This is a genomic window from Promicromonospora sp. NPDC057488 (genome assembly GCF_042802395.1).
Taxonomy (GTDB): Bacteria; Actinomycetota; Actinomycetes; order Actinomycetales; family Cellulomonadaceae; genus Promicromonospora.
This window is the reverse complement of the sequence record NZ_JBHVEG010000020.1, coordinates 1-56,799: the sequence shown is the minus strand read 5'-3', so window position 1 is coordinate 56,799 and position 56,799 is coordinate 1. Positions and strand designations below refer to the sequence as shown.

The window sequence follows — 56,799 nt, the reverse complement described above, 5'->3', positions numbered from 1 at the left end:
GACGGCGGCGGTGAGCTGCCGGTCGGTCTGACGGCCGAGCAGCTCGCACATCCAGGCGGTCCGCTCCGGGCTCGCGAGCGCGCCCGTGACCAGCGCGGACATCAGCAGACACAGGTCGGCCGCAGTCGTGGTGTGCGACGCGCCCGCCTTCTCGGCGGCCAGGTCCGAGTACTTGCGGCCGAAGATCGACCGGGTGGCACCGGCGTCGGCCAGCACCTGGTTCACGGCGGGGATGCCCACGCGCTCGACCACCATGTTGGTCGCCTCGTTGGACGACACCGTGACCATCCGGTCGACGACGTCGCCCAGCGGCATCGGCGTGCCGTCGGGCGGCAGGCCGTCGTCGACGTCGTCCGGCTCGATCGTGTACTCGCCCGCGCCGGGCACCTGCGACGTGAAGGTGCGGGTCGCGACGCACGTGTCGTCGAGACGGACCGTGCCGGCGTCGAGCGCTCGCGCGGCCGCCACCAGCACCGCGAGCTTCACGGTGGAGGCGGCGTAGAGGTCCAGGTCGTCCTGCCGCGCGGCCAGCACCTCGCCCGAGGCTCGTGCCACCCGGTACGCCACCACCGGCACCCCGTCGCTGTGCGTCCCTGTCGAGACCATGTGCGTGCTCGTCCTCTCGTCGTTACTTCGCCGTCGCGTGCACGACGTCGGACCAGGCGCGCACCAGCGCGCTCGACTGCGCCTCGTTCTCGGCCGCGTGCAGCAGGGCCGCCTCGGCCAGCACCGCCCGGTCGATGCCCTGCTCCGAGAGCGCGGCCTCGTCCCAGGTCGCGATCCGCTCCGGTCGCGCCTCGGGATGGAACTGCAGGCCCCAGGCCGCCTCGCCCACGCGGAACGCCTGGTTGCGGCAGGCGTCGCTGGTCACCAGCAGCGTCGCCGACGGCGGCAGCGCCGTCACCGAGTCCTCGTGGTTCTCGATCATCCACAGCGGGCCGTCCGGCCCGCCGGACAGGCCGCGAATGCCCGGCAGGTCGCCGAAGACCGGGTCGTCCGCGGCGGCGGGCAGCACCGTGAGCGCGCACATGCCGCGCTCCGTCTCGCCCGACCGCGCCGTGACGCCGCCGCCCGTGACGTGCGCCAGGAGCTGCCCGCCGAGGCACAGCCCGAGCAGCGGCACGCCGTCGGCCAGCGCCTGGTTGGTCAGCGCACGCTCGCGGGCCAGGAACGGGTGCCCGGCGTCGTCGTCCGGCATGAAACCGCCGCCCAGCAGGACCACGCCCCCGAACCCGTCGAGGGTCTCGGGGAGCTCCGCGGCCGGCGTGAGCACCGGGTCGAGCCCGGCCTCGGGGAGCCACTGCTCCAGGCGGCCCATCGAGCTGGTCGACGAGTTCAGCACCACCAGGACGCGCGTCATGCGCCGGTCCCGGGGGCGGTGAGCTCGCGCGCGAAGTGGCAGGCGGTGACGTGGTCCGGCGCGGCACCCCGGGTGACCAGGGCGGGCACCTCCGTCTCGCACACGGACGGGACGAGGCGCAGGCCCGGATGCGGGACGACGCCGTCCGCGCGGTCCGCCCCGGCGCCGTCCGCCGACGACGCGGCGGCCCCGTCCCGCGCCTCGGGCAGGGTCGGCGCGAGCCAGCAGCGCGTGTGGAACGGGCAGCCGGACGGCGGGTCGACCGGGGAGGGCGGGTCGCCCTCCAGCACGATCCCGCCGACGCCGGGGCGTTTTTCGCGGGTCGGGCCGGCGTTGGTCGAGCTTGTCGAGACCGGGGTCCCGACAAGCTCGACCGACGCGCGGGCAGGATGCCCGAGCGAAGCGGTCAGTCCTCCGAGGAGGCCGACGGCGCCGCCAGGCCCGCCGTGATCAGGTCCATCACGGAGGAGTCGGCCAGCGTGGTCGCGTCGCCGACGGCGCGGTCCTCGGCGACGTCGCGCAGCAGGCGGCGCATGATCTTGCCCGACCGGGTCTTGGGCAGCTCCGGTACCACGAGGATCTTCTTCGGCTTGGCGATCGGACCGATCTCCTTGCCGACGTGGTCGCGCAACTCCTTCTGCACCTCGGCGGCGCCCTCCGGCGTGGAGGCCCGGCCGGCGTGGCTGCCGCGCAGGATCACGAACGCGACGACGGCCTGGCCGGTGGTCTCGTCCGCGGCGCCGACGACGGCGGCCTCCGCCACGATCTCGTGCGACACGAGCGCCGACTCGATCTCGGTGGTGGACAGCCGGTGCCCGGACACGTTCATCACGTCGTCCACGCGGCCGAGCAGCCAGATGTCGCCGTCCTCGTCCTTCTTGGCGCCGTCACCGGCGAAGTAGAGGCCGTCGAACCGGGACCAGTACGTCTCCTTGTAGCGCTCCAGGTCGCCCCAGATGCCGCGGAGCATGGACGGCCACGGCTCGGAGAGCACGAGGTAGCCGCCCCCGCCGTCGGGCACGGGCTTGGCCTCGTCGTCGACCACGGTCGCGGCGATGCCGGGCAGCGCGACCTGTGCCGATCCGGGCTTGGTCGCGGTGACGCCCGGGAGCGGGCTGATCATGATGGCGCCGGTCTCGGTCTGCCACCACGTGTCGACGATCGGGGCCTTGTCGCCACCGATCACGCGGCGGTACCACATCCACGCCTCGGGGTTGATGGGCTCGCCCACCGAGCCGAGCACGCGCAGCGAGGAGAGGTCGAACCCGCCCGGGATGTCGTCGCCCCACTTCATGCAGGTGCGGATCGCGGTGGGGGCGGTGTACAGGATCGAGACCTTGTACTTCTCGATGAGCTCCCACCAGCGGCCGCGGTGCGGGGTGTCGGGCGTGCCCTCGTACAGCACCTGCGTGGCGCCGTTCACGAGCGGCCCGTAGACCACGTAGGAGTGGCCGGTGACCCAGCCGACGTCGGCGGTGCACCAGTAGACGTCGGTCTCCGGCTTGAGGTCGAACACGTTCTTGTGCGTGTACGCGGCCTGCGTGAGGTAGCCGCCGGTGGTGTGCAGGATGCCCTTCGGCTTCCCGGTGGTGCCGCTGGTGTACAGGATGAACAGCGGGTGCTCCGCCTCGACCGCAACGGGCTCGTGCTGGTCGGAGGCGGCGGCGAGGGCCTCGTGCCACCACACGTCCCGGCCCTCGACCCACTCGACGTCCTGCTCGGTGCGCTGCACGACGAGCACGTTGCGGACCGTCGTGGGCTCGGCGCCCTCCTTCGGGGCGAGCGCCTCGTCGACGGCCGGCTTGAGGGCGGACGGCGCGCCACGGCGGTAGCCGCCGTCGGCCGTGATGACCAGGGTGGCCTCGGCGTCGGCGATCCGGCTGCGCAGCGCGTCGGCGGAGAAGCCGCCGAAGACGACGGAGTGCGCGGCGCCGATGCGGGCACAGGCCAGCATGGCGACGACCGACTCGACGAGCATGGGCAGGTAGATGACCACGCGGTCGCCGGTCTGCACGCCCAGGGCGGTGAGCGCGTTGGCCGCGCGGGACACCTCCTGCTGCAGGTCGGCGTACGTGACCGTGCGGGTGTCGCCCGGCTCGCCCTCGAAGTGGATGGCGACCCGGTCGCCGTTCCCGGCCTCGACGTGCCGGTCCACCGCGTTGTACGCGGCGTTGAGCGTGCCGTCGGCGAACCAGCGCGCGACGGGGGCACCGCTCCAGTCAAGGGTCTCGGTGAACGGCTTCTTCCAGGTCACGAGCTCCCGGGCCTGCGCGGCCCAGAACTCCAGGCGGTCGGCCGACGCCTTCTCGTACAGGTCGGCCTGTGCGTTCGCCTGAGCCGCGAACTCCGCGCTGGGCGGGAAGCTCCGGGTCTCGTGCAGAAGGTTCTCGAGGCTGGGGCTGGCTGCCGAGCCCGTCGTCGGGTTGGTGTCTGTCACGGTGACCTCCGGTGCGCGTCTTCGCGTTCGTTCGGGCAGGTGCTTGGGGCTGCCTTGACGTTCTCTCTGGTCGGTGAGTGTAGTCCCGGACGGTGACACCCCTCACAAATGGGTGTCACTTCCTGAGACGTCGGTCGGCAGCCCCGGAATGGGGCGCCCAGCGGCCACGTTGGGGGCTGACGTGAGCCTCCTCTTCGAACCCGTCGCCCTCCGCGGCCTCTCCCTGCCCAACCGCGCCTGGCTGGCGCCGATGTGCGAGTACTCGGCGGACGACGGCCTGCCGAACGACTGGCACCTCGTGCATCTCGGCGCGCGTGCCGCCGGTGGGTTCGGGCTGCTGCTGACCGAGGCGACCGCCGTCGTCGCCGAGGGGCGCATCTCGCCGCAGGACACGGGCATCTGGAACGACGAGCAGACGGCTGCCTGGAAGCGGATCGTGGACTTCGTGCATGCGCGCGGGGCGAAGATCGGCATCCAGCTCGCGCACGCGGGGCGCAAGGCGTCGACCTTCCGGCCGTGGGCCGTGGAGCAGGGCAGCGTGCCCTTCGCCGACGGCGGCTGGGCGACCGTCGGGCCGTCCGCGGTCCCGTACCCGGGATTCGAGATCCCCGCGGAGATGACCCCCGAGCAGGTGGCGGACGTGCCCGAGCACTTCGCGGCCGCCACGCGCCGAGCGCGCGAGGCCGGGTTCGACACGGTCGAGGTGCACGCGGCCCACGGTTACCTGCTGCACCAGTTCCTGTCGCCCGTCGCCAACTCGCGGACCGACGAGTACGGCGGGTCGCCCGAGGCGCGCTCGCGGCTCGTCGAGGAGACGGTGGGCGCCGTACGTGCCGCCTGGCCCGAGGACCTGCCCGTGCTGGTGCGGCTGTCCGCGACCGACTGGCTGGACGAGGGCCTCGGGGTGGACGACGTCGCCGCCGTCGCCAAGCGGCTCGGCCCGCTCGGCGCGGACCTGATCGACGTGTCGACCGGCGGGGTGGCGCCCGCGTCGATCGCCGTCGGACCGGGGTACCAGGTGCCGTACGCGCGCCGGGTGCGCGAGGTGTCCGGGCTGCCGGTCAGTGCGGTGGGCCTCATCAGCGACCCGGTCCAGGCCGAGCAGATCCTTGTGGAGGGCTCGGCGGACGCCGTCATGATCGGCCGGGAGGCGCTGCGCGACCCGCACTGGCCGCTGCGGGCGGCGCACACGCTGCGCGAGGAGATCGGGACGGTTCCCGTGGACGCCGGCGTGGGGGTGCAGCCGCAGTACTCGCGGGCGCGGTGGCGGTGATGTGCTGAGGGCTGCGGGGCGGGGGTGCTGGTACGCGGGTGCTCGGGTTTTGCGGCGCGGGAGCTGATGTTCTGGGCCGTGCCGTGCTGTGCCCAATTTTGCGCGGGTTTTGCGGCGCCGGATTTGTGGGCCGGGAGAGCGGTGAGTTCGGCTCGGCGGTGAGCGGGAATCACGGCTGACGGCGTTTCGACGCCTGGAGAATGCTGGGCGTGGTGATTCTTTTCCGGCCGGCGTGCATTCCGCGAAACGATTCGCCGTGCGGCCGGGCTCCTCGCATTTTCCGTTCGCGATCCGGAAGTGCGAGGGCCCGGCCACTGCGGTGGCGAGATCTCGGCCTACGAGCACGGAATCCGGGAGCATCCTCAAGCCGGGTTCCGCTCTCACCAGCTGGACGGGGTTGACCGTGCACGTCGCTCGCTGTCGATCGGGCTGACGCCTTCTCGACCCAGGGCACGGTCCCTGCCGCCCTGAATACTTGCTGTGAACACAATCACACTGCCTACTCGTCACAAAAGCAACCTGAGCGCGCTGATCTTCACAATTGCCAATTCCTGTCATGCGCACAATTCCCGGGGAAAATCTTCGGCCTTACCGATCCTTGACCTGATGCGGTCCGGGTGGGCGGTGGGGTGCGGTTTGCGGATTGGCTTGTTGGTGCGGATGTGCGGGGCTCAGAGGTGTCGCAGGTACTGGCGGCAGACGTGCACGCGAGCGAACCGTGCGCGCATCTCAGCCTCACGAACGATGTCCGCGTGCAGGAAGGCGATCACCGGCGCCGAGAGCCCGTCCGGCGTCGTGAAGCCGTCCGCCGGCTCGTCGCCGTGCTTGTACACGTGCAGGTAGCGGAAGTTCTCGACGAATCCCGATCCGAGGTACCAGGCGTTCGCGGCCTGGTCCTCGCGGGTCCAGGCGTCGAGGACGGTTGCCCCCGCCTCCCGGACCTGCGTGAGGGCGGCGTCAAGGAGCGCCGTCGCGATGCCCTGGCGGGCGTGGTCGGGGTGGACGGCGACGGTGTCGATCGTCGCGGCAGGACCATCGATCTCGATGTCGAGCAGGCCGGCGATCGTCCCGTCGTCGGCCTCTGCCACCACGCTGACGGCGGGGAGGTCGAAGGCGGTGCGGCTCGGCTTCACGTCGTCGTAGTACTGCGTGCTCAGGAAGGACAGCACGCGGCAGCGGAGCCAGCCCGGCTCGTCCGCGGGCAGGTAGGGGCGCACTGAGAAGGTCATGGTTCACCGATCGTCGAAGGGCAGGACGGAGCGGTGCGCTCGGCGGCGCACGGCGGGTCTCGCGCTCAGTTCGACGACATAGGACCGAGGATGCCGGATGGCGTCGGCGTCGGTCGACGGATTACTTGCGGCGTCAGGCCGAGCGGCGCCGCGAGCGGCGTCGGGCCGCCCGCCAGACCAGCCACACGGTGACGCCCACCGCGACGGTGCCCACGACCGCGAGGAGCGGGAGCGGCTCGATGCGGGGGCGCAGCGCGATCGGGCGGGTGAACGCGAGCACGCCCCAGCCGGACTGCGCGGCCCGGCGCTTCAGGACCCGGTCCGGGTTGACCACGAAGGCGTGGCCGACCGCCGCCAGCATCGGGGCGTCAGTGATGGAGTCCGAGTAGGCGAAGCTCTGCGCCAGGTCGTACCCCTCGCTCACGGCGAGCCGCCGGACGCCCACCGCCTTGTTGTCGCCGTAGTTGTAGAAGTCGATCTCGCCGGTGAAGCGACCGTCCTCGACCGTCATCTGCGTGGACAGCACGTGGTCCGCGCCGAGCACGGCCGCGATGGGCTCCACCAGCACCGCGGCGGACGCCGAGACCACCACGACGTCCCGACCTGCCGCGTGGTGCTCCTCGATGAGCTCCACTGCCTCGGCGTAGACGTAGGGGTCGATGAGCTCGTGCACGGTCTGGGTGACGATCTGCCGGACCTTCTCCACGTCCCAGCCGGTCACGAGGGACGACAGGTGCGCGCGCATCCGCTCGGTCTGGTCCGCGTCGGCGTTGCCGATCATGAAGACGAAGTGGGCGTAGGCGCTGCGCAGCACGTCGGCGCGCGAGAGCAGCCCGCCCGCCAGGAACGGCCTCGAGAACGCCGCCGACGAGCTCGTGGCGATGATCGTCTTGTCGAGGTCGAAGAACGCGGCGGTACGCGGGGCGTGCGACAGCGGTCGAGAAGCGGTCTGGGGCACCTGCTCGGTCACGCGACGAGCCTAGCGGGGGCGGTCCATCGAAGTGGCCTCCTGATCGAGTGTTCGCCCAACTGGATGAAACTCGTCCGGCCGGACGGCAGACCCTCCGCACGGCGGGACGGGCCGACGAGCCCGACCACAGGCACCAGTTCTCGCCGTTCGTGCACAGCCGCCTCGAAGTGGTCGGCGAGACACGGGTCCCAGCGCCCAACCTGATCGCGGAAGCCGGGTGAGTGCCCGGAACAGGGTCGGGCGGAGGAGGCGCGATGGTCAGCACGATGGGTGGTGTCCGGCCGGAACCGGGTCGAGTGATCGGTGTGGTCGGGGCGTGCGGCGGCGCGGGCGCGTCGGTGGTCGCCGCCTGCGTGGCGCACGGTCTGCGCCGCGGCGGGGAGCGGGCCACGCTCGTGGATCTCGACGCGCACGGTCCAGGGACGGACCTGCTGCTCGGGTCCGACGGCGTCCGTGGCGCGCGCTGGCCGGACCTCGTCGAGGCGCGTGGTGAGGTCGACGGGGTCGGGGTGGTCGCGGCGCTGCCCCGCTGGGGTGCGGTGCCCGTGCTGAGCGCGACTGCGTCCGGCACGCCGCCCGACGACGACGTGGTGCTGGGCGTCTGCCGCGGGCTGGTGCGTGCGGGCGAGACGCTCGTGCTCGACCTGCCGCGCCCCGGGGCCTGGGGGAGCACGACCCGGCGGGACAGTGTGTCCGGGCCGGACGACGGGCCCGAGCCCGGTGGCGGACTGGCGGTGCGCGCCCTGCTCGCGGCCTGCGAGACGGCGCTGCTCGTCGTGCCGCTCACCCTGCCCGCGACCGTCGGGGCGCAGCGGGTCCGGGACGCGCTGCGCGGGGCCGGCGCGACCGACCTGCGGGTGGTCGCCCGCGGTCCCGCGCCCGGAGCTGTCCACCAGGACGACGTCGGCGCAGCCCTCGGGCTGCCGGTCGCCGGGGCGGTGGGCCGCGACACCGGGCTGGCCCGGGCGATCGACCGTGGAGAGGGTCCCGCGCTGTCGGGCCGGACCGTGCTCGGCCGCTTCGCGCACGACCTGGCGGCCGCGCTGTGAGCGGCGGCGTTGTGCATGACGGTGTCGTGCACGGCCGCGCGGTGGAGGCGTCCCTGCTGGACGACGTCCGTGCGCGGCTGGCGACCGGTCGCACCGGCGCGGGCGCCGCCGTGCGCGACGCGGTCCGGCACTCCGGGCGGGTGCTCGGGTCCGACGCGCTGCGCGACCTGGAGCGGTCCGCGCGGGCCGAGCTCACCGGCGCCGGCCTGCTTCAACCGCTGCTCGACGCAGCCGACGTGACCGACGTGCTCGTCAACGGCCCGCGCGACGTGTGGGTTGAGCGGGGCGCGGGGCTGGAGCGGGTCGCGCTCGGCCTGGGCTCAGCCGCCGACGTACGGGCGCTTGCCGTCCGCCTGGCCACGCTGGGTGGGCAGCGCCTCGACGACGCCTGCCCGACCGTGGACGCGCGGCTGCCTGACGGCACCCGGCTGCACGCCGTGCTGGAGCCCCTCGCGGAGTCCGGCGCGCTGATCTCGCTCCGCGTGCTGCGCACCCGCGCGTTCACGATCGACGAGCTCGTGGCCGGCGGCGCCCTGCCACGGCAGTGGGCCGGACTCCTGCGGGCGCTCGTGCGGAGGCGGGCGAACGTGCTGATCAGCGGCGGTACGGGCAGCGGCAAGACGACGCTGCTCGCCGCCCTGCTCTCCCTGGTGCCCGACGACGAACGAGTGGTGACCGTCGAGGAGGCACGAGAGCTGCGACCCGCGCACCCGCACGTGGTGCACCTGGCCGCCCGGCGCGCCAACGTCGAGGGCGCGGGGGCGGTCGACCTCGCCGACCTGGTGCGGAACGCCCTGCGCATGCGGCCCGACCGGATCGTGCTCGGCGAGTGCCGCGGCGCTGAGGTCCGCGAGGTCCTGATGGCGATGAACACCGGGCACGACGGCGGTTTCGCGACCCTGCACGCCAACGCCGTCGCCGTGGTGCCCGCGCGGCTGGAGGCGCTCGCGGGCCTGGCCGGGATGACCCGGGAGGCGGTCGCCGCGCAGGCCGCGGGCGCCCTGGACGTGGTGCTGCACCTCAGGCGCAGGCAGGGCACGCGGTACCTGGCGGAGGTCGGGCTGGTGGGACGCGGCCGGGGCGGGGAGCTGGAGGTGCGCCCAGCCGCGTGGTGGGACGGCGGCGAGCGCTGCCCCACCGACCCGGCCGCGTGGAGCGAGCTGGTGGGGAGGTACGGGCCGTGGTGAGAGTCGTGGAGTCGTTCGGCGTGGGGCTGCTCGTCGCGGTCGGCCTCTGGCTGGTGCTGGAGCGCGGCGGGCGTCGGGTGGTCGAGGTGCTGGGCCGCCCGGGCGCTCGTGCCGCCGGCCTGGTCACTGATGTCCGCCCGGCCGACGTCGTGGTCCGAGTGGCTGGGGCCGATCCGGAGGCGGGTATCCGGCCCAGCCGCAGAGGAGCGGCCGGGCGGCCGGCGGGCGGGGACGTCCGGGTGGTCGTGCTGCAGGTGGTCGCGCTGCTCAAGGCGGGATCGCCACCCGGAGCGGCCTGGTCGCGGGCCGCCGGTGTGAGTGCGGACCTCGCGGGCGTGCCCGACGCCGATGCGCTCGGCCGGGTGCTCGGGGCCTGGCACGCGGAGGCGGTGGTCGCGGCCACCCGGCTCGCGCTCGACGTCGGCGCACCGCTCGGGCGGGTGCTCGAGCAGGTCGCCGGGACCCTCGTCGCGGAGGCCGAGGCGCGCGCCGAACGGGACACGGCGCTCGCGGGGCCGCGCACGACTGGCCGGCTGCTCATGTGGTTGCCGGTCGCCGGCGGCTTCCTGGGTTGGGTCCTCGGCGCCGACCCGGTCGGCACGGCGACGGACGGAGGCATCGGCACGGTCGCGGTCGGCACGGGCCTGGTGCTGCTGGTGGTCGGCCGCCTCTGGTCGGACCGGCTGGTGGCCGCGGCCCGTGGCGCCGAGCGGCCCGGCGTCGACGTTCCGGTGGTGCTGGAGCTCGTCGCAGCAGCCCTTCGGTCCGGGGCGGGCGTGCCGCGCGCGCTCCAGGCGGTCGGTGCTGCGGTTCGTGGTGCGGACGGTCCGGTGCTCGACCGGGCGGCCCACGCGCTCGTGCTCGGCTCCGCCTGGGAGCGGGCCTGGGCTCAGGCGCCGGTCGCGCTGGGTCCGATGGTCCGTGCGTTGCGCGGCGCCTGGTTGGACGGTGCCGCGCCGGGCGAGGCGCTGCGTGCTGCCGGGGCGGAGGTGCGGCACGAGCGGAGCGCGGCGACCCGTACGGCGGCCGCTCGGCTCGGTGTGCGGCTCGTGCTGCCCCTCGGCGTCTGCTACTTGCCCGCCTTCGTGCTGGTGGGTCTGGTCCCGGTGCTGCTGGCGCTGGGCATCGACCTGCTCAGGGGGTGAGCAGGCCGGGAACGAGAACTTCGGTGCGCGCGAGCGCGCCGTCGCCGTCCGCCACGCGGTGGACGGGGCCCGCAGCCGCGGGCCGTACAGGGTGCCCGCGTCCGTGCCGAGAGGCTGGACGAGGGCTGAGCAGGAGGGGAAGACATGACGATCACGACAGCGGTGGCCTGTCCCGAGCCGGATGACCGGCGGCGGACGGAGGACGACGAGCAGGGGTCGGAGAGGGGGCTGGCCACGGCCGAGTACGCGATCGCGACACTCGCCGCGGCGGCGTTCGCCGGCGCGCTGATGGCTGTCCTCAAGGGCGGTGACGTGAAGGGGATGCTCACGTCGCTCATCCAGTCGGCGCTGACGACCGGCTGACCATGACGGAACGTGAGCCGGAACGCGGCACCGTCACGGCCGAGCTGGCCATCGGTCTGCCGGTCGTCGTCCTCGTGCTCGTCGCCGTGCTCACCCTCGCGGCCGCGTCCACGGCGCAGATGCGCGCCATGGACGCGGCCCGCGCGGGGGCGCGGGCGGTGGCGATCGGTGAGCAGGCGTCCGCGGTGGCGGCGACCGTCGCCCGGGTGGGCGGGTCCGAGGCCCGGATGTCGCTGGACCACGAGGGCGAGTGGGTGCGGGTGACCGTCACGCGGCCGGTCTCGGGCGGTTGGGTGACCGGGCCGCTGCGGGCCACGGGGAAGGCGACGGCATGGGTCGAGCCATGAGGCGGCGGCAGCGCGGTCTCGGACGGGCGGAGGATGTGCCGCCCGGGCCAGAGAAGGGCACCGACTCCGAGAGCGGCGCCGGCACCGTCCTGGTGCTGGGGATCGTCGCCGCGATCCTGCTGCTCGCGGTCGGCATCGCGGCGCTCGGGGCGGCCCAGAACGCCCGCGGTGCCGTGCAGGCGGCAGCGGACCTCGGGGCGCTCGCCGGTGCGACCGCGCTGCGCGACGGGTTCGACCCCTGCGGTACGGCGGGCGCCGCCGTGACGCGCAACGGCGCCGAGCTCTCGTCGTGCGAGGTGCGCGACGGCGGCGTCGTGCGGGTCGCCGCGACGCGTGCGGCGGTCGGCCCGGCGGGGGTGCTCGGGAGCGCGCGTGCCACCGCGCGGGCCGGTCCGCGGGAGTCTGGATCGAGGGAGTCCGGTCCGCGGGAGTCCGGGCCGCAGAGCGCCGGCCCGGAGGGAGCCGGGTCAGAGGACAGCACGCGATAAATGGGATGACGTGGTCCAGATACGGAATGTAGCATCACTGCTATGGCTGGTACGGAGAGTGTGATGAGTGCACGGAACGGACCTCGGCCGTCGAGCGACGTGGCGCTCGACGTGCGCGACCTACGGATGAGATACGGCACGAAGGACGTGCTCAAGGGCGTGTCCTTCACCGCGGGGCGTGGCGAGGTCGTCGCGCTGCTCGGGCCCAACGGCGCCGGCAAGACCACCACGATCGAGATCCTCGAGGGCTTCCGCATGCGGTCGGCCGGCGAGGTCCTGGTGCTCGGGCAGGACCCGGCGCACGGGGACGAGGCCTGGCGCGCGCGGCTGGGCGTCGTGCTCCAGTCGTGGCGCGACCACGGCCGGTGGCGGGTGCGGGACCTGCTCGGGTACCTCGCGCGGTTCTACGTCCCGTACTCGACACCCGAGGTGTCGCGGCCCTGGGACGTGGAAGAGCTGATCAGGGTGGTCGGCCTGGCGGAACAGGCCAACGCCAAGGTCCAGACGCTCTCGGGAGGGCAGCGGCGCCGGCTGGACGTGGCGATCGGAATCGTCGGGCGTCCGGAGCTGGTGTTCCTCGACGAGCCGACGGCGGGCTTCGACCCGCACGCCCGTCGTGAGTTCCACGACCTGGTGCACCGGCTGGCCGACTTCGAGAACACGACGGTCCTGCTCACCACGCACGACCTCGACGAGGCCGAGAAGCTCGCGGACCGGATCCTCGTGCTCGACGGCGGCACGGTCGTGGCCAACGGGTCGGCCGAACAGCTGGCTCGCGAGCTGACCACGCAGGCGGAGGTGCGCTGGACCTCGGGCGGGCACCGGAACGTCCACGCCGTGGCCGAGGGCGACCCCACCGGGTTCGTCCGTCAGCTGCTGGCCGGCGACCCCGACGTCACCGACCTCGAGGTCAAGCGGGCCAGCCTCGAGGACACCTACATGGCGCTCGTGCACCGCGCCGAGACCTACCGACCAGAGTCGGACGGCGCCGCGCCGGGCCCTGCCGAGGATGGCCAGGCCGAGGATGGCCAGGCCGAGCAGGACCAGGCCGAGGACGGCCAGGCCAAGCCGGACCAGGCCGAGCCGGACCGCGCCGAGCAGAGTGAAGGAGTGCAGCCATGAGCGCGACCGTGACGACGTCCAGGAGCACGCGGAACGACGCGCGCGGGGCTGCCGTCCGCGCCGGGCTGACCCGGGGCTGGCTCGAGACCAAGTACTCGATCACGAGCGCGAGCGACCTCGTCTGGATCCTGGCGTTCCCCGTCATCTACGCCGTGGTCCTGCTGTTCATGCGGGGCAGCACGGTCCCCGGCACGGACTTCGCGCTCGGCGCCATGGTGCTGCCGAGCCTCGTCGGGATGAGCATCGCGTTCGGCGGACTCACCGGGCCCGCCAGCACGATCGCCGTCGACCGGGAGGACGGGACGCTGCTCCGGGCGAAGGCGACACCCAACGGCATGGTGGGCTACCTGGTCGGCAAGATCCTCATGTTCGCGCTGACCACCCTCGTGGGCCTGCTCGTCCTGGTCATCCCCGCCGTCACGGTCGCGAGCGAGCTGCGGCTGGACGGCCGCACCGTCCTGCTGCTGGCGTTGGTCTTCCTGGTCGGGATGATCGCCACCGTGCCGATCAGCGTGGCGCTCGGGTCGCTGCTCAAGAGTGCCTCGCAGACCGGGCTGCTGTTCCTGGGCTCGATGCTCCTGATCGTGCCGTCCGGGATCTTCTACCCGATCACCGCCCTGCCCGAGTGGCTGCAGTGGGTGGGCCAGGCGTTCCCCTACTACTGGCTGGGGCTGGGCGCCCGGTCGGCGATGCTCCCGGAGAGCATGGTCACCGCCGAGATCGGCGAGTCGTGGCGCACGTTCGAGATGTTCGCGGTGCTCGGTCTCTGGGCGGTTGTGGGTATGGTGCTCGCGCCGATCGTGCTTCGCAGGATGGCCCGCAGGGAGTCGGGTTCCACAGTGGCGGCGGCGCGGGAGCGTTACATGGCCAAGGGGTACTGAGCTGGTGGCGGAGCAGTCCGACGTCGTCCACAACCGCATCGCGATGCTGCGTGCCGAACGCGGTATCTCGCGACGGGAGCTCGCCGACGCGCTCGGCGTGCATTACCAGACCGTGGGCTACCTCGAACGGGGCGAGTACAGCCCCTCGCTGTTCCTCGCGCTGCGGATCGCGGAGTACTTCGGCGTGGCGGTCGAGGTCGTGTTCTCGACGAGCCCGTTCAAGCGGCTGGGCGAGTAGCGGCGGGCGCGCCGCGGCGAGACCGTCGTGATCGCGACAGCCCCACCGCGGCGCGCGCGGTCATCGCGGCACGACCACCCGGGGCTCGGGCAGGAGTGCCGACCGGCTGACGTCGGCGGCGTCCGGCACGAGGCTGTGGCCCGGCGCGAAGCTCTTCATCGGGCCGGACACGGGCAGGTTGAGCGTCGTGGCGCCCAGGTCGATCGAGTACTGCGTCGCCGCACGGTCCACGGTCACGGTGGCGCCCCGGTCGGTGCCCATGACCACGAGCCCGAGCTGATGGCCGGCGGGGACCACCAGGTCGTTGGTCTGCATCTCGACCGTCACGGTGTGCGTGCCGGCGCCGTCGAGCCGGGCCCAGCCGCGGCCCAGCACCTGCAGCTCGGTGGACCCGATGTTGCGGACGACGTCGCGATAGCAGGCGTCGTCGGCCCCGGCGGACTCCCCGTAGCAGGACTCGGTGCCGAGCGTCGTCGCGCCGTCACCGGAGGTGAGCACGCGGTCCATCACGCCGTAGTCGACGAGGCCCACCGTGATCTGGCCGGTCGGCGCCCCGTGGGTCACGGTCGTCGTGACGGACGCCGCCCCCGACAGCCGCAGGTCGTCGGTCAGGGTCCCGGTGCGGAACAGCAGGCGGTTCGGGTTGGTGCCCGCGGTCAGGGCGGTGTTGAAGGTCTGGTTCGGGGCGTTCACCCAGCCGGCGTGGGCCGCCCGGCCGCGTGCGCCGAGGGCGAGGCTGCTGTCCGCGCGGGGCCGCAGCCGTGCCGTGCGGTCCGTGACCGGCCAGGTCGTGGAGGTCACCACCTCGTTCGGGGCCACCTCGACCCGCACCGCCGGCTCGTCGACGATGCCGTTGTCGATCCCGAGCAGCTCGTGGTCGAACCAGCGGTGCAGCGTGTCCACCCACTCGGCGCGGTCGGAGTCGAACGGGTCCACGTGGCCCAGCCGGGTGAGCCACAGCTTGCGCTGCACGCCCTGCTCGCCGAGCGCCGTCCACCAGCGGGAGAAGTTCGGGGTGTCCACGTTGGTGTCCTGCGCGCCGTGCACCACGAACACGCTGGCGGTGACCTGCGAGGCGTCGAAGAGGGAGCCGGAGCGGTAGTCGCGCTCGTCCCAGAAGGCGTTGTGGGCGCCGGACGCGTCGTCGGCCGCCGTGTTCAGGGCCTCGGTGATCGCCGAGCAGTCCGTCGCGACGTGCCGGCCGCCGGCCACGTAACCCATGAGGAAGCGCGGGTAGCTGGCCGAGAAGGGGAGGCCCTGCGCCCGGTCGTAGTCGTACCAGGAGCTGATCGCGCCGATCGGCACGATGGTCTCCAGCCCCTCGACGCCGGTCGCGGCCACGCCGTTGGCGAGCGTGCCGTCGTAGGACTTGCCGATCATGCCGGTCTTCCCCGTCGACCAGTCGGCGACCACGGGCTCCCCGGTGTCCGGGTCCACCGCCGTTGCTCTCCCGTTCAGCCAGTCCACGACGGCCTTCACCGAGAGCACGTCCGAGGGCCCGCCGTGGTCCGTGCAGCCCGTGGACCAGCCGGTCCCGGCCATGTCGACCGCCACGTACGCGTACCCGCGCGGCACGAACCAGTTGTCGTAGTAGAGCGGGAACAGCGAGGGGTCGCCGTCGGCGTCGTACTCCTTGAGCTCGCTCTCGTTGCCGCGGCCACAGCACGCGTAGTACGGGCTGGCGTCCATGACGACGGGCACCTCGGCCACGCCGTCGAGCTCGGCCGGGCGGATGATGTCGGCGCGGATCTGCTCGGGGTCGCCGTCGCCGTCCAGGTCCGGCGCGACCACGTCCACCGACTCGCGGATCGCGTCCGCGTAGTCGTAGACGGCCGCGGTGACGCCGTCGTCGAGGACGAACGGTTCCGTCGTCGAGGCGGTTGCGGCCGGGCCCGCCGTCGTCGGTCCCGTCGCCGCCACGCCCGCTGCCGTCCTCGCGAGCGGGCTCGCGGTTGCGGGTAGATCGAGCGGCGCAGCCCCGGCCGGAACGATCCCGGCGGCCAGGGTGAGCCCGGTGAGCGCGGCGACGGCGGCCGCGGCGACCCGCTTGGCCCGGACGTGGTGGACTCGCATCGGCGTGCTCCCTCGCGACGAACGGCCTGGTCGAAAGGGAACATAACGGGTGAATGTCGCTGACGGAAGACCGCTTCGTTACGACCCGGTAAGCGGCTAGGACGCGCTCAGCGTCGCCCCGGGATCGTGCGACAGCACCGCGTCCAGCAGCCGCACCGCGGCATCCTTGTCGAGCGGCGAGTTGTAGTTGCCGCACTTCGGCGACTGCACGCACGCCGGGCAGCCGTCGGCGCAGGGGCAGGCGGCGATGGCGTCGCGGGTGGCCCGCAGCCAGGCGGCGCCCAGGTCATAGGCCCGCTCCGCGAAGCCCGCGCCGCCCGGATAGGCGTCGTAGACGAACACGGTCGCCTCGCCGGTGTCGGGGTGCAGCTCGGTCGACACCCCGCCGAGGTCCCAGCGGTCGCACGTCGCCAGCAGCGGCAGCAGCCCGATCGACGCGTGCTCCGCGGCGTGCAGGGCGCCCGGCGTCTGCTCGGGGGAGATGTCCGCCGCGCGCAGCACGAACTCCGGGACCGACCACCAGACCGCGACCGTCCCGAGGGTGTGCTCGGGCAGCTCGAGCTGCTCCGTCCCCAGGACCTGCATGTCCGGGACGCGACGGCGCTGGAAGCTCACCACCTGCGACGTCACCTCCACGGCACCGAGACCCCAGGTGATCGGCCCCCACTCCCGGGTGACGAGATCGCGGCCGGGGCCGTCGTCCGGGACGCCGTCGCCCTCCTGCGCACCGGCCTCGCCGACGTCGTCCCAGCCCTCGATCGCCACCGACATGACCGACCGCGACCACGTCCCGTAGTCGAGCCGCCGGCGCTGCACGACGGCGGTGTGGTCGGTCAGGTCGAGGTGTGCCACCACATAGGTGGTGCCCTGGTGCGTGTAGACGGCGCCGTCGTGCACCTGGCCGTCGGCCGAGGCGGCGTCGACCGTGCCGAGCATCCGGCCGGTGCCCTGCTCCACCACGCGGACGGGCGTGCCGCCCGCGCCGCGCAGGTCGGTCAGACCGGCGGCGGGCTGGTGGTGGGTCCAGTACCACCCGGAGGTCCGACGCCGGAGCGCGCCCCGGGCGACCAGCACGTCCAGGATGCCGCGCACGTGGCCGGGATCGCCGAAGTCGGCGAGGTCCTTCGACCGCAGCGGCGCCTCCTGGGCCGCCGCGCACAGGTGCGGCGCCAGGACGTGCGGGTTCGACGGGTCGAACACCGTGGCCTCCAGCGGGGCGTCGAACACCGCCTCGGGGTGGGTCACGAGGTAGGTGTCGAGCGGGTCCTCGCGCGCGACGAACGCGACCAGACCGTCCGAGCCGGCCCGCCCGGCGCGCCCCGCCTGCTGCCACAGCGACATCCGGGTGCCCGGCCAGCCGGCGATGAGCACCGCGTCGAGGCCGGAGATGTCCACACCCAGCTCCAGCGCGTTGGTGGTCGCCAGGCCGAGCAGGTCGCCGGTCCTCAGGGCCTGCTCCAGCTCGCGGCGTTCCTCCGGGAGGTAGCCGCCGCGGTAGGCCGCGATCCGGCGGCCGGCCTCGGGCGCGGAGTGCCGCAGGTGGTCGCGGGCCTGCTGGGCCACCGACTCCGCGCCGCGCCGCGACCTGGTGAACGCGAGGGTGCGGGCGCCGGCTTCGGCGAGGTCGGCGAGCAGGTCGGCGACCTCGGCGGTCGCGGAACGCCGGGGATGCTCCGGTGGAGCCGTGGTCGCGACGGGCTCGGCCTCCCCGTCCGCGCCGGGCAGGGCCCAGGGGTCCGGCTCCGCGGGATCGGCTCGTCGCATCGAGTTCGGCTCGTCGCCGGACCGATCTTGGTGCGGGCTGCCGATCTGGGCACCGTCCTCGCCGCCGTCGACCGGCGCACGCCAGGAGGCGATTTCCGGCGGCTGCCAGAGCAGCACCGTGCGGCGTCCCGAGGGGGAGCCGTCCTCGGTGACGGCGGTGACGTCGTCGGGCCGCACGCCGATGAGGCGGGCCGCGCTGACGGCGGGCTCCGCCGTCGTCGCCGAGGCGACGACGAACGTGGGCGAGCCCTCGCCGTACCGCGCCGCGAGGCGCGCGAGCCGCCGCAGCACGAGCGAGACGTGCGCGCCGAAGACGCCGCGGTAGGCGTGCCCCTCGTCCACGACGACGTACCGCAGCCCCTTCAGCAGCCGTGACCAGCGGCGATGGTTGGGCAGCAGCGCGTAGTGCAGGAAGTCGGGGTTGGTGAGCACGACGTCGGCGTGGTCCTGCACCCAGGAGCGTTCCTCGCGGGACGTGTCGCCGTCGCACGTCGCGACTCGGACGTCGCGCGTGCCGGCCGCGTCGAGGACGCGTTCGAGCGCGCTGAGCTGGTCGGCGGCCAGCGCCTTGGTGGGACTGAGGTAGATGGTCGTGGGGCGCACGTGCGCCGAGCTGATGTTGCCCGGGTCGAGCGTCGCGGCGGCCGCCGCCGTCCGGACCGCCGAGAGCGCGGGCAGCCAGAACGCCAGCGACTTGCCCGAACCCGTCGACGTGGCGACGGCGGTGTGCCGACCCCGGTGGACGAGGTCGGCGGCCTCGGCCTGGTGCGTCCACGGCCGGTCGACGCCGAGCTTCCGGTACCCCTGCACGACCGTCGCGTCCGCCCACTCGGGCCAGTCGGTGTGCTGCGCGGTGCGCTCCGGGAAAGTGCGCGACGCCGTCAGCCGTTCCCCGCGCGCGCCACCGGCGAGGAGCACGTCGAGGAGGGGGTGAGCGGGGACGTCTGGCACGCAGGACAGTGTCGCACCCGTTGTGCGATCGACGACCGGGAGACGACTGCGCGCTGATATCACCCCGGATGCGCCTATCGGGAATGTCGGGCAACCGATATTTTGCAGGCATCCCACCGTCAACCTGGAGACACCCATGCCCAGAATGGACGACGGCGTTCCGCGCCGAAACCAGATGCCCCTCGTCGTCGCGGGAGCACTGGCCGTTGGCCTGATCGCTCCGGCGGCCGCGCCCGCAGCGGCGGCGGACGACAGCACACCTGAAGCCCCTCGGACGCGGGTGGTCGAGGACATCGCCGTCGGCCGTTTCGTGCAGGAGGGGACCCCGGCCCCGGTCGGCGGTCGGCTCGTGCAGCTGGATCCGTTCTACGTCCAAGGGCCCTCCTACTCGATGACGAAGGGCGGCATGTATCCCTTCTCGGGCGAGATGAACGTCGAGGAAGGCGTACTGGACACAGCGTTCGTGGCCTCTGCCGGATACGCCGCCGTATACCGGGGCGACGGCTCGATCGAGCAGTTCGACGCTTCCGGTAACTGGATGCCTGACGTGCCGACGGGGAGCGGTGTGCTCGGCATGGCGAGCGGTTCAGATTTTGGATCGGCGTTCGTCGTGACGGGTGACGGCGAGCTGGTGACCAGCTACTGGGAATGGCAGCAGATCCTGCCGGAAGATCCCCTGGACCTCGGCTATGTCGCTGTCGCTGCCGGCGACGACGTCTTCTACGCCGTCCGGAGCAGCGGAGAGATCGTCGGCTTCGCCAAGCCCGAGAACGAGTCCGGGCTGGCATGCCAGGACTACTGGACTCCCGCCGAGCAGACCAGCTATACCGCGATCAGTGCGGCCGGCCGGGCCTGGATGGCTCTGCGGTCCGACGGCGCCGTCGTGACCTGCGGCTACGGCACCGAACCACTGGTCGGCGAGGTGCACGTCGCTGCGGCAGGTTCGACCTTTGTCGGCGTCGACGCGGGAAGGACGTATGGTCTCGCGGCCTCCAGCACGGGTGAGGTCGCATCGTTCGGCGCGACCGACATGGTTGCCACACAGCCGCCCGCCGGGTCCCGGGTGATCGGGCTGTCGGCGGGAGCCGACACGGGAGCATCGATCCTCGATGACGGATCCCTGATCACCTGGGGCGAGCCGTTGAGCCTGCCGGAATTCCCCGCGGGCACGGAGCGGTTCGTCGCGGTCAGCGAGAACTCCTCGGGCGAGACGTACGCGATCTGGGCACATGAGGTACTGGACCTGCAGATCGACGTGACGGTTCCGGAAAGTGTGCGAATCGGCCAGCGGGTGAACGCACAGGTCGAGGTGACGTACGACGGCACGTATCGCCCGGATGGTCAGCTCTGCCTGGTGGACCGCAGTGAATCGACCGATGCCCTGTGCGCGTTCCAGCTGACGGACGGTGCGGGCACCATTCCGATCGAGACCGACATCAGTATCGCGAGCACGGTCCAGCACCCAGGAACCCGCGAGTTCGGTATCGGCTTCATCAACCCGCTCGGCCGGTTCACGTACACGACCGTTACCTTCGAGGTGCTGCCTCCCGCAGCCACAGAGCTCCGGGCGACCGTACCTTCGAGCTATGCGGCGGGTGCTGACGTATCAGCGACGTTCGAGCTCGACGTCGAGGACGAGACCGTTCCTGCCGGTGAGGTCGTGCTCTGGGCAGTTGTCGGTGAGGACGACGAGGAGCTCGGCTATACCGACGACGATGTGCTGCTCGGCCAGGCACGTATGGATTCGACCGATCCGGTGCGGGTCGAGATCGATTCGGACGCGCTGCCGGACGGACAGTATCCGATCAAGGCCAAGTACCTGCCCGAGCTGGGCCAGGGTGAGTACACACCGACAGCACCTGCGCGGTGGCGAGGAACGCTGACAGTCGGGACAGTCGAGGGAGTCTTCTCCGCCCCCCGCTCTCCGGCGCTCTCCGGCACCGCCCAGGTCGGCAAGACCCTCACGGCCGTGCGCGGCACCTGGACGCCGTCGCCCACGAAGACCACCTACCAGTGGCGCGTGGACGGCAAGGCGGTCTCGGGCGCGACCGGCTCGACGTGGAAGGTCCCGTCGTCGGCCCGCGGCAAGAAGGTCTCGGTCGCGGTCACCGGCACGAAGACCGGCTACACGACCAAGACCCTGGTCAGCCCCTCGTCGTCGGCGGTCAAGGCCGGCGTCTTCTCGGCGCCCGCGCCGAGGATCACCGGCACCCCCAAGGTCGGCGCCAAGCTGTCGGTCGTGCGTGGCGCCTGGACGCCGCAGCCGACCACCGCGAAGTACCAGTGGAAGGTCGGCAGCACGACGATCAAGGGCGCGACCCGCTCCTTCTTCACGGTGCCGAGCTCGGCACGGGGCAAGCGGGTCACCGTGGTCGTGACGGGCTCGGCGGCCGGTTACACGACCAAGGTCGTGTCCAGGACGACGACCAACACGATGAAGTGACGACGCCCGGAGGAGCCCACGCTCACAGGTCGAAGAGCGTGGGCTGCTCCAGGTAGACGCCCTCCGTCTCCAGCATGCGGATCTTGGTCCGCGGGCCGCCGCGGGCCGAGAACCCGCCGACGCGGCGGCCCGCGGCCAGCACCCGGTGGCACGGCACGATCGGCGGGAACGGGTTGCGGCCCATCGCCTGGCCCACGGCCTGGGCCGCCCCGGGCGAACCGAGCTCGGTCGCCACCTCGCCGTACGTGCGGGTCTCGCCGGGCGGGATGGCGCGCACGATCTCGTACACCCGGCGGTCGAAGTCGGGCACGGCACTCATGTTCAGGTGGACCTCCGCGAGGTCGCCGACGCCGTTGTCCAGCAGGTGCTTCAGCCCCTCGACCGCACCCTCTACCGGGTCGGCCGGGGCCTCGACGGCGCCCGGGTACCAGCCCTGTACGGCGGCGCGGAGCTGGTCGGCGCTGCCGTGCGGCAGTGTCGAGCCGACGATCTCCGCGTCCTCGTTCCAGACGAGCGCGCACTCGCCGATCGCGGTGGTGACCACCGCGAACTCGAGCCTGTTCCGGTCCATGCGTCACACGATAGGCCGCACCACTGACACGGTCGGCCTCCGCCCCAGAGGTCAGTCGGTGACCCAGCGGGCCGCCAGGTCCGTCGCCTTCTGCGTGGGGTCCGGTTCGGCGACCAGCGCGCCGGCCGCTGCCAGCCCGTCCGCATAACCGACGGCGTAGGTGGTCAGCGGGGCCGCCGGACGCTCGACGGCGTGGGCGGCGTCCCGGGCGAGGTCCAGGACCTTCTTCATGTCGATGGTGCCGGTCGGGAGGCCGAGCTCCGACTCCAGGTCGGAGATCCACTGCTTGAGGTCTGTCATCTCTCGTCTTTCCGGTATCGGGCCACGTCGGCGGGGGTGTCGATGTCGTCGCTCCAGCCTGCCGGGTCCGGGACCTCGGCGCACCGGAGCGCGCCGACCAGGCGCTTCATCGGCGCCCCGTCCGTCTCGACCCCGTCCAGCCCACCGTCGAGCGCCGCGCGCCGGTACAGCCCGACCAGCCACTGCGCCCGGCCCTCGTGCACCAGGTAGGCGCCGTCCACGGGTTCACGTGAAACGGCCTCCTCCAGGTGCACGATCGCCCGGGCGGCGCCCGGCACGTCGACGGCGAGGAGCAGCACCCACGGCGCACCTGGGTCGGGCAGGGCCCGCAGCCCGGCCGCGAGCCCCGCCACGGGTCCGCCGAACGGCGGATCCTCCCTGGTCAGGAGGGGTGTGGGCCCCGCATAGCCCGACGCCGGATCGCGGGTGGGCAGCGCGCGCGCCAGCTCCGGCGGTCCCACGACCACGACTCGGCGAGCCCGTGCGCTCGCCGTGAGCGCGCGGTCGAGCAGCCGCGTCCCGCCCACGACGAGGCCCGCCTTGGAGGTGCCGTCCAGCCGGGAGGCCCGGCCGCCCGCCAGCACGACGGCGTCGTACCCGACCCGGGGGACGGTCCTGGTCATCGCAGCATCAGTACCTGGACGACGTCGCCGGCGCGCACCTTCTCGACGTCCGGCGGCACCAGGGCGAGGCCGTCCGCGGCGGCCAGTGCGGACAGGGAGTGGTGCGACCCGGCGGGCTCGACCGCGCCGTCGACCAGTCGGACTGGCAGGGCCTGGAGCCGGCCCGCGGGGCTGGACCACGCCGTGGCAGCGTGGAGGGAAAGGTATACGCGGCCGAGGAGGTAACGCTGAGGTAGCACTGCTCGCTCAGCGTTACCTCCTTGGCTGAGTAGGTGCTTCCCCGCGCCCCGCAGACCACGCAGGCGGTCGATCGCCGGCCGTGCGAACAGCTCGAACGATGCGTAGGCGCCCACGGGGTTTCCGGGCAGCGCCAGCCAGGGGACGCCGCGCCAGCGAGCCAGCGCCTGCGGTTTGCCGGGGGACATCGCGACCGTGGCGACGTCGGCGTCCGTCACGCCGGCTGCTTCCGGCGAGGACGCCGCCAGCACCTCCCGCACCACGTCCGCCGCGCCGGCCGAGACGCCGCCCGCGGTCACGATCAGGTCGGCGCCCGCGCCGGGTCCGGGCCGGCCGGCAGCGTCCTCCGTCGGACCCACCGCCGCGTCGAGGGCCGCGCGCAGCGCCCCGGGATCGTCGGGCACCGGCCCCAGGCGGACGACGTCGGCCCCCGCCGCCCGGGCCGCCGCCGCGAGCATCGGGCCGTTGGAGTCCGTGATCTGGCCCGGCCCGAGCGTCCCGCCGACCGGCACCAGCTCCGCGCCCGTCGAGATCACGGCGACCAGCGGCCGCCGTCGGACCGGAACACGCACCGTGCCGGACGCCGCGAGGGCGCCCACCGCCGCCGCCGTCACGGCGGTCCCGGCGCGCGCGAGCAGCTCGCCCCGCGCCACGTCCTCGCCCGCCGCCCGGACGTGCGCCCGCGGCCGCCGGGCCAGGGTCACCGACGACTCGGCCCGCGGCGTGCCCGCGACGAACCGGCCGGTCGAGGTGTGCTCCACCGGGATCACGGCGTCGGCGCCGGGCGGGAGCGGGGCGCCGGTCATGATCCGCACGGCCTGCCCCGGTCCGATCCCGGTCCCGTTGCCGGCGCCGGCCGCGACATCGCCCGTCACCAGGAGCGTCACCGGCGCGCCGTCGGGTGGGAGGTCGGCCAGGCGGACGGCGTAACCGTCCATCGCGGCGCTCACGAACGGCGGGACCGAGACGTGGGCGTGGAGGTCCTCTGCGAGTGTCGCGCCGTCGGCGTCCACCAGGTCCAGCCGGACGACGGGCAGCGGCGCGACCAGCGCGACGACGCGCTCGACGTGCTCCGTGACGCTCCGCAACCCGGACTCCATGGGACGACGCTATGCGAACAGGGTTCTGTCGGGGTTACCTGTGCCTCACAACCCGGCACCCTTCCCTGTGAGCGTACGGGAACCGGGGGCTCAGCCCCGAGCCCCCCGCCGTACCGGCCCGAGCGTGAACAGCAGTGTCGCCAGCCCCGTCGCCGCGAGCAGCGCGAAGCCGACGCCGTAGTCGCCGTTGAGCTGGTAGACCGCGCCCATGATCAGGGGCGGTACGAACCCGCCGAGCCCGCCGGCGGCACCGACGACGCCGGTCACCCCGCCGACCTTGTCCGCGGGCGCGACCTTCGCCACCAGCGCGAACGTGGCGCCCGACGACGCCCCGAGCGCTGCCGCGAGCCCGAGGAACGCGATGGTGCCCACCGGGACGAGCCCGGGCTTGAACGCCACGACGGCGGCCAGCAGGGTCACCGCAGCGAAGCACCAGACCGACACGTTCACCGGCCCGAGCCGGTCGGACAGCATCCCGCCCACCGGGCGCATCACCACGGCGAGCACCACGAACCCGGCGGTGCGGGTCGCGGCATCGGCGGCCTCGAGGTCGTAGGCGTTGGCGAGGAACGTCGGCAGGTACACGCTGAACGCGACGAACCCGCCGAACCCGACGGCGTACAGCCAGGACAGCTGGAGGGTCGCGGGCACCTTGAGGATGGACCAGGTGCGCGCCAGCATGCCGCCGGCGGCGCCCGCGGTCCGGCCCGGTGCGTCGTGCAGCAGGAACCACGAGGCCACCGCGAAGACCGCGAGGATCGCCGCGACCAGCACGAACGGCGCCCAGCGCCCGAACGCGTCGGCCAGCGGCACCGTCGTGAACGACGAGATCGCCGTGCCGCCCATGCCCACGCCGAAGATCCCCAGCGCGGTACCCCGCCGCTCGGGCGCGAACCACGCGTTGACGAACGGGACCCCCACCGCGAAGGTCGTGCCGCCCAGCCCGAGCAGGAACCCGCCCACGATCAGCGCCGCGTACGAGTCGGCGACGAGCCCCACGAACAGCACCGGGATGATCGTCAGCGCGCTGACCAGCGGGAACATCGTCCGCGCGCCGAACCGGTCGGTCAGCGCCCCCACGGGGATCCTCCCCACGGACCCGACCAGCACGGGCACGGCGACGAGCACCGACTGCTGCAGGTCCGACAGCGCGTACTCCACCCCGTACGCCTTGCCGAGCGGGCTGATCAGCGCCCACGCCCAGAAGTTCACCGCGAAGCCCACGGTGGCCAGCGCGAGCTGCACGCCCGCCGACGACGTCCCGCTCGCCTCGGTCCGCCGGCTCGCCCGGCTGGGTGGTGCCTGCGCCATGTCAGCTCCTCCTGGCTGGTCCGGTGGGCGGCTCCCAGCCGGGACGGGTGCGGTGCGAACCGGATCCGCCGGGCGCGGCGCTCGTGCGCCCCTCGTCGCGCGACCGGTACACGACGTACGGCCGGAACAGGTACGGCACCGGGGCGGAGAACGCGTGCACCAGCCGCGTGAACGGCCACAGCGCGAACAGCAGGAACGCGGCCACGATGTGCACCTGGAAGGCGACTGGCACCCCGGCCATCAGCTCGGGCTGCGGCTGGAGGTACCACAGCGACCGGAACCAGGGCGAGATGGTCTCCCGGTAGTCGTACCCGTGCTCGGTCACGAGCTGCGTGGTCGCGGTCGCCCACGCCCCGGACAGCACCGACAGCGCGAGCATCGCGTACATGACCTTGTCCATCACGGTGGTCGCGAGGAACACGGCGCTCGTCGCCCGCCGGCGGTAGATCAGGATGAGCAGCCCGAGCACCAGCACGGCGGACGCCGCCGACCCGGCCAGCGCCGCGACAAGGTGGTAGACGTCCTCCGGGATGCCGATCGCCGCCGTCCACGTCGCCGGGATCACCAGGCCCGCGAGGTGCCCCAGGATCACCACGAGCAGCCCGAGGTGGAACAGCGGGGACCCGATGCGCAGCAGCCGCTTCTCGTACAGCTCGGACGAGCGCGTGGTCCAGCCGAATCGGTCGTAGCGGTACCGCCACACCGACCCGACGACCAGCACGGCGAAGGTCACGTAGGGCAGCACCACCCAGAGCATCACCTCCATGGCGGCGCACCCCCTTCGCCGTCCGCCCCGAAGCCCGGCAGTCCGGTCAGCCCGACCAGCTCCGCGGGCGGACCCTCCGCGACCAGCGCCGCGACGCGCTCCAGCGTCCGCGCGTCGACGGGTGGCAGCGTGAGGCAGACCGCCTCGACCGCCGCGACCCACGGCGAGCCCTCGGCCGCCAGCGCCTGTCGGAGCACCTCGATGCCGTCGCGGTGGGCGGCCAGGAGCGCGCCGACGATGCGGGCGCCGTCGCCGTCTGCCCGGGCGGAGAGCTCGAGCACGCTGCCGAGGTGGTCGGGCAGCTCGCCGCGGGTGACCTCCCAGCCGACGGCGCGGTACGCCTCGGCGAACCGGAGCAGCGCGGCGCCGCGGCGGCGCGTGTCGCCGGCGGCGTAGTAGGAGAGGTAGAGCGTGCAGCGGCGCTTGAGGTCGAACGTCGCGACGTAGGCGGCCTGGAGCGCCGCGAGGTCGCCGTCGGTCAGGGCCGTGGCCAGGCCGGTCAGGCGTCCGGCCACGGGCGGGGGCAGGTGCTCGACGGCGGCGCGCACCTCGTGCGCGGCCCGCACCGCGTGCTCGTCGGGGTAGGCCAGCAGGAGCGACGCGGCCATGTGGGCCAGCCGCCGGTCGCCGTCGGACAGGGGGACGGGGGCGAGCGGCTCGCCCCCGGCGGCGGAGCGGGCCCCGCGCCGGAGCGTGGGGCGGGGCAGGAACGACAGGCTCATGACGCCTTCCCCTCGTCGTTCGGCGGGAAGAGGCCGTCCGGCCGCCCGTTGCCGTCCCAGTTCAGGAGGTTGACCCGGCCGGGGGTCGACGGCCCGTTCGGCGAGTCGGCGGTCTGCCGGGACGACAGGGCGTGGAAGTTCTCCACGGCGACCGGGACGGGCGGGCCCGACGACTCCCCGAGGGGACCGGCACCGCCCATGCCCGGGCCGCCCTCGTAGTCCAGCGAGCAGGCGATCTCCTCCAGGTCGCGGGCCTGCTCGGCGTGCGCCGTCGGGATCACGTACCGGTCCTGGTACTTCGCGATCGCCAGCAGCCGGTACATCTCCTCGACCTGCGGGCCGGTCATGCCGACGGCGCTCGCGGTCTCCTCGTTCGGGGTGTTGCCCAGGTTCACGTCGCGCATGTAGGAGCGCATGGCGGCCAGCCGGCGCAGGACGCGCTCGACGGGCCGCGTGTCCCCGGCGGTGAACAGCCCCGCGAGGTACTCCAGCGGGATGCGCAGCTTCGAGATGGCCGCGAAGAGTGTGCGTGGGTCCTCGCCGTCGTTCCCGGAGCTCGCGACGACGTCGACCACGGGGGACAGCGGCGGGATGTACCAGACCATGGGCAGCGTGCGGTACTCGGGGTGCAGCGGGAGCGCCACCTCGTAGTCGTTGATGAGCTTCCAGATCGGGGAGGCCTGCGCGGCCTCGATCCAGTCCTCGGGGATGCCCTCGCGGCGCGCGGCGGCGACGACCTCGGGGTCGTCCGGGTTCAGGAACACGGACCGCTGGGCGGCCAGGAGCTCGTGCTCGTCCTCGACGGACGCGGCCTCGGTGACCCGGTCGGCGTCGTACAGCACGAGGCCGAGGTAGCGCAGGCGACCCACGCACGTCTCCGAGCAGACGGTGGGCAGGCCCACCTCGATGCGCGGGTAGCAGAGCGTGCACTTCTCGGCCTTGCCGGTCTTGTGGTTGAAGTAGACCTTCTTGTACGGGCAGCCGGTGACGCACTGCCGCCAGCCGCGACAGGCCTCCTGGTCCACGAGCACGATGCCGTCCTCGGCGCGCTTGTACATGGCGCCTGACGGGCAGGACGCCACGCACGCCGGGTTGAGGCAGTGCTCGCAGATGCGCGGCAGGTAGAACATGAACGTCTGCTCGAGCTCCTCGGCGACGTGCTCGCTCATGTGCTTGAGCACCGGGTCGTCCTGCATCGTCGCGGTGGACCCGGCGAGGTCGTCGTCCCAGTTGGCCGACCACTCGATCTTCATGTTCTTGCCCGTGATCAGCGACTTCGGTCGCGCCACGGGGGTGTGCGCGCCCTGCGGGGCGGACAGGAGCATGTCGTACTCGTAGGTCCAGGGCTCGTAGTAGTCCTGGATGGACGGCATCTTGGGGCTGGCGAAGATGGTCGCGAGCTTCTTGAGCCGCCCGCCCGCACGGAGCTTCAGCCGGCCTCGCCTGGTCCGGACCCAGCCGCCGTGCCACTCGTCCTGGTCCTGGTACGTACGCGGGTAGCCGAGCCCGGGGCGGGTCTCCACGTTGTTGAACCAGACGTACTCCATGCCGGACCGGTTGGTCCACGCCTGCTTGCAGGTCACCGAGCACGTGTGGCACCCGATGCACTTGTCGAGGTTCATCACCATCGACATCTGGGCCATGACCTTCATTGGTAGCGCACCTCCTGGCTGCGACGCCGGACCACGGTCACCTCGTCGCGCTGGTTGCCGGTGGGGCCCAGGTAGTTGAAGGCGTAGGACAGCTGGGCGTAGCCGCCGGCCAGGTGGGACGGCTTGAGCAGGATCCGCGTCAGCGAGTTGTGGATGCCGCCGCGCAGCCCCGACGCCTCCGCGATCGGCACGTCCACCGTGCGGTCGGTCGCGTGGTGCATGTAGACGGTGCCCTCCGGCATGCGGTGGCTGACCACGGCCCGCGCCACGACGACGCCGTTGCGGTTCACGGCCTCGACCCACTCGTTGTCCGCGACGCCGATCTTGTCCGCGTCGCGGGGCGACATCCAGATGTTCGGCCCACCGCGCGAGAGCGACAGCATGAACAGGTTGTCCTGGTACTCGGAGTGGATGGACCACTTCGAGTGCGGCGTGAGGTAGCGGACGACGACCTCGGCGCCGTCGCCCGCTGGTCGCTCCGCTGGTCGAGCCTGTCGAGACCCCGCTCCGGTCTCGACAGGCTCGACCAGCGAAGGCGAGTCCGGGAACAGCCGGTGCATGTCCAGCGGCGGCCGGAACACGGGGAGCTGCTCGCCGAGCTCCACGAGCCAGTCGTGGTCCAGGTAGAAGTGCTGCCGCCCGGTCAGGGTGTGCCACGGCTTGAGCCGCTCGACGTTCACCACGAACGCGCTGTACCGGCGTCCGCCGTGCTCGCTGCCCGACCACTCGGGCGAGGTGATCACCGGGGTGGGCCGGGCCTGGACGTCGGCGAACGTGATGCGCCGGCCCTCGTCCTCGCGGGCCAGGTCTGCCAGCGGCCGCCCCGTGCGGCGCTCCACGCGCTCGAACCCCTGGACCGCGAGGCGGCCGTTGGTGGTGCCGCTCAGCGCGAGGATCGCCTCGCAGGCGTGCGTGTCCCGGTCCAGCCGCGGCCGCCCGGCCACGGGCCCGTCGTGCACCAGCCCGTTGATCTCGCCGAGGCGCCGCACCTCGGCGTCGGGCGAGAAGGGCACGCCCTTGGTGACCATGCCGACGCCGTCGGTCAGCGGTCCCAGCGCGGCCATCCGGGCCGCGAACGCCGGGTAGTCGCGCTCGACCTCCACGATCTTGGGCATGTTCACGCCCGGCACGAGGTGCCGCTCGCGGAACGGCACGCCGGCGTCGGTCAGCGTGCCGTGGGGCACGGCCATCTCGTCGGGGGTGTCGTGCGCCAGGGGCGAGGCGACGACGTCGTGCCGCACCCCCAGGTGGTGCACCGCCATCGCCGAGACCTTGCGCGCGATCGCGTGGAACGCGGCGAAGTCCGTCTTGGTCTGCCACGGCGGGTCGATGGCCGGGCTGAACGCGTGCACGAACGGGTGCATGTCCGTCGAGGACAGGTCGTGCTTCTCGTACCAGGTCGCGGCGGGCAGCACGACGTCGGAGAACAGGGTGGTGCTCGTCATCCGGAAGTCCATCGTGACCAGCAGGTCGAGCTTGCCGCGCGGGGCCTCGTCCCGCCAGGTCATGGTGGCCGGACGGCGGTCGGGCGCCGACTCCTCGGCGAACACCGCCGAGTCGGTGCCCAGCAGGTGCTTGAGGAAGTACTCGTTGCCCTTGCCGCTCGACCCCAGGATGTTGGCCCGCCACACGGTCAGCACGCGCGGGAAGTTGGCCGGGTCGTCCGGGTCCTCGACGGCGAACCGCAGCCGCCCCGCCTTCAGCTCGTCCACCACGTGCTCGGCCGGCGGCTTGCCCGCGACGCGGGCCTCGTCGGCCAGGTCCAGCGGGTTGCGGTCGAACGTCGGGTAGCTCGGCATCCAGCCGCGCTGCGCCGAGTCCACGAGCGTGTCCGCCGTCGTCCGCCCCGCGAACGTGCCCGGGGCGAGCGGCGAGGCCAGGGTGTCGGCGGGCAGGCCGTCGTACCGCCACTGGTCGGTCGCGAGGTACCAGAAGGCCGTGCCGATCATCTGCCGCGGCGGACGCACCCAGTCCAGCCCGCCCGCGTACTGGGCCCAGCCCGTCACGGGGCGGCACTTCTCCTGACCCACGTAGTGCGCCCAGCCGCCGCCGTTCACGCCCTGGCAGCCGGTCATCGTGGTCAGCGCGAGGAAGGCCCGGTAGATCGTGTCCGAGTGGAACCAGTGGTTGGTGCCCGCGCCCATGATGATCATCGACCGGCCGTCCGAGTCGACGGCGTTCTGCGCAAACTCCCGCCCGATCCGGGCCGCCGCGGCCGCCGGGACGCCCGTGATCTCCTCCTGCCAGGCCGGGGTGCCGGGCGCGGGGTCGTCGTAGCCGGTGGGCCAGTCGCCCGGGAGCCCCGGACGGCCCACGCCGTACTGCGCGAGCATCAGGTCGAACACCGTGGTCACCAGGTGCCCGCCGACGCGCCGCACCGGCACGCCGCGCACGACGACGCCCTTGCCACCGGTGTGGGCGTCGTCGTCGGGCCCGGGGACCACGTCGAACCGGGGGAGGGCGACGGCGACGGTCTCGACAGGCTCGACCCCCGGGGAGCCAGGCTCGACCCCCGAGGTCGGCACTCCGCTGGTCGAGCCTGTCGAGACCCCTGGGAGGTCCGCGATGCTCAGCGCCGGGTCCACGTCGCCCAGGTCCAGGTTCCAGCGCCCCTCGTCGGCCTCGCCGTAGCGGTGGCCCAGCGTGCCGTTGGGCACCACGGGCGAGCCGTCGGCGTCGAGCAGCACGGGCTTGAAGTGCGAGTTCGCCTCGGTCGAGACACCGGGCAGGACGTCGTCGGACAGGTCGGCCGCCGTCAGGAACTTGCCCGGGACGTACGCGTCCTCGGCGTCGTCCGCCGCGTGCTGCCCCGCGCCGGACGACGGCACGGGATCCAGCCGCACCAGGAACGGCGAGTCGCTGTACTGCTTGAGGTACGCCGCGAAGCGTTCGGTGCGCCGGTCCACGAGGTACTCGCGCAGGATGACGTGCCCCATGGCCAGGGCGAGCGCGCCGTCCGTGCCGGGGTGCGGGGCGAGCCACGCGTCGGCGAACTTCGTGTTGTCCGCGTAGTCGGGGGAGACCACCACGACCTTCTGGCCCCGGTACCGGGCCTCCGTCATGAAGTGCGCGTCCGGCGTGCGCGTCACGGGGATGTTGGAGCCCCACATGATCAGGTAGGCGGCGTTCCACCAGTCCGCCGACTCCGGCACGTCCGTCTGGTCGCCGAACACCTGCGGGGACGCCACGGGCAGGTCGGCGTACCAGTCGTAGAAGCTCAGCATGGTGCCGCCGAGCATCTGCACGAACCGCGCGCCCACCCCGTGCGAGACCATCGACATCGCGGGGATCGGCGAGAACCCGGCGATGCGGTCCGGCCCGTGCTCCTTGATGGTGTGCACGTGGGCCGCCGCGACGATCTCCGCGGCCTCCTCCCACGTGGCGCGGACCAGGTCACCCTTGCCGCGGGCCCGCTTGTAGGCGGCGGCAGTGGCGGGGTCGCCCGTGACCTCGGCCCACGCGCGGACCGGGTCCTCCGTGCGGGCCCGCGCCGCCCGGTAGGCCTCCAGCAGCACGCCGCGCACGTACGGGTAGCGCACCCGCGTGGGCGAGTACGTGTACCAGCTGAACGCGGCGCCGCGCGGGCAGCCGCGCGGCTCGTACTCGGGGGAGTCCGGCCCCACCGACGGGTAGTCCGTCTGCTGGGTCTCCCACGTGATGATGCCGTCCTTGACGTACACCTTCCACGAGCAGGACCCCGTGCAGTTCACGCCGTGCGTGGAGCGGACCACCTTGTCGTGCGACCACCGGTCCCGGTAGAACGAGTCGCCGCCCCGGCCACCCTCCAGGTACAGCCTGCGCAGGTCCTCGGACACCTCCCCTCGGCGGAGGTGCCGTCCCAGCCTGACGAGCATGTCCTCGGTGGCCATATTTTTCAGTTTCACCTGGGCCTGGAGAATGCGCGACCTGACCTGCGGCGCGGATGCCGCGGGCAACCCCTCACACCGCGGGCAGGCCCCCTGTGCGTTCTTCCTTACGGTCGATTAACTGCTCTTGGCCGGGCGATGAAACACCGCCTCCCTAGGTTCCTGGCTGTCGGTCCGACGTCGGGCCGGCCCCGGACAGGCACCTGTCGGTCCGGGCGCGCCCGGCGTCGTCGGGCATACGCCCATGCAGGGAGGACGACGTGTCCACTCCGACCACACGCGACCAGGCACCCACACCCAGCGAGTCCGCCGTCCGGCGCCGCGCCGGCCGCTGGATCGAGCACTGGGACCCCGAGGACAAGACCCTCTGGGAGGACGGCGGACGCCGGACCGCCCGGCGCAACCTCGTGCTGTCGATCTTCGCGGAGTTCCTCGGCTTCGGCGTCTGGGCCATCTGGTCGATCGTCGTGCCGCAGCTCCCCGCCGCGGGCTTCGACCTCACCGTCGACCAGATGTTCTGGCTCATCTCGGTGCCCAGCCTCGTCGGCGCGACGCTCCGCATCCCCTACACGTTCGCCGTCCCCGTGTTCGGCGGGCGCAACTGGACCATCGTCTCCGCGCTGCTCCTGCTGCTGCCGACCGGCGCGCTCATCCTCACCGTCGGCGACCCCACCACGCCGTTCCCCGTGCTGCTCGCCGCCGCGGCGCTCGCGGGCCTGGGCGGCGGCAACTTCGCGTCGTCGATGGCGAACATCTCGTTCTTCTTCCCCGAGAAGGAGAAGGGCGCGGCCCTGGGCTGGAACGCCGCCGGCGGCAACATCGGCACGGCGGCCGTGCAGCTCGCGGTTCCGCTGGTCATCGTCACCGGGGCGGGCGTCGCGCTCGACCGGGCCGGCCTGATCTTCATCCCGTTCATCCTGCTGGCCGCGTTCCTCGCCTGGCGCTACATGGACAACCTGTCCACCGCCAAGGCGGACCCGCGCTCGTTCGGCGTGGCGGTGCACCACGGGCACACGTGGGTCATCAGCTTCATCTACATCGGCACGTTCGGATCGTTCATCGGCTACGCGGGCGCCTTCCCGACGCTCCTGGCGGCGCAGTTCCCCCAGGTCGCGATCCCGCTCGCCTTCGTCGGCGCGCTCGTGGGGTCCATCGCCCGGCCGCTCGGCGGCATCCTGGCCGACCGCGTGGGCGGCGCCCGGGTGACCATCGGCGCGTTCGCCGTGATGGCGCTCGGCGCCGTGGGCGCGATCACCGCCCTCGGGTCCGGGAGCTTCGCGCTGTTCTTCGGTTCGTTCCTCGGCCTGTTCGTCGCCACGGGCGTGGGCAACGGCTCCGTCTACCGGATGATCCCCGCGGTCTTCCGGGCGAGCGGCGGGACGGCGAAGGCCGCCGCCGGCTGCATCGGCATCGCCGGCGCCATCGGGGCGTTCGGCGGGTTCCTCATCCCGCGCGGGTTCGCCCTGTCCACCACGGTTGCCGGCTCGATCGTGCCGGCGCTGTGGCTGTTCATCGGCGTCTACGTGGTGATGGCCCTGGTCTGCTGGCTGGTCTACGGACGAGGCGCCATGGCAGAGGCGCGGGTCTGACCGTGCTCGCCACCCCCGGGATCCCCGTCGACTCGCACTGCCCCTACTGCGCGCTGCAGTGCGGGATGTCGCTGACGCCGCGCGCGGCGGTCCCGGGGGTGCCCGGGACCGGGGCGCCGGCGGCGTCCGGCGCGCCGGCGTCGGGCAAGGCGGCGTCCGGCGCGCCCGAGGTGCAGCCGCGTGACTTCCCGACCAACCGGGGCGGGCTGTGCCAGAAGGGGTGGACGTCGGCGGCGGTGCTCGGGGCGGCGGACCGGATCACCACGCCGCTGGTCCGCCGGTCCCTGCTGCCGGGTGGGGACCAGCCGGCCGCTCCGACCGACCCGACCGCCCCGACCGACGGCGGCCGGGGAGCCGGCCCGCTGGTCCCCGTCTCCTGGGAGACGGCGCTCGACCTCGTGGCGTCCCGGCTCGCCGCGCTGGCCGCCGAGTCCGGGCCGGAGACCGTGGCCGTCTTCGGCGGCGGCGGCCTGACCAACGAGAAGGCCTACGCGCTCGGCAAGTTCGCGCGGACCGTCCTGCGCACGCCCAACATCGACTACAACGGCCGGTTCTGCATGGCGTCGGCGGCCGCCGGGATGAACCGGTCGTTCGGCGTCGACCGCGGCCTGCCGTTCCCGCTGGCCGACCTGGGCGGCGCCCAGGCCGTGCTGCTGCTGGGCTCGAACGTGGCCGAGACCATGCCGCCCGCCGTCCAGCACCTCGCCGGGGCGCGGGCGGCGGGCGGGCTCGTCGTCGTGGACCCGCGGCGGTCCGCGACGGCCCGGCTGGCGGAGGACCCGGCGGCCGTGGGCGGGGCGGGCGCCGCCGAGGGCGTGCACCTCGCCCCTGTGCCCGGCACGGACCTGGCAGTGCTGCTCGGCCTGCTGCACGTGGTGCTCGCCGAGGGCCTCGCCGACCGGGAGTACCTGGAGGCCCGCACCACCGGGTTCGACGACGTCGCCCGCTCGGTCGCCGGCTGGTGGCCCGAACGCGTCGAGTCGGTCTCGGGCGTGCCAGCCGCGGAGCTGCGCCGCGTGGCCCGGCTGCTCGCGGCCGCCGCGCCGGTGCACGGCGGCACCGGCGCGTACGTGCTGACCGGGCGCGGCGTCGAGCAGTCCACGCAGGGCACGGCGACCGTCACGGCCGCGATCAACCTGGCGCTGGCGCTCGGGCTGCCCGGCCGGGTGGGGTCGGGGTACGGCGCGATCACCGGGCAGGGCAACGGGCAGGGCGGGCGCGAGCACGGCCAGAAGGCCGACCAGCTCCCGGGCTACCGCAAGATCGACGACCCGGCCGCGCGCGAGCACGTCGCCGCCGTCTGGGGCGTGGACCCCGAGACCCTGCCCGGCCCCGGCGTGCCCGCGGTGCAGCTCCTGAGGTCGCTGGGCGCGCTGGGCCCCGACGGTGCCCGGGCGCCCGGGCGGCCCCGCGCGCTGCTGGTGCACGGCTCGAACCTCGTGGTCAGCGCCCCGAACGCCGGCGGCGTGATCGACCGGCTGCGCAGCCTCGACCTGCTGGTGGTCTGCGACTTCGTGCCGAGCGAGACGGCGCTGCTGGCCGACGTCGTGCTCCCCGTGACCCAGTGGGCCGAGGAGGAGGGCACGATGACGTCGCTCGAGGGGCGCGTGATCCGGCGTCGGGCCGCGGTGCCGGCGCCGGGCGAGGCGCGCTCCGAGCTGTGGATCTTCGCGGAGCTCGCGCGCCGGCTCGGCGCGCCCGAGACGCTGGCCTTCCCGACCGACCCCGCGGTCGTGTTCGACGAGCTCGCCCGGGCCTCGGCGGGCGGCCCCGCCGACTACTCCGGGCTGTCGCACGCGCGGCTCGACGCCGACGAGGCGGCCGGGGGCCCGGGCCTGTTTTGGCCGGTCCCGGCGCGCACGGCGCGCACGGCGCGCGTGTCAGACGCACAGGTCCCTCCCGTGACCTCAGCGTCTGACACGTTGCCGCACCCTGGGACGCCCCGGCTGTTCCTCGACCGGTTCGCGACGCCCGACGGGCGGGCGCGCATGGTCCCCGTCGACCACGTGGGCCCGAGCGACGACGTGCGGCCCGACGCACCGTTCTACCTGGTCACCGGCCGCGTGCTGCAGCACTACCAGTCGGGCGCGCAGACGCACCGCGTGGCCGAGCTGGAGAAGCTCGTGGCCGAGCCGTACGTGGAGCTGCACCCGGTGCTCGGCTTCCGGATCGGCGTGCCCGACGGCGCCCGCGTGCGCCTCACCAGTGCCCGCGGCCGCGTCGAGGCGACGGCGCGCTGGACCGACGCCGTGCGCCCCGACACGGTCTTCATGCCGTTCCACTGGAGCGGCGTCGGCTCGGTCAACCAGGTGACGACGGATGCGACCGACCCGATCTCCGGGATGCCGGAGTTCAAGGTCTGCGCGGTGGACGTCTCGGTGGTCGGCGCGGCCGACCGGCTGGGCACCCTACAGAAGGAGCTCTCGACATGAACCTGCGTGTCCCTGTGAAGGTGGTCGTGGTGGGGTTCGGGATGGTCGGCTCGCGGCTCGTCGACGAGCTGCTGCGCCGGGAGCCCGAGGCCTTCGACATCACGGTGCTCGGCAGCGAGCCCTACGAGCCGTACAACCGGGTGCTGCTGAGCGACGTCGTCGCCGGTCGCACCGACGTCGCGGCCATCACGATGCCCCTGCCCGACGGCGCCCGCGTCACCGTGCGCCGGGGCGTGACCGCGGCGTCGATCGACCGTGCGTCGCGGGTGGTGCACGCCGACGACGGCACCCTGCACCCGTACGACCACGTGGTGCTGGCGACCGGCGCGGCCGCGCGGGTCCCGCCGATCCCCGGCCTGCGCACGCCCGACGGCGGCCTGCCCGCCGGCGTGCACGCGCTGCGCACCCTCGACGACGCCCGCGAGATCGTGGCCGCGACCGTCAACTCCCCGCGCGCCGTGGTGGTGGGCGGCGGCGTGCTGGGCCTGGAGGCCGCCGTCGGGCTCGCGGGCCGCGGCCTGAACGTGACGCTCGTGCACCACGGCCAGGGCCTGATGGAGCGCCAGCTCGACGGGGAGGCCGCCGACGTCGTCCGGGCCGGGCTGGAGGGGCTGGGCGTGACCGTGCGGCAGAACAGCCTGTCGAGCGAGGTGCTCGTGGCAGGCGGCCACGCCGTGGGCATCCGCGTCCGGGAGAACGCGCAGGTCGTCTCCGCGGTGCCGGCGGGCGGCGGCTCGGCGGGCTCCGCCGGTGCGGCCCCGCGCGACGAGGTGGTCGCCGCGCGCCTGGTCGTGTTCTCCGTCGGCACCATCCCGGAGACCGGGCTCGCCGCGGCGGCGGGGCTGACGACGGACCGTGGCATCGTCGTCGGGTACGACCTGGCCAGCCCCGACGACCCGCGGGTGTACGCGGTCGGCGACTGCGCGCAGCCGCCGAGCGGGTCCCGTGGGCTCGTCGCCGAGGGCTGGGACCAGGCGCGGCGGCTGGCGGAGCACCTGGTGTCGCTGGTCGAGCCGGTCGTGCCGGTCGTCGTGGCCGCGGCGTCCTCGTCGGTCGAGCCTGTCGAGACCCGCCCGCTCGCACACCTGCGCCTGCCGGGCGACGAGGCCGGGCCCAGCATGGCCGTGCGCCTCGGCGCCCTGCTGACCAGCGGCGCGACGACGAGCCGCGCGCAGACCGACCGCGGGATCGACACGCGCGGGACCGACGTCGTCAAGGTCAAGGCCGGCCCGCTCAGCATCACCACGATGGGGGTCTGCGGCCCGTCGCGCCCGGACGAGCCGACGCAGCGGGCGGTCCGCCTGGCCGACCCGAGGGCGGGCCGGTACATCGAGGTCGTGGTGTCCGACGGCATCCTCGTGGGTGCCACCTGCGTGGGCGACCCGCGCGTGGCCGCCGACCTCACAGCCGCCTACACCCGCCGCACGCCCGCGCCGTTGGACCCGGCGTTCCTGCTGCTCACGCCCGTCATGGCCGCGGCCTCGCCGGCGTCGTCCCCGGAGCACATGCCCGAGGACGCCGTGGTGTGCCGCTGCAACGGCGTGACCAAGGGCGACATCGCCGGCGCCTGTCCGCCGGGTGCGCACTCGGTCGAGGAGGTGGTGCGCGAGACCCGCGCGACGACGGGCTGCGGCTCGTGCAAGGACGCGGTGTGCGGCCTGGTGGACTGGCTCCGCGCGGAGTCGGTCCCGGAACCGGCATAGCCCGGTGCCGCGCACCTTCACGACGACGGGCGGGTCCACTCCAGCGTGTAGCGGAAGAAGAGCCGACGGCGGGGGCGCGCTCCGGGCAGCACGGCGCGGGCCGTCCGGGAGATCTCCGCGAACGTCTCGGTGGGGTCGCGCACCGGCATCGGCGCTCCGCCGTCGCCGTCGTCCACAGGCCTCCGGGCCGGCTGTGGATGCTTGATCAGCCCGACCAACGGGTTCAGCAACGACGACGGGAGGTCCCACGCCAGGTCGGCCAGGGTCTCCGCCCGCGCCAGCCCGACCACCAGCAGTCGCCCGCCGGGTGCGAGCAGCGCGGCCGTGTGCCGCAGCGCCGCTTCCAGCGGCAGGTGGTGCAGCACCGCGACCATCGTGATCGCGTCGAACTCGCCGTCTACCTCCTCGAACCGGGCCCGGCGCACGGCCACCGCGGGATCACCCGCGAACCGCTCGGCGGCGACGGCGGCCATGGCGGCGTCGGCGTCCACGCCCAGCACCTCGTCGAACCGTCCGCGCAACCGGCTCAGCAGGAGCCCCTTGCCGCAGCCGACGTCGAGCGCCCGTCGCCGTCGGGTCGGGAGCCGGCGCAGGATCCACCCGTGGAAGTGGTTGTTGTGGCTCCACGGGTGCCGCTGGTTGATCCGGTGCAGCCAGCGTCCGCCGGCCCGCACCAGCGGGTTGGGCACTGTCCGGATGTCCATGCGGCTCCACGCTAGCGGTGCATCTCGGCGTGCGGCCAGGCGTCCTTGTCGATACGCTCAACCCAATGTAACTATCATTGAAGATAGTATCTTTCAAGATAGTAAGTGAGGGGGTGTCGAGGTGTCAGAGTATGTCGATCGGAAGCGGCAGACCGCGGAACTGGAGCACCTGCTCGACCAGGTGGTGAACGGGACGGATCGGCCTGGTCGGGCTGTGCTCATCCGCGGTCGACGCCGGGTGGGCAAATCACGTCTGGTCGAGGAGTTCATCCACAAGGCGGGGCTCCCCAGCATGTTCTTCACGGCGGCTGGTCGCTCGGTGCGTGATGATCTCGCGGCCTTCGCCCAGGACGCTGTCGAGTCGACCCTGCCGGGGGCGGAGCTGTTCGCCGGTGATCCGCCGTCCAGCTGGGACAACGCCCTGAGGCTCCTCGCTGCCTCGCTTCCGACCGAGGGTCCGGCGATCGTGGTGCTGGACGAGCTGCCCTACGTCACGGCAGCCGACGACGGCTTCGAGGGTGTGCTCCAGAGGCACTTCGACCGTGAGCTCAGCAGGCGTCCCGTGCTCCTCATCGGGATCGGCTCGGACCTGGCGATGATGGAGGCGCTCAACGACTACGACCGGCCTTTTCATCAGAGAGCGACCGAGATGGTGGTTCCTCCGCTCTCGCCGGCCGAGGTAGGGCGAATGCTCTCGCTATCACCAGGTGACGCGTTCGATGCCTATCTCGTGAGCGGCGGCCTTCCGCTGATCTGCCGGGACTGGGGCAAGGGCAGGGGCCTCTGGGCCTACCTCGAGGAGGCGCTCACTCATCCGACGTCGTCGCTCCTGGTGAGTGCCGAGAGGTCGCTCGCCGCCGAGTTCCCGGGCGATGTGCAGGCTCGACGGGTGCTCGAGGTGATCGGGCAGGGGCAGCGGCGGTTCACCGAGATCGGCTCGAAGGCAGGCGACCTGAGAGCGACCTCCCTGACCCGGTCCCTCGATCTGCTCAGGACGAAGCGCGTGGTGGTGTCCGAGCGGCCGCTCTCGCTCAGGACGTCGACCGACACGAGGTACCGGATCGCCGATCCGTATCTGCTGTTCTGGCTCCATTTTCTCGGTCCTCACCTTGCCGAGATCGAACGAGGACGAGGTGACCGCGTCCTTCATCGGATCCGCGACGAGTGGACGAGGTGGCGAGGGCGTGCCGTCGAACCGGTCGTCCGGGAGTCGATCGCCCTGATGTCCCATGCGGAGCTCCCTGTGCCGGTGGACGGTGCGATGTCGGTCGGGGGTTTCTGGACCCGCACCAACAGCATCGAGGTCGACGTCGTTCTGGCCGACAAGGAACCGGTCGCGAAGAAGGTCTACGGCGTCGGCTCGATCAAGTGGACCACCAAGCCGTTCGGCGTCCGGGAGCTCGGGGAGCTCATCGCCCACCGCGGCCAGGTGCCCGGCGCGTCGGACGGCACAGGCCTCGTGGTCGTCAGCCGGAACGGCGTCGACGACCAGGTCCGTGCGTCCGAAGCGGTTGTGCTCGGTCCTGACGACCTGCTTGCCCAGTGGGGCTGATCCCTGCGCACTCACCGAGCCGGCACCAGCCCTGTGAGGAAGATGTTCGGCTCGGGTAACCGAGGGCGCACCAGCGCGAAAAACCCACGACCTACGGTCAAGACATGGTCAATTCCGGCAATCCTCAGCACCTTGTGGTGATCGGCGGTGGCATGGTCGCGCAGCGGCTCGTCGAGGCGCTGCGCGCCCGGGACGACGCCGGTCGCTACCACGTCACAGTGTTCGCGGAAGAGCCCCGCGCGCCCTACGACCGCGTGGGTCTGACCCGCTGGTTCGAGGAGGGGCCCGAGGGCATCGCCCTGGGCGACCCGGCCCTGTGGGCGGACCCGCTCGTCACCCTGCACACCGACCGCAGGATCGAGTCGATCGACCGTGCGGCGAAGACCGTCACGGACCGCCTCGGCAAGGTGCACGCGTACGACGAGCTGGTGCTCGCCACCGGCTCCAGCGCCGCGATGCCGCCCATCCCCGGGAACGACCTGCCGGGCGTCTTCGTCTACCGCACCATCGACGACGTCGCGGCCCTGCGCGGCTGGGTCGAGGAGAAGCGCCGGAGCTACCCGGAGGGCAAGCCGGTGCGCGGCGCCGTGATCGGCGGCGGCCTGCTCGGCCTGGAGGCCGCCGGGGCCCTGACCGCGCTGGACGCGCAGGCCACCGTCATCGAGTTCGGCACCCACCTGATGGGCGTGCAGGTCGACCTCGGCGGCGGCCACGCGCTCAAGCGCCTGATCAACGGCAAGGGCATCGGCGTCCGCGCGGAGACCGCGACCAGCCAGATGAAGCCGCACCGCCGCACCGGCCACGTGGGCCGGCTCGACTTCGCGGACGGCGGCCGGCTCGACGTCGACGTCGTCGTGGTCGCCACCGGCGTGCGCCCCCGCGACGAGCTCGGCCGGGCGGCCGGGCTGCCGGTCGGGGAGCGCGGCGGCGTCGTCGTCGACCTGACCTGCCGCACCGAGGACCCGCACGTCTGGGCCGTCGGCGAGGTGGCCTGCATCGAGGGCCGCTGCCTCGGCCTGGTCGCGCCCGGCAACACGATGGCCGAGGTGGTCGTCGACCGGCTGCTGGGCGGCCTCGCCGAGTTCCCCGGCGCGGACACCGCGACCAAGCTCAAGCTCTCGGGTGTCGACGTCGCGTCGTTCGGCGACGCGCACGCCCGCACCGAGGACGCCGTCGAGGTGGTCTGGGCCGACCCGGTGGCCGGCGTCTACAAGAAGCTCGTCCTGTCCGACGACGCGCGCACCCTGCTGGGCGGCGTCTTCGTGGGCGACGCCGGACCGTACGCCAGCCTGCGCCCCATGCTCGGCGCAGAGCTGCCCGGTGACGACCCGAGCGCGTTCCTGCTGCCGGAGGGCGGCGGCGGTGCCCCGGGCCTCGAGCTGCCCGACGACGCCAACGTCTGCTCCTGCAACAACGTCTCCGCGGGCACCATCCGCGGCGCCGTCACCGAGCACCAGTGCACCGACGTGCCGGGCGTGAAGGCCTGCACCCGCGCCGGCACCACCTGCGGCGCGTGCCTGCCGCTGGTCAAGAAGCTCGTGGACACCGAGCTGGAGCGCGCGGGCATCGAGGTCAGCACTGCCCTGTGCGAGCACTTCGAGATGTCCCGCGCCCAGCTGTTCGACGCCGTCCGGGTCGCCGACCTGCACTCGTTCAGCGACATCGTGGCCCGGTTCGGGGTCGCTTCGCTGGTCGAGCCTGTCGAGACCCGTGCGTCAGGGGTCTCGACAAGCTCGACCACCATGGTCGGCAACCGCGGCTGCGACATCTGCAAGCCCGTCGTCGCGTCGATCCTGGCGAGCCTCGGCAACGGGCACATCCTGGCGGGCGAGCAGTCCACGCTGCAGGACACCAACGACCACATGCTCGCCAACCTGCAGAAGGACGGCACCTACTCGGTGGTGCCCCGGATGCCGGGCGGCGAGGTCACGCCGGAGGGGCTGATCGTCGTCGGCCAGGTGGCCAAGGACTTCGGGCTGTACACGAAGATCACGGGCGGCCAGCGCATCGACATGTTCGGCGCCCGGGTGGACCAGCTCCCGGACATCTGGCGCCGCCTGGTCGACGCCGGCTTCGAGTCCGGGCACGCGTACGGCAAGTCGCTGCGCACCGTGAAGTCGTGCGTCGGGTCCACCTGGTGCCGGTACGGCGTGCAGGACTCCGTGGGCATGGCCGTCGAGCTGGAGCTGCGCTACCGCGGCCTGCGCTCGCCGCACAAGCTCAAGATGGGCGTCTCGGGCTGCGCCCGCGAGTGCGCGGAGGCGCGGGGCAAGGACGTGGGCGTCATCGCCACGGACAAGGGCTGGAACGTGTACGTGGGCGGCAACGGCGGCCAGACGCCGCGGCACGCCAGGCTGCTCGCCGAGGACCTGACGTCCGAGGAGCTCCTGCGGACCGTCGACCGCTTCCTCATGTACTACGTCCGCACCGCCGACCGGCTGCAGCGCACCGCGCCGTGGATCGAGGAGGTCGACGGCGGCCTGGAGGGCGTGCGCGAGGTGATCATGGAGGACTCGCTCGGCATCTGCGCCGACCTGGACGCCGCCATGGCCCGCCACGTCGAGAACTACGAGGACGAGTGGAAGGCCGTGCTGGAGGACCCGGAGAAGCTGCGCCGGTTCTCCTCCTTCGTCAACGCCCCCAAGGACGCCGACCCGTCGCTGGCCTACGTGACCGAGCGGGGCCAGCGTCGTCCGGCGACGTCGGCCGAGCGCGCGTCCGGCGTCGTCATCGCAGGTCCCAAGCTGGAGGTACGAGCATGACCGTCGACGACGTGGCGGCCCTCCGGGTCGCCGGGGCAGCCGCGGGCCCGGCCCGCTGGGAGCGGGCCTGCCTGCTCACCGACCTGTTCCCGGAGCGCGGCGCCGCCGCGCTCTTCGGGGACGTCCAGGTGGCCCTCTTCCGCCTGCCGGACGACGCCGCCTACGGCGTCCACGCCGGGCAGGTCCACGCGGTGCAGAACCTGGACCCGTTCTCGGCGGCGAACGTGATCTCGCGCGGGATCGTCGGCACCCGGGCCGGCGAGCCCACGGTGGCCGCGCCGGTCTACAAGCAGGTGTTCTCCCTGGTCACGGGCACGTGCCTGGTGCTGGCGGACAAGACCCCGAAGGACGACCTGCCCGCCGACCTGGTGACCTACCCGGTCGAGGTCCGCGAGGACGTGGTCTACGTGGGTCTCCCGTGACGACCGGTCGTGTGACGCTCGTCGGGGGCGGACCGGGCGCCGTCGACCTGCTGACCGTGCGGGCCTGGCGGGCGCTGCAGGCGGCCGACGTCGTCGTGGCCGACCGGCTCGGGCCCGTCGAGATCCTCGCCGAGCTGCCGCCGCACGTCCGGGTGGTCGACGTCGGCAAGGAGCCCGGCCGGCACCCGGTGCCGCAGGAGCGCATCAACGAGCTGCTCGTGGAGCACGCCCGGGCGGGCGCCCACGTGGTGCGGCTCAAGGGCGGCGACCCGTTCGTGCTCGGCCGCGGCGGCGAGGAGGTGCTCGCGTGCGTGGCGGCCGGCGTGCCGGTCGAGGTGGTCCCGGGCATCACGTCCGCCGTGGCCGTGCCGGGGCTGGCCGGTATCCCGCTCACCCACCGCGGCGTCACCACGGGCTTCCACGTGGTCTCGGGCCACTGCGCCACGGGGTCCGCCGTCGACGTGTCAGACGCACAGGTCCCTCGGGGGACCCACATGTCTGACACGTCCGGGCCGCTCGACGCCGCGGCTCTCTCCTGCGTGCGCGACGGCACGGCTACGCTTGTCGTACTGATGGGGGTGCGGTCCCTCGGCGCGATCGTGGCGCAGTCCCTGGCCGCAGGCGCCGATCCCGGAACTCCCGTGGCGATGGTGGAGAACGGTTCCACGCCGGAGCAGCGCGTCACGCGGGCCCGTCTCGACGAGGCGGCAGCCGTGGCGGCGGCCCGTGGTGTGCGGTCGCCCGCGGTCGTCGTCATCGGCCGCGTGGCCGCGGCAGGGCTTCTGGAGGGTGCGGATGAGCGACGTCTGGCAGGTGCCGGTGTCTGATGTCGCAGCGCCCGCCCACGCGCAGGCCGCCCACCCGACGCTGGGCCAGGTCATGGCCGGGGCGACCGTGCTCGTCACCGCCGAGCGCCGGGCCTCCGAGCTCGCCGCCGCGCTGGAGCGGCGCGGCGCCACGATCCGGCACGCGCCCGCGCTGAGCATGATCCCGCACGTCGACGACGAGACGCTGATCGCCGCTACCCGGGCCATCGTCGCCGCGCCGCCCGACGTCCTCGTGGTGACGACCGGGATCGGGTTCCGCGCCTGGATCGAGGCCGCCGACGCGCACGGGCTCGCCGAGCCGCTGCTGGCAATGCTCACCGGGACCCGGCTCGTCGCCCGCGGGCCCAAGGCCCGCGGCGCGATCCAGGCCGCCGGGCTGCAGGCCGACTGGGTGGCCGAGTCCGAGACGTCCGCCGAGGTGGCGGAGGTGCTGCTCAGCGAGGGTGTGGACGGCCTGCGCATCGCGATCCAGCACCACGGCGCGGGCGCCGACGGCCTGGACGAGGTGTTCGAGAAGGCCGGCGCGCAGGTCGCCAGCCTCGTCGTCTACCGGTGGGGCCCCGCGCCGGACCCCGCCGCCGTCCGCGACTCCGCGCACGCCGTGGCCGACGGCGAGATCGACGCGGTCGTGTTCACGTCCGCCCCGGGCGCCGAGGCCTGGCTGCAGGCCGTCGAGGCGGAGGGGCTGGTCGAGCGCGTCCGGGCCCGGTTCGCCGACGGCGGGACGGTCGCCGCCGCCGTCGGGCCCGTGACGGCCAAGCCGCTGGAGCACCGCGGGATCGTGCCGCTGCAGCCCGAGCGCGGCCGGCTCGGCGCGCTCGTGCGCGCGCTGGTGGGGCACTACGAGCGCATCGAGTCCGTGGCGCTGAGCACGGTGGCCGGGTCGCTGGTGATCCGCGCGCGGGTCGCGGTGCTGGACGGGCAGGTGCTGCCCCTGTCCCCGACGGGGGTCGCGGTGCTGCGGCTGCTCGCCGCGGCGGAGGGCGACGTCGTGCCCCGGGACCAGGTGCTCGCCGCGCTGCCCGGCGACTCGCAGGACACCCACGCGGCCGAGGTGGCGATCGCGCGCCTGCGTGAGGCGGCGGGCCGGCGCGACCTGATCCGCACCGTGGTCAAGCGGGGCTACCGCATCGAGCTGGCCTGAGGGACCGGCCCTCTGGCCCCCGTTTCGGCGGGCTCGCTCCTCTTTGAGGCCTAAGTTTCTTCGCTCTGCGGCTGTTCAAAGCGAAGAAACTTAGGCCTCGAAGGGGACCGGGCTTCCGCGTCCGGACCGGGCATCCGCGTCCAGGATCAGTCCGCGAGCTTGAACGCGAGCTCCGTGTCCCACTGCGCCATGTCGGGCTGCTCGGCGGGGTCGGTCAGGTAGTGCTCGAACCGGCCCGCCCACGCGTCGCCGGCTTCGGTGTCGTGCCGGTCGAACGTGAGCCCCTCCTCGTCGGCCCACCGCAGCAGCGCGCCGGTGGCGTCGACCAGGCCGTCGGGGTGCCCGTGGTGGACGGTCGTCACGTAGCGCCCGGCCGGGGTCGCGCCCACCGTGACGTCGCCGGACGAGGTGAGCGCTGCGTCGTCGGGCACGGGGAAGCCGACCTCGACGACGAGCTCGGCGGCCATGTCGATCACGTGATACCGGAAGTACGGGGCACCGGCGGGGTGCGAGCCGTGCTCGACGATCCAGCCGGCGATCTCGGGGATGCGGTCGGCGATCCTGGCGATCTCGGCCATGGTGACCGTGTCGACGATGCCGGCGGTGGGGGTCTCGGGGCGCGTCTCGACGCGGTAGGTGCTCATGCGGGTCGGACCGCCGGGACCGCGCGGACTCATCGGTCTAGCGGAGCGCGCCGACCAGCACGGACTCGACCAGCTCGCGGACGGCGGTGTCGTCCGGCCGTGCGCCCAGCTCGCCCGCGAACATCAGGTGCCCCGTGCCCACGACCGTCATCGCGAGGTAGCGGGGCTCGGCGCCGGCCGCCACGCGCCCGTACGACTGCTCGGCGGCCAGGTAGGTCGCCAGCGCCCCGGTGATCTCGGCGAGCAGCGGCACCCCCGCGGGCGACGTCTCGCGCAGGCGGCGGCGCAGCTCGTCGCGCGCCGTGATCAGCGCGACGACGGCGAGCGCGACGGCGTCGAGCGTCACGGCAAGGAACCCGGACACGTTGCCGACCACCGTGCCGGAGCCCGCGCCGGCGATCAGGTGTTCGCCGGCGTCGTCGGCCTGCTGGATCCGGGTGCGGACCAGCGCGGCGAGGAAGTCGTCGAAGTCCGCGAAGTGGCGGTGCAGCACCCCCTTGGCGACGCCGGCCTCGTCGGTCACGGCGCGGCTGGTCAGCGCCGCGGCGCTGCCGGTCGCGAGCAGGCGTTCCGCGGCGGCCACGAGCTGGGCGCGCGGGTCCTGGAGCGCTACTCCGGTAGGCATGGACGGCCCCTCTCCTGTCGCCGGGCCGCGGGGTGCGGCTGAAGCAATGTTGCACGAGTGGGCGACCGCCCACTAGCGTGGGCGCATGCCCACTTCCAGCTCGCCCGGCGACCTCACTGCCTCTCACCTGCACCGTGGCGCCGCCGAGGGGTTCGGCGCGGCCGCCGAGCGGTACGACCGTTCGCGCCCCGTCACGCCGCGTGCGGTCGCGGACGCCGTCCTCGGCTACCTGGGCGACGGCAACCGGCTGGGTGACGACGGCGGGCCGGACGACGCCGCCGACGCCGCTGACACCGCCGACGGCACGCCGGCCACCGCCGCCGCACCCGCACCGCCCCGCCTGCTCGACGTCGGCATCGGCACCGGCCTCTCCGCCCTCCCCTTCCGCGCGGCGGGAGCCGAGGTGCTGGGCGTCGAGGTCGACGAACGCATGGCGGCCGTGGCCCGGGCGCGCGGCCTGGACGTCCAGGTGGCGCGGTTCGAGGACTGGGACCCGGCGGGCCGGCGGTTCGACGCCGTCGTCTCCGGCATGACCTGGCACTGGGTGGACCCGGTCGCGGGCGCCGCGCAGGCCGCCCGGGCGCTGCGCGACCGGGGCGTGCTCGCGGTGTTCTGGCACGCGGCCGACCTGCCGCCCTCGCTCCGGTCGGCGCTGCACGGCCTGTACTCCCGCGAGCTGGCCGGCACCCCGGGGGCGGGCATGTACGCGCCGGGCCGCTCGGCCGCCCAGGGTTACGAGGCGATGCTCGACCGCGCCGAGGCGGGCCTGACCGAGGCGGGCGGGTTCGGCACGCCGCAGCGGTGGCGGCACGCGTGGGAGCGCCGGTACACGGTCGAGGAGTGGCTGGACCAGGTGCCGACGTCCGGCGGGTTCGGCCGGCTGCCCGAGCCGGTGCGGCGCGCGGTCCTGGCCGGCGTCCGGTCCGCCCTGGAGCAGGACGAGGCCGTCACCGACGGCGCGTTCACCGTGCGCCACACCACCGTCCTGCTGGCGGCCCGCCGGACGACCTGATCCCGTACGGTCCCGTCTCAACGGTCCGCGCCCTCCGTCCGTTACGGGCAGCAGGACGAGGGGAGACCGACATGGTCCAGTGGGAGACCGAGCTGACGGAGCTCGTGGTCCGGCGCGGCGGAGCGCTGGTCGGGTACGCGTACTCGCTGACACGCGACAAGGCGCAGGCCGAGGACCTGGTGCAGGACGCGCTGGTCAAGGTCTACTCCCGGCTGCGCCGTCCGCCGCGCTCGGGCGAGGCGCAGCTCGACCTGCGACGTTCCGAGAGCACCGGCGCGGAGGCGTACGTGCGGCGCGCGATCCTGACCATCTACCTGGACGGCTACCGCAGGCGGAACCACTGGGTCGCCCTGAAGCACCTCCTCGCCGAGGACGCCCACACGCCCGGGGCGGACCGGGTCGCCACCGCGCGGGTGGACGTCGGCGTCGCCCTGCGCCGGCTCTCCCCGCGGCAGCGCGAGGTGGTGATCCTGCGGTTCTTCGACGACCTGACGGTGCCGCAGATCGCCGCGGCCCTCGGGACCAGCCAGGGCACGGTCAAGCGGCACCTGTTCGACGCGTCGGCCGTGCTGCGCGACGCGCTGGCCGAGGCCACGGCACCGGAGCTGGACACGTCGCTGGACGAGCGGCTGGACGCGGTGACGGGTGCGGTCCGGCGTCGTCGGACGGCGAAGGTGGCCGCGATCGGCGGCGTCTCGCTGGTCCTTATCGTGCTGCTGGGGTTCGCCGCGGCGTGGGGGCCGGGGCGCTTCCTCTCGGATCCCGTGCCGCCGGCCACGCCGAGCCCCGAGACGTCGGGCGACGCGGTCAGGGTCGGCTGGGTGCCGGCCGGCTGGTCGGCGATCGGCGACCAGTATCTCTGCGGCATGGACGTGACGGCCCTGACGTCGACGTCGGACGTCGTGGGCCTGGAGCTGACCGGGGACGTCGAGGCCGCCGACGGCGGGGACGAGCGGGACGACTTCCTGAGCGCACCGGTCCGGATCGTGCGAACGGATGCGGAAGGACCGGCGCTGGACGGGGGACCTCCGCGTCTGGTCTTCGCGCGGAACGGCCAGGTGGTGGACCTCGGCCGGGGCTGGACCGAGGGCGGGTACGCGCTGCCCGGCGCGGGTGGTTCGGTCGCCCGGGTCGCCGAGGCGGACGCGTTCACCGCGTGCGGGGCGTGGACGACGAAGGGACCGGAGACACCATGGGGGGTGTACCTGGACCCGCGTCCCGCCGGTACCTATGACGTGTACGCCGCGATGTACTGGACGGCGGGCGACGGCGACGTCGAGCTGGTCGTCAGCGAGCCCGTGACCATGGAGGTACCCGCCCTCGACGTGCCCGGCGAGGAAGAGCCGGCCGCCGGTATCCGCGACGGCTACCAGCCGCCGTGGCTGGCGGGCACCAGCCTGGCGTGCGGGGACCCGGCGTCCGACATCCCGGGCAGGTTCTACGACTCCTGGGGACCGGAGTCGCTGGACGTCGGCAGCTCGGCGCAGGGGATGTCGCTCCGGTTCGAGAACACGGAGGGCCCGGACCTCGACACGACGCGGACGCCGCCCACGCTGGTCTGGCTCAACGACGGTCGCGTCGTCTCCGTCGGCTCCGACGTCTGGTCGGAGCCCGTGGAGCCCTTCCGGGCCGACGGGAACGGCAGCGGCCGGATACCCGTCGCGATCGGCGATCCCGACCCCGCGTGCCTGCTGGATCCCGACGCGGGGCTGCCCGAGGGAGACTACGAGGCCTACGTGCTGATGGAGATCGCGCCCGGCTCGGGCGGTGAACGGCGCTTCATCTCGGCGGAGCTCGAGGAGTCGATCTCCTACGAGCCCGGACGCTGACGGGCAAGGTGGTCACCGCCATCATCGTTTTGCCCCCACCGCCCGTCGGAGAGGGTGAGAGGGAAAGGGGGCGTCACCGATGGCGCAGTGGGAGAGCGAGCTCGAGGAGCTCATGGCGCGGCGGGGCCGCGCACTGGTGGGGTACGGGTACACGCTGTGCCGGGACCGGGGGCAGGCCGAGGACCTGGTGCAGGACGCGCTGGTCAAGGTGTTCTCGCGGCTGCGGCGACCGCGGGAGATGTCGGGCACGGCGCAGGTCACGGACCTGGACCAGCCGCGGCTGACCAACGCGGAGGCCTACGTGCGCCGGGCCATGCTGACCATCTACCTGGACGGCTACCGCCGGCAGACGAGCTGGACCGGCATCAAGCACCTGCTGGCCGACGACGACCGCGCGCCCGCGGCGGAGCGCGTCGCGACGGCCCGGGTCGACGTCGGCGTGGCGCTCGCCAGGCTCTCCCCGCGGCAGCGCGAGTCGGTGGTGCTGCGGTTCTTCGAGGACATGACGGTGCCGCAGATCGCGCAGACCCTCGGCACGAGCCCGGGCACCATCAAGCGGCACCTGTCCAACGCGATGGAGCTGCTGCGCGACTCGCTCGCGGAGATCACGGTCCCGGAGATGGACACGACGCTGGACGAGCGGCTCGACGCGGTCTCGGGCCTGGTGCGCCGCCGCCGCGGGGTCAAGGTGGCGGCCATCGGCGGCGCCTCGCTGGTGGTCGCGGGCATGCTGGCCGTCGCGGCGCTGTGGGGGCCGTCGCGGCTCCTGTCCGAGCCGGTGGTCCCGGCGACGCAGAGCCCCGAGCTGTCCAGCGCCCAGGCGGGCGGGCAGGTGCCCAGCCAGTGGAGCGAGCACGGCCCGAAGTACCAGTGCGGCATGGAGGTCACGGAGCTGACGTCGACGTCGGACACGGTGGGGCTGGAGCTTACGGGCGACCTGACCGTCGACGAGTACGGGCTCTCCGCGCCCGTCCGGATCACCCGGACCGACACGGACGGGCCGGCGCTGGACGGCGGCGAACCCATGCTGGTCTTCGCCCAGAACGGCCAGGTCGTCGACCTCGGGGCGGGCTGGCACGAGGGCGGCTACGTGCTGCCCGACGCCGGGAGCTCCAAGGACGCCGTCGCTCAGGCCAACGGGGCCACGGCCTGCGGTGACTGGACCGTCGGCATGACCTCGGAGACCTACCTGGAGCCGCGCCCGGCCGGCACGTACGACGTCTACGCCGTCATGCCGTGGACCGACTTCGAGGAGAACAGCGGGATGGCCGTCAGCGAGCCGGTCACCATGCAGGTGCCGGAGATCGACCTGCCGGCCGAGGAAGCGCTGACCGTCGACATCCGCGACGGCTACCAGCCCGAGTGGCTGGCGGGCACGGACCTGACCTGCGGCGCCCACGCCTCCGACATCCCGGCCGGCCCGCACCTGCCGTGGGAGCGGTCGGGCGTGTCGCTCGGCGACGCCTCCGACGGCGACGACGCCCTGACGCCGACCGGCAAGGCCCGCGTCGTGTTCACGGAGCTCCGGGGCAAGGCCGTCGACATGACGCGCACCCCGGTCACCCTGGTCTGGATCAGCGTGAGCGGGCAGGTCGTCGGGGTGGGCCGCGACGTCTGGTCCGAGCCGGCCGAGCCGCTGCGGCTCGACCCGAAGGGCACCGAGACCGTCGACGTGCCGATCGAACCCGACACGACCTGCCTGACGCACCCGGACGAGGGCATGCCCGACGGCGAGTACGTGCTGTACGCCCTCACGCAGCTCGACCCCGGCGCGGACGGTGAGCCGCAGTACGTGGCCGCCGAGGCCACTGTCCACATGATCGGCGAGTGACCGGTCCGGTGCCGGCGAGAGCCGACCAACGATTCCTCCCCGGTGCGCGTCATGGGGTGTGTGGAGACGATGACAGCACACACGCACCGGGGAGGTGGCCATGGCGGGATGGGAGACCGAGCTCGATGAGCTCATGAGGACGCGCGGGAGCGCGCTGGTCCGCTACGCCTACATGCTCTCCGGCGACCGCGCCCTCGCCGAGGACCTGGTCCAGGACGCCCTGGTGAAGGTCTACTCGCGGCTGCGCCGCCCCGGCCGGGGCGGCGTGGGCGTGACCGCGGGGAGCAGGGCGCACGACCTCGACTCCCCGTTCACCAACGTGGAGGGCTACGTGCGGCGCGCGGTCCTGACCATCTACCTGGACGGCTACCGCAAGCGGCAGCGCTGGTCCGGCATCAAGCACCTGCTGGCCGACGACCCCAGCACCCGCGGCGCCGACCAGGCGGCGTCGGCCCGGGTCGACGTGATGACGGCGCTCGCGAAGCTCGGCGCCCGGGAACGCGCGTGCGTGGTGCTGCGCTACTTCGAGGACATGACGGTGCCGCAGATCGCCGACGCCCTGGGCACCGCCCAGGGCACGGTCAAGCGGTACCTGTCCGACGCGACCAAGAACCTGCAGGAGATCCTGCGCCCCGACGACTTCCGACCTGCCGAAGGGAGGGCCGCCCGATGAGCCACGACGACCTGAACGACCGAACCGGCCAGAACGACTTCCTGAGCGGTGCGCTCCATGGCGCAGCCGACGCCATGCCCGGTGGGGAGGTGAACGACTTGCACGTCTCGTTCGGAGTGGTGCGCGACCGCGTGCGGCGGCGTCGTGCGGTGAAGGTCGGCAGCCTCGCCGGCGCCAGCCTGGTGATGGCGGGGGTCCTGGCCTTCGGCGTCACGCAGTCTCCGGTGTGGGACAGCGAGCCGGTGCTGCCCGGGACGCCGAGCGAGAACGTCGCCCCGAACCGGTCCGCGGACCCGACCCCGTCGGGGCCGCCCGCGACGAGCGTGATCCAGGACGGGTACCAGCCCTCGTGGATCAAGGACCTGGACGTCGGTCTGTCGTGCGGCATGCCGGTGGAAGACCTGGAGACGACGGCGGCCGGCTGGTCGGCAACGTCGATCGGCGACATCTACTCCGTGGCCTCGGAGCTGGACGGTGAGCCCTCGACGAGCCTCGGCATGGCCGCGACCGTCGCGGGGACCGGGTCGCTCCCCGCCCCGCCGGTCCTGGTCTGGAGCCAGGGCGGCGTCGTCGTGGACCTGGGGGTGGACGTCTTCGACGGGGGAGTGCTGCGCGAGCCGCTGGTGGGCTCTGTCGGCGACGCGACCGAGGCGCAGGGCATGGAGTTCACCACCTGCGCGCCCATCGAGTCCGAGACGGAGGACCACTTCGGGACGCGCCTGCCCGAGGGTGACTATCAGGTGCGGGTGGTCGCCTTCCCGCAGTCCGACTCGGGCCAGTGGGAGACGGTGGTGAGCGAGCCGGTCGCCGTCCGTATGGACGCCGACGGCGCGCACAGCCCCACCGGAACGCGCGGCGGCGACGCGACCATCGAGCCGCCGGAGCGTGTCGAGGGCGAGCTCACCCGGATGGTCCTGGACCGCAGCACCAGCCGGGTCTCGGCGCAGGAGACGCAGTTTGGGTACGTGACCACCGGCACGCCGGTGATCACCGCCGAGTGCGAGAGCACCAACCCGGAGGACGAGGTGTCGATCGAGGTGGTGCAGCCCTCCACCGACGAGTCGTTCGCGACCTTCGACGTCCCCTGTGACGGTGAGCCGTTCGTGTCGGATCCGGTGGTGGGCGGTGGCGAGGAGGAGGTCGTCGACCTCCGGCTGGCGAGCGTGCCGGACGGCGTCGCGCGGTTCTGGGCGACCCTCGCCCCGAACGCCGGCGGTGACAGTGGTGGCGACGCCGCCGGTGCCTGCTCCGCCGATGGCCTCGGCCTTGCCTTTGACCCGGCGAACGCGCAGAGCGAGGCGGCCGGGGCGACGGCGAAGGCCATCGTGGACGCCGCGCTGGCCTGCGACCAGGACCGGCTCGTCGAGCTGGCGACCGAGTACCCCACGGAGCTGCTGGTCCCCGCCCAGCCCGCGGAGCAGGTGTTCGCCCTGCCCGAGGACGAGTCGCTGCACTACCTGACCCTGGTCGGGCTCCTGGCCGGTACGGAGGAGGCCGACCAGGGCGGCGGGACGTTCGTCTGGCCCCGGGTCGCGACCGAGGAGTTCCGCGACTCGGACGAGGCCTGGCAGGAGGTGGTGGACGCGGGCGTGCTCACGCCGGGGGACGCCGACGCGCAGCGGGCCGAGGGGCTCGGCTACACGGGGCTGCGGATCGCGATCGACTCCGACGGCAACTGGCGGTACTACTCCGCCACGCCCTGACCCCGCCGTCGTCGGGCAGGGACCGGCCTGCCCAGGCGAACAACGGATCGGGCCGAGAAAGTTCGGTCCGTGTCCCAACGGTTCCTGCGCCCAGCTCGTATATGGGCATGAGCGGGGCGCAGGAACCGCAGGATAAGGGGACGAGAACGTGATGGGGCAGACGACGTGACCGGGTCAGGGCAGGCCCCGCGATGAGCGCGCGCTGGGACGACGAGCTCACGGAGCTCGTGACCCGCCGGGGCCGCGCGCTCGTGGGGTACGGCTACGCGCTGACGGGCGACGTGCGCCGCGCGGAGGACCTGGTGCAGGATGCGCTGGTGCGTGTGTTCCGGCGGTTCCGCCGCCCGGAGGCCGCGGGTGCCGAGGGCATCACGGAGTTCCCGCTGAACGAGGGCGGGCAGCACGCGGGCATCGAGGCGTACGTGCGCCGGACGATGCTCAACCTCTATCTCGACGAGGCCCGGCGGTTCACGCTGTGGCGCAAGGCCCAGCCCAAGGTGGCCGTCGAGGACCGGGTGCGCGCGCCCGCGTCGGACATCACCGCCCGCGCAGACGTGACCGTCGCGCTGCGCGGCCTGAGCCCGCGCCAGCGTGCCTGCGTGGTGCTCCGCTTCTACGACGACCTCACCGTGCCCCAGATCGCCGCGACGCTCGGCATCGCGGAGGGCACCATCAAGAGACACCTGGCCGACGGGATCAGCGCGCTGCGCGGTGTCCTCGTGCCGGAGGGAGAGCTGCGATGAGCGGGCACGACGACCACGGCGCCGACGACCTCGGCATCGGCCGCGACGTGCTGCGGCAGACCATCGACGCGCTGGTCTCGGGCGCCACGCCGACCGACCGGCCCAGCGCGCCGGAGGAGAACCTCGGTCTGCTGCGGCGCAGGGTGCGGACCTGGCGGGTCGCCAAGGCCGGCGTGATGGGGCTGGGCACGGCCGCCGTCGTGGGCGCGCTCGCGTTCAGCGCCGCGCAGGCTTCGACCTTCACGCGGTCCGAGCCGCTGCCCGGACGTCCCACGATCGAGGCCACGGAGACAGGCCCGGTGCCGTCGGAAATCCCGACGACGCGCAGCTCGCCGAGCCCGACGGCGTCGGTGAGCCCGTCGCCGTCCGCCTCGCCGTCGGACACCCCGGACGTGGAGCCGACGCCGGACGCGGGCGCATCGTCCGTGGCCACGGGGGAGCCGGACGGGACCGAGAACCCGGACGGGCCGGCTGCGGCGTGGCCGCCGTTCGAGCCGTTCGACGAGGGCTACCTTTCGTGGGCGTTCGACGCGTCGCCGGTGGCCTGCGGGCTGCCGATCGGTGACCTGCCGCGGGATCCCGTCCGGTTCACGATCGAGCCGAACGACTCTCCTGCCGACCTGCGCGTCACCTCGGCGTTCACGATCCGCGAGGTGGCCGGTGAGTCCCACGAGCTCGAGACCGGCGCCGAGCCGGAGTACCTGCTGTTCCACGACGGGCGGCTGGTGAGCTCGAGCGTCGGCGCCCGCGATGCCGGGTACTGGGGCGAACCCGTGGATGCTGTGGAATCTGCCTCCCCCGGCCAGACCTGGCAGGTTGCGAAGGGCTACACGGTCGAGATCAACGTGACCTCGACGTGCGGGGAGCGGCAGGAGAACGAGGGGTTGCCGTCACTGGAGTTCTCCACACCGCTGCCGGCCGGTGAGTACGAGGTCGTGTACGCGGCCCCGTACCGGCTGCTCGACGCCGACACGTGGGAGCTCGCCCTCAGCGAGCCGTACCCGGTCACCATCCCCTGACCCCGTGTCAGACGCTCAGGTCACCCGGGTGACCTGAGCATCTGACACGTGGGGCGGGTGGTGGCTCGCGACGATCGCGGCGCTGCGCCGTCGGCCCCAGCGGTCGAGGCGCTCGCGGCCCCCGGGAAGCCGGCCGAGCACGCGGTACCGCCACGTGTTGAGCGGCAGCAGGTACGCGTGCGCCCACGGCGGGCGCAGCGGCAGGCCGAGCTCGCGCATGCTGCGCACACCGAGAAACGCCGTCAGCATCGACAGCAGCCGCTCCCGCTCGAACCACGCCCGCGACGGCTGCCACCATGTCGGCCCGCGATAGGTCCGTTCGGCCTGTGCGGCGACCACGGCCCGCGCCAGCCGCGGCCCGGCGTCGGAGATGCCGGCCTGCGCGAGCAGCACGTGCTGGTTGAGGCGGTGCCGCGCCCACTCGTCGTCGACCAGGAAGTCGGGGTGCACGCCCAGCAGGTGCCCCACCCACTTCCACAGGTGCATCAGCGCCCGGCTGTCCGACGGCGGGACGGGCACGCCCAGCGCGCGACACCCCAGGATGAGGGTGCCGTCGAACAGGCCGAGCGTCGCCGCCTGGTCCGCCTGGTTGATCGGCAGGCCCCAGCGGGCGGTGTCCCAGGGCTCGGTGTCCCCGCGGCCCGGGCCGGAGCGGTCCGCGAACGAGGCGCCGACCAGGGCGTGCATCACCCGGACGTGCACGGTGGCCCGCCAGGCCGGGCCGAACGGCCGCAGTGCGCCCGGCTCTGTCAGCCCGACCGTCCACTCCTGCGTCTCGGCGAGCCGGCGCAGCGTGCCGCCGGTCAGGGCGCCGGTCGCGGCGAGCAGGTCCGTGGGCCCGCCGAACCGGTACCCGCCCACGAGCGAGAGCTGGAGCAGCACGTCGGCGGCGTTCTGGCCGAGCCGCCGCTGCACCGCCGCCCCCTGCTCGACGAGCTCCCAGTCCACCCAAGAGGGCACGGCGGTGACCTCCCTGACGAACTTCCGCAGCGTCTCGGGCTGGGGACCCGCGCTGACGTCGGCAGCCTCCTGGGCACCGCCGCCCTCGAGTTCGGCACGTTCCTGGTGTCCGGAAATGAGATCGGTCGGTTGCGTCGAGATCGGGCGATCAACCGAC

The 56,799-nt window shown here is 73.3% G+C and carries 47 protein-coding genes (1 of these 47 only partly in view); 26 read left to right on the top strand and 21 right to left on the bottom strand.

Features of this window, described 5'->3' with window-relative positions; genetic code table 11:
- The 4 genes from ACFU5G_RS06565 to acs form a co-directional block, all read right to left on the bottom strand.
- A protein-coding gene (locus tag ACFU5G_RS06565) for a serine hydrolase (protein ID WP_377241978.1) crosses the window boundary here: on the bottom strand, positions 1-606 show its 5' portion. It extends 195 nt beyond the left edge of the window; 606 of the gene's 801 nt are visible here — the first part of the coding sequence; it begins with the start codon at positions 604-606; its stop codon lies beyond the left edge, outside the window.
- Between the two features lie 22 nt (positions 607-628).
- Positions 629-1,360, bottom strand: a complete 732-nt coding sequence (locus ACFU5G_RS06560) for a type 1 glutamine amidotransferase (protein WP_377241976.1) — start codon at positions 1,358-1,360, stop codon at positions 629-631.
- On the bottom strand, positions 1,357-1,650 hold the full coding sequence (locus tag ACFU5G_RS06555) for a hypothetical protein (protein WP_377241974.1): 294 nt from the start codon (positions 1,648-1,650) through the stop codon (positions 1,357-1,359). Before ACFU5G_RS06555 ends, ACFU5G_RS06560 begins: the two co-directional genes overlap by 4 nt.
- 116 nt (positions 1,651-1,766) lie before the next feature.
- Positions 1,767-3,797: an acetate--CoA ligase gene (gene acs, locus ACFU5G_RS06550; protein WP_377241972.1), complete on the bottom strand. Its 2,031-nt coding sequence runs from the start codon at positions 3,795-3,797 to the stop codon at positions 1,767-1,769.
- 181 nt (positions 3,798-3,978) lie between these two features.
- Here acs and ACFU5G_RS06545 point away from each other — a divergent pair, with 181 nt between their 5' ends.
- Positions 3,979-5,070, top strand: a complete 1,092-nt coding sequence (locus ACFU5G_RS06545; RefSeq protein WP_377241970.1) for an NADH:flavin oxidoreductase/NADH oxidase — start codon at positions 3,979-3,981, stop codon at positions 5,068-5,070.
- A gap of 671 nt (positions 5,071-5,741) precedes the next feature.
- Here ACFU5G_RS06545 and ACFU5G_RS06540 read toward each other — a convergent pair.
- Complete coding sequence (locus tag ACFU5G_RS06540; protein WP_377241968.1) at positions 5,742-6,299, bottom strand: GNAT family N-acetyltransferase; 558 nt, start codon at positions 6,297-6,299, stop codon at positions 5,742-5,744.
- Positions 6,300-6,432: 133 nt separating this feature from the next.
- Positions 6,433-7,269 (bottom strand): HAD family hydrolase, encoded by an 837-nt coding sequence (locus ACFU5G_RS06535; RefSeq protein WP_377241966.1) that lies wholly within the window; start codon positions 7,267-7,269, stop codon positions 6,433-6,435.
- 254 nt (positions 7,270-7,523) lie between these two features.
- On the opposite strand from ACFU5G_RS06535, the gene ACFU5G_RS06530 reads away from it, so the two are divergent.
- The 9 genes from ACFU5G_RS06530 (at position 7,524) to ACFU5G_RS06490 (ending at position 14,089) form a co-directional block, all read left to right on the top strand.
- On the top strand, positions 7,524-8,318 hold the full coding sequence (locus tag ACFU5G_RS06530) for a pilus assembly protein FlpE (RefSeq protein WP_377241964.1): 795 nt from the start codon (positions 7,524-7,526) through the stop codon (positions 8,316-8,318).
- A gap of 11 nt (positions 8,319-8,329) precedes the next feature.
- Positions 8,330-9,505 (top strand): TadA family conjugal transfer-associated ATPase, encoded by a 1,176-nt coding sequence (locus tag ACFU5G_RS06525; protein ID WP_377241962.1) that lies wholly within the window; start codon positions 8,330-8,332, stop codon positions 9,503-9,505.
- Positions 9,499-10,650 (top strand): type II secretion system F family protein, encoded by a 1,152-nt coding sequence (locus tag ACFU5G_RS06520; RefSeq protein WP_377241960.1) that lies wholly within the window; start codon positions 9,499-9,501, stop codon positions 10,648-10,650. The genes ACFU5G_RS06525 and ACFU5G_RS06520 overlap by 7 nt, the downstream gene beginning before the upstream one ends.
- Before the next feature lie 144 nt (positions 10,651-10,794).
- Positions 10,795-11,013 carry a DUF4244 domain-containing protein gene (locus tag ACFU5G_RS06515; RefSeq protein ID WP_377241958.1) on the top strand — a complete coding sequence of 73 codons (219 nt, stop codon included), beginning with the start codon at positions 10,795-10,797 and terminating at the stop codon, positions 11,011-11,013.
- A gap of 2 nt (positions 11,014-11,015) precedes the next feature.
- Positions 11,016-11,360, top strand: a complete 345-nt coding sequence (locus ACFU5G_RS06510) for a TadE family type IV pilus minor pilin (RefSeq protein WP_377241956.1) — start codon at positions 11,016-11,018, stop codon at positions 11,358-11,360.
- Positions 11,345-11,848, top strand: a complete 504-nt coding sequence (locus ACFU5G_RS06505; protein WP_377241954.1) for an Rv3654c family TadE-like protein — start codon at positions 11,345-11,347, stop codon at positions 11,846-11,848. The genes ACFU5G_RS06510 and ACFU5G_RS06505 overlap by 16 nt, the downstream gene beginning before the upstream one ends.
- A 63-nt stretch (positions 11,849-11,911) precedes the next feature.
- Positions 11,912-12,970 (top strand): ATP-binding cassette domain-containing protein, encoded by a 1,059-nt coding sequence (locus tag ACFU5G_RS06500; protein WP_377241952.1) that lies wholly within the window; start codon positions 11,912-11,914, stop codon positions 12,968-12,970.
- Positions 12,967-13,851, top strand: a complete 885-nt coding sequence (locus ACFU5G_RS06495; RefSeq protein ID WP_377241950.1) for an ABC transporter permease — start codon at positions 12,967-12,969, stop codon at positions 13,849-13,851. The genes ACFU5G_RS06500 and ACFU5G_RS06495 overlap by 4 nt, the downstream gene beginning before the upstream one ends.
- 4 nt (positions 13,852-13,855) lie before the next feature.
- Positions 13,856-14,089, top strand: a complete 234-nt coding sequence (locus ACFU5G_RS06490) for a helix-turn-helix transcriptional regulator (RefSeq protein WP_377241948.1) — start codon at positions 13,856-13,858, stop codon at positions 14,087-14,089.
- Positions 14,090-14,149: 60 nt separating this feature from the next.
- Here ACFU5G_RS06490 and ACFU5G_RS06485 read toward each other — a convergent pair whose 3' ends face one another.
- The gene (locus ACFU5G_RS06485; protein ID WP_377241946.1) at positions 14,150-16,162 is read right to left on the bottom strand and encodes a CocE/NonD family hydrolase; all 2,013 of its coding nucleotides are present in this window, start codon (positions 16,160-16,162) and stop codon (positions 14,150-14,152) included.
- A 96-nt stretch (positions 16,163-16,258) separates the two neighbouring features.
- Positions 16,259-18,877, bottom strand: a complete 2,619-nt coding sequence (locus ACFU5G_RS06480; RefSeq protein WP_377241944.1) for a DEAD/DEAH box helicase — start codon at positions 18,875-18,877, stop codon at positions 16,259-16,261.
- A 136-nt stretch (positions 18,878-19,013) separates the two neighbouring features.
- Between ACFU5G_RS06480 and ACFU5G_RS06475 the strand changes: the two genes are divergently transcribed.
- Positions 19,014-21,320: a hypothetical protein gene (locus ACFU5G_RS06475; RefSeq protein WP_377241942.1), complete on the top strand. Its 2,307-nt coding sequence runs from the start codon at positions 19,014-19,016 to the stop codon at positions 21,318-21,320.
- A gap of 22 nt (positions 21,321-21,342) precedes the next feature.
- Here the strand turns inward: ACFU5G_RS06475 and ACFU5G_RS06470 are convergent, their stop codons facing one another.
- From ACFU5G_RS06470 to ACFU5G_RS06430, 9 genes are all read right to left on the bottom strand, one after another.
- On the bottom strand, positions 21,343-21,891 hold the full coding sequence (locus tag ACFU5G_RS06470) for a methylated-DNA--[protein]-cysteine S-methyltransferase (RefSeq protein WP_377241940.1): 549 nt from the start codon (positions 21,889-21,891) through the stop codon (positions 21,343-21,345).
- A gap of 51 nt (positions 21,892-21,942) precedes the next feature.
- On the bottom strand, positions 21,943-22,191 hold the full coding sequence (locus ACFU5G_RS06465) for a DUF6457 domain-containing protein (protein WP_377227189.1): 249 nt from the start codon (positions 22,189-22,191) through the stop codon (positions 21,943-21,945).
- Complete coding sequence (locus ACFU5G_RS06460) at positions 22,188-22,814, bottom strand: molybdenum cofactor guanylyltransferase (RefSeq protein WP_377241938.1); 627 nt, start codon at positions 22,812-22,814, stop codon at positions 22,188-22,190. Before ACFU5G_RS06460 ends, ACFU5G_RS06465 begins: the two co-directional genes overlap by 4 nt.
- Complete coding sequence (gene glp, locus ACFU5G_RS06455) at positions 22,811-24,151, bottom strand: gephyrin-like molybdotransferase Glp (protein ID WP_377241936.1); 1,341 nt, start codon at positions 24,149-24,151, stop codon at positions 22,811-22,813. Before glp ends, ACFU5G_RS06460 begins: the two co-directional genes overlap by 4 nt.
- Before the next feature lie 90 nt (positions 24,152-24,241).
- Positions 24,242-25,462 carry a nitrate/nitrite transporter gene (locus tag ACFU5G_RS06450; protein WP_377241934.1) on the bottom strand — a complete coding sequence of 407 codons (1,221 nt, stop codon included), beginning with the start codon at positions 25,460-25,462 and terminating at the stop codon, positions 24,242-24,244.
- A gap of 1 nt (position 25,463) precedes the next feature.
- Positions 25,464-26,228: a respiratory nitrate reductase subunit gamma gene (gene narI / locus ACFU5G_RS06445; protein WP_377241932.1), complete on the bottom strand. Its 765-nt coding sequence runs from the start codon at positions 26,226-26,228 to the stop codon at positions 25,464-25,466.
- A complete protein-coding gene (gene narJ / locus ACFU5G_RS06440; protein WP_377241930.1) occupies positions 26,219-26,950 on the bottom strand; it encodes a nitrate reductase molybdenum cofactor assembly chaperone in 732 nt (243 codons plus the stop codon). Before narJ ends, narI begins: the two co-directional genes overlap by 10 nt.
- Positions 26,947-28,602 (bottom strand): nitrate reductase subunit beta, encoded by a 1,656-nt coding sequence (narH, locus tag ACFU5G_RS06435; RefSeq protein WP_377241927.1) that lies wholly within the window; start codon positions 28,600-28,602, stop codon positions 26,947-26,949. Before narH ends, narJ begins: the two co-directional genes overlap by 4 nt.
- Positions 28,599-32,471: a nitrate reductase subunit alpha gene (locus tag ACFU5G_RS06430; RefSeq protein WP_377241925.1), complete on the bottom strand. Its 3,873-nt coding sequence runs from the start codon at positions 32,469-32,471 to the stop codon at positions 28,599-28,601. The genes narH and ACFU5G_RS06430 overlap by 4 nt, the downstream gene beginning before the upstream one ends.
- A gap of 257 nt (positions 32,472-32,728) precedes the next feature.
- Here ACFU5G_RS06430 and ACFU5G_RS06425 point away from each other — a divergent pair, with 257 nt between their 5' ends.
- The 3 genes from ACFU5G_RS06425 to ACFU5G_RS06415 all read left to right on the top strand — a co-directional run bounded on the left by ACFU5G_RS06425 (position 32,729) and on the right by ACFU5G_RS06415 (position 38,192).
- The gene (locus ACFU5G_RS06425) at positions 32,729-34,057 is read left to right on the top strand and encodes an MFS transporter (RefSeq protein WP_377241923.1); all 1,329 of its coding nucleotides are present in this window, start codon (positions 32,729-32,731) and stop codon (positions 34,055-34,057) included.
- A 65-nt stretch (positions 34,058-34,122) separates the two neighbouring features.
- Positions 34,123-36,489 (top strand): molybdopterin oxidoreductase family protein, encoded by a 2,367-nt coding sequence (locus ACFU5G_RS06420; RefSeq protein WP_377241982.1) that lies wholly within the window; start codon positions 34,123-34,125, stop codon positions 36,487-36,489.
- Positions 36,486-38,192 (top strand): FAD-dependent oxidoreductase, encoded by a 1,707-nt coding sequence (locus ACFU5G_RS06415; RefSeq protein WP_377241921.1) that lies wholly within the window; start codon positions 36,486-36,488, stop codon positions 38,190-38,192. Before ACFU5G_RS06420 ends, ACFU5G_RS06415 begins: the two co-directional genes overlap by 4 nt.
- 17 nt (positions 38,193-38,209) lie before the next feature.
- Here the strand turns inward: ACFU5G_RS06415 and ACFU5G_RS06410 are convergent, their stop codons facing one another.
- On the bottom strand, positions 38,210-38,896 hold the full coding sequence (locus ACFU5G_RS06410; RefSeq protein WP_377241919.1) for a class I SAM-dependent methyltransferase: 687 nt from the start codon (positions 38,894-38,896) through the stop codon (positions 38,210-38,212).
- Between the two features lie 466 nt (positions 38,897-39,362).
- Here ACFU5G_RS06410 and ACFU5G_RS06405 point away from each other — a divergent pair, with 466 nt between their 5' ends.
- The 5 genes from ACFU5G_RS06405 to ACFU5G_RS06385 all read left to right on the top strand — a co-directional run bounded on the left by ACFU5G_RS06405 (position 39,363) and on the right by ACFU5G_RS06385 (position 45,603).
- A complete protein-coding gene (locus tag ACFU5G_RS06405; protein ID WP_377241917.1) occupies positions 39,363-40,448 on the top strand; it encodes an ATP-binding protein in 1,086 nt (361 codons plus the stop codon).
- Positions 40,449-40,552: 104 nt separating this feature from the next.
- Entirely contained in the window at positions 40,553-43,210 is a 2,658-nt protein-coding gene (gene nirB / locus ACFU5G_RS06400) for a nitrite reductase large subunit NirB (protein ID WP_377241915.1), read from the top strand.
- A complete protein-coding gene (locus ACFU5G_RS06395) occupies positions 43,207-43,632 on the top strand; it encodes a nitrite reductase (NAD(P)H) small subunit family protein (RefSeq protein WP_377241913.1) in 426 nt (141 codons plus the stop codon). Before nirB ends, ACFU5G_RS06395 begins: the two co-directional genes overlap by 4 nt.
- A complete protein-coding gene (gene cobA / locus ACFU5G_RS06390; RefSeq protein WP_377241910.1) occupies positions 43,629-44,459 on the top strand; it encodes a uroporphyrinogen-III C-methyltransferase in 831 nt (276 codons plus the stop codon). Before ACFU5G_RS06395 ends, cobA begins: the two co-directional genes overlap by 4 nt.
- A complete protein-coding gene (locus ACFU5G_RS06385) occupies positions 44,428-45,603 on the top strand; it encodes a uroporphyrinogen-III synthase (RefSeq protein WP_377241908.1) in 1,176 nt (391 codons plus the stop codon). The genes cobA and ACFU5G_RS06385 overlap by 32 nt, the downstream gene beginning before the upstream one ends.
- A gap of 146 nt (positions 45,604-45,749) precedes the next feature.
- Here ACFU5G_RS06385 and ACFU5G_RS06380 read toward each other — a convergent pair whose 3' ends face one another.
- Both ACFU5G_RS06380 and ACFU5G_RS06375 read right to left on the bottom strand, forming a co-directional pair.
- Positions 45,750-46,247 carry a GyrI-like domain-containing protein gene (locus ACFU5G_RS06380; protein WP_377241906.1) on the bottom strand — a complete coding sequence of 166 codons (498 nt, stop codon included), beginning with the start codon at positions 46,245-46,247 and terminating at the stop codon, positions 45,750-45,752.
- 37 nt (positions 46,248-46,284) lie between these two features.
- The gene (locus tag ACFU5G_RS06375) at positions 46,285-46,872 is read right to left on the bottom strand and encodes a TetR/AcrR family transcriptional regulator (RefSeq protein WP_377241904.1); all 588 of its coding nucleotides are present in this window, start codon (positions 46,870-46,872) and stop codon (positions 46,285-46,287) included.
- Between the two features lie 85 nt (positions 46,873-46,957).
- Here ACFU5G_RS06375 and ACFU5G_RS06370 point away from each other — a divergent pair, with 85 nt between their 5' ends.
- The 7 genes from ACFU5G_RS06370 to ACFU5G_RS06340 all read left to right on the top strand — a co-directional run bounded on the left by ACFU5G_RS06370 (position 46,958) and on the right by ACFU5G_RS06340 (position 55,682).
- On the top strand, positions 46,958-47,884 hold the full coding sequence (locus tag ACFU5G_RS06370; protein WP_377241902.1) for a class I SAM-dependent methyltransferase: 927 nt from the start codon (positions 46,958-46,960) through the stop codon (positions 47,882-47,884).
- A 71-nt stretch (positions 47,885-47,955) separates the two neighbouring features.
- Positions 47,956-49,713 carry a SigE family RNA polymerase sigma factor gene (locus tag ACFU5G_RS06365; RefSeq protein ID WP_377241900.1) on the top strand — a complete coding sequence of 586 codons (1,758 nt, stop codon included), beginning with the start codon at positions 47,956-47,958 and terminating at the stop codon, positions 49,711-49,713.
- A 79-nt stretch (positions 49,714-49,792) separates the two neighbouring features.
- The gene (locus tag ACFU5G_RS06360) at positions 49,793-51,544 is read left to right on the top strand and encodes an RNA polymerase sigma factor (protein ID WP_377241898.1); all 1,752 of its coding nucleotides are present in this window, start codon (positions 49,793-49,795) and stop codon (positions 51,542-51,544) included.
- Positions 51,545-51,644: 100 nt separating this feature from the next.
- A complete protein-coding gene (locus ACFU5G_RS06355; protein WP_377241896.1) occupies positions 51,645-52,217 on the top strand; it encodes a sigma-70 family RNA polymerase sigma factor in 573 nt (190 codons plus the stop codon).
- Positions 52,214-53,920, top strand: coding sequence for a hypothetical protein (locus ACFU5G_RS06350; protein WP_377241894.1), 1,707 nt, complete (start codon positions 52,214-52,216; stop codon positions 53,918-53,920). The genes ACFU5G_RS06355 and ACFU5G_RS06350 overlap by 4 nt, the downstream gene beginning before the upstream one ends.
- Before the next feature lie 191 nt (positions 53,921-54,111).
- Positions 54,112-54,663, top strand: coding sequence for a sigma-70 family RNA polymerase sigma factor (locus ACFU5G_RS06345; RefSeq protein WP_377241892.1), 552 nt, complete (start codon positions 54,112-54,114; stop codon positions 54,661-54,663).
- Entirely contained in the window at positions 54,660-55,682 is a 1,023-nt protein-coding gene (locus ACFU5G_RS06340) for a hypothetical protein (RefSeq protein ID WP_377241890.1), read from the top strand. Before ACFU5G_RS06345 ends, ACFU5G_RS06340 begins: the two co-directional genes overlap by 4 nt.
- A gap of 15 nt (positions 55,683-55,697) precedes the next feature.
- Here ACFU5G_RS06340 and ACFU5G_RS06335 read toward each other — a convergent pair whose 3' ends face one another.
- Positions 55,698-56,642 carry an oxygenase MpaB family protein gene (locus ACFU5G_RS06335; protein ID WP_377241888.1) on the bottom strand — a complete coding sequence of 315 codons (945 nt, stop codon included), beginning with the start codon at positions 56,640-56,642 and terminating at the stop codon, positions 55,698-55,700.
- Between the last annotated feature and the right edge of the window lie 157 nt (positions 56,643-56,799).

What these genes read in the sequence shown, in the direction of transcription:
- ACFU5G_RS06560 (WP_377241976.1), bottom strand. Translation starts at nt 1,360, where the DNA reads ATGACGCGCGTCCTGGTGGTGCTGAACTCGTCGACCAGCTCGATGGGC.
- ACFU5G_RS06540 (WP_377241968.1), bottom strand. Translation starts at nt 6,299, where the DNA reads ATGACCTTCTCAGTGCGCCCCTACCTGCCCGCGGACGAGCCGGGCTGG.
- ACFU5G_RS06530 (WP_377241964.1), top strand. Translation starts at nt 7,524, where the DNA reads ATGGTCAGCACGATGGGTGGTGTCCGGCCGGAACCGGGTCGAGTGATC.
- ACFU5G_RS06515 (WP_377241958.1), top strand. Translation starts at nt 10,795, where the DNA reads ATGACGATCACGACAGCGGTGGCCTGTCCCGAGCCGGATGACCGGCGG.
- ACFU5G_RS06510 (WP_377241956.1), top strand. Translation starts at nt 11,016, where the DNA reads ATGACGGAACGTGAGCCGGAACGCGGCACCGTCACGGCCGAGCTGGCC.
- ACFU5G_RS06505 (WP_377241954.1), top strand. Translation starts at nt 11,345, where the DNA reads ATGGGTCGAGCCATGAGGCGGCGGCAGCGCGGTCTCGGACGGGCGGAG.
- ACFU5G_RS06500 (WP_377241952.1), top strand. Translation starts at nt 11,912, where the DNA reads ATGAGTGCACGGAACGGACCTCGGCCGTCGAGCGACGTGGCGCTCGAC.
- ACFU5G_RS06495 (WP_377241950.1), top strand. Translation starts at nt 12,967, where the DNA reads ATGAGCGCGACCGTGACGACGTCCAGGAGCACGCGGAACGACGCGCGC.
- ACFU5G_RS06485 (WP_377241946.1), bottom strand. Translation starts at nt 16,162, where the DNA reads ATGCGAGTCCACCACGTCCGGGCCAAGCGGGTCGCCGCGGCCGCCGTC.
- ACFU5G_RS06475 (WP_377241942.1), top strand. Translation starts at nt 19,014, where the DNA reads ATGCCCAGAATGGACGACGGCGTTCCGCGCCGAAACCAGATGCCCCTC.
- ACFU5G_RS06470 (WP_377241940.1), bottom strand. Translation starts at nt 21,891, where the DNA reads ATGGACCGGAACAGGCTCGAGTTCGCGGTGGTCACCACCGCGATCGGC.
- ACFU5G_RS06465 (WP_377227189.1), bottom strand. Translation starts at nt 22,191, where the DNA reads ATGACAGACCTCAAGCAGTGGATCTCCGACCTGGAGTCGGAGCTCGGC.
- ACFU5G_RS06460 (WP_377241938.1), bottom strand. Translation starts at nt 22,814, where the DNA reads ATGACCAGGACCGTCCCCCGGGTCGGGTACGACGCCGTCGTGCTGGCG.
- glp (WP_377241936.1), bottom strand. Translation starts at nt 24,151, where the DNA reads ATGGAGTCCGGGTTGCGGAGCGTCACGGAGCACGTCGAGCGCGTCGTC.
- ACFU5G_RS06450 (WP_377241934.1), bottom strand. Translation starts at nt 25,462, where the DNA reads ATGGCGCAGGCACCACCCAGCCGGGCGAGCCGGCGGACCGAGGCGAGC.
- narI (WP_377241932.1), bottom strand. Translation starts at nt 26,228, where the DNA reads ATGGAGGTGATGCTCTGGGTGGTGCTGCCCTACGTGACCTTCGCCGTG.
- narJ (WP_377241930.1), bottom strand. Translation starts at nt 26,950, where the DNA reads ATGAGCCTGTCGTTCCTGCCCCGCCCCACGCTCCGGCGCGGGGCCCGC.
- narH (WP_377241927.1), bottom strand. Translation starts at nt 28,602, where the DNA reads ATGAAGGTCATGGCCCAGATGTCGATGGTGATGAACCTCGACAAGTGC.
- ACFU5G_RS06430 (WP_377241925.1), bottom strand. Translation starts at nt 32,471, where the DNA reads ATGGCCACCGAGGACATGCTCGTCAGGCTGGGACGGCACCTCCGCCGA.
- ACFU5G_RS06420 (WP_377241982.1), top strand. Translation starts at nt 34,123, where the DNA reads ATGTCGCTGACGCCGCGCGCGGCGGTCCCGGGGGTGCCCGGGACCGGG.
- ACFU5G_RS06415 (WP_377241921.1), top strand. Translation starts at nt 36,486, where the DNA reads ATGAACCTGCGTGTCCCTGTGAAGGTGGTCGTGGTGGGGTTCGGGATG.
- ACFU5G_RS06410 (WP_377241919.1), bottom strand. Translation starts at nt 38,896, where the DNA reads ATGGACATCCGGACAGTGCCCAACCCGCTGGTGCGGGCCGGCGGACGC.
- nirB (WP_377241915.1), top strand. Translation starts at nt 40,553, where the DNA reads ATGGTCAATTCCGGCAATCCTCAGCACCTTGTGGTGATCGGCGGTGGC.
- ACFU5G_RS06395 (WP_377241913.1), top strand. Translation starts at nt 43,207, where the DNA reads ATGACCGTCGACGACGTGGCGGCCCTCCGGGTCGCCGGGGCAGCCGCG.
- ACFU5G_RS06385 (WP_377241908.1), top strand. Translation starts at nt 44,428, where the DNA reads ATGAGCGACGTCTGGCAGGTGCCGGTGTCTGATGTCGCAGCGCCCGCC.
- ACFU5G_RS06380 (WP_377241906.1), bottom strand. Translation starts at nt 46,247, where the DNA reads ATGAGCACCTACCGCGTCGAGACGCGCCCCGAGACCCCCACCGCCGGC.
- ACFU5G_RS06375 (WP_377241904.1), bottom strand. Translation starts at nt 46,872, where the DNA reads ATGCCTACCGGAGTAGCGCTCCAGGACCCGCGCGCCCAGCTCGTGGCC.
- ACFU5G_RS06370 (WP_377241902.1), top strand. Translation starts at nt 46,958, where the DNA reads ATGCCCACTTCCAGCTCGCCCGGCGACCTCACTGCCTCTCACCTGCAC.
- ACFU5G_RS06365 (WP_377241900.1), top strand. Translation starts at nt 47,956, where the DNA reads ATGGTCCAGTGGGAGACCGAGCTGACGGAGCTCGTGGTCCGGCGCGGC.
- ACFU5G_RS06360 (WP_377241898.1), top strand. Translation starts at nt 49,793, where the DNA reads ATGGCGCAGTGGGAGAGCGAGCTCGAGGAGCTCATGGCGCGGCGGGGC.
- ACFU5G_RS06355 (WP_377241896.1), top strand. Translation starts at nt 51,645, where the DNA reads ATGGCGGGATGGGAGACCGAGCTCGATGAGCTCATGAGGACGCGCGGG.
- ACFU5G_RS06350 (WP_377241894.1), top strand. Translation starts at nt 52,214, where the DNA reads ATGAGCCACGACGACCTGAACGACCGAACCGGCCAGAACGACTTCCTG.
- ACFU5G_RS06345 (WP_377241892.1), top strand. Translation starts at nt 54,112, where the DNA reads ATGAGCGCGCGCTGGGACGACGAGCTCACGGAGCTCGTGACCCGCCGG.
- ACFU5G_RS06340 (WP_377241890.1), top strand. Translation starts at nt 54,660, where the DNA reads ATGAGCGGGCACGACGACCACGGCGCCGACGACCTCGGCATCGGCCGC.